Below are 57,671 nucleotides of genomic sequence, written 5' to 3' on the forward strand. Positions count from 1 at the left end.
TTTCCACGGGCGGCTCCCTCGTTTCAGGTCATCGATGACCCATCTTGCCACGCAAACCGGCGGAAGGGGGCCGTCCACCCCAACACGAGAGCCCGATCCGCGACCAAGCGGACGCGCCCAGCCCCAACGAAAAATGGCGCCCCCCTTCAGATCGCAGTGGAACCCATCCATTCTCAGATGTCGCGCCGCGCCAGCGGGCATGCCGATGCAGCGCGCCCGGAAGCGACCGGGCACGAAATTCAGCAGAGCCTTCCCTAAACTCCTCACCTGCTCTTTTGGCGGGCGGCTCCACGGGGACAAGGGCAATTGGGATGTCGCGCGATCAGTTTGCGTGCGAGCGCAGCATTTCTGTCAAGCGCTCCCTCCATGATGGCCTTGCACTTGTTAAATCAACGGCGCCTTCGACGAGACGTGATGGCTGACGATTTTCCAGTCGCCATCTTCGCGGGCGATCACCCAGGTAATCTTGAGCGACAGTTTTATCGCACCTTGATCAACGTCAAACGACGCCGTGCCGGCGACATTGACCAGATCGGGGCCGACCAGTTCGAAGACGACGTCGCTGAATTGAACGGCAGTTGTCCGCCACCGCGGCAATCCCTTGAAGTAGGCCGCAACACCGTCTCTCCCGCGATACAGTATCGGGTTCGAGCCGAAGAACAGCGCATGCTTTGAATAGAGCGAGGAAAGCGCGTCGGCGTCCAGTCTGCTGAAAGCCGCGGCCCATTTCGCGATGATGTCGGATGCGATGTCGTCGGCAGCATGTAGCATCGAATATCCAATCGTTCTGAACGGGCTTCAGCCCTTGGCGTCTTCCTTGGCAAAGGTGTCGCGTAGGCCGACGATACAGTTGAACACCAGCTTTTGCGATGTTGATTGCCTGTTCACCTCGTTCGAATTGCTTTCGGCCACGCCGGTCTCGATCCCCGCGTCGGACAGCACTTCCATCGACTGCGGATTGATGTCGGCGACAAAATTGCCAGCTCGGGGCTCAGCTCGGCGAACACTGATTGTAAACGCGGATTTCAGCTAGGCGCGACTGGGCCGCCGGCAGCCAATGCATGGTGGCCTTGACCTTGCGTCCGCCCGGCGCGTTGCCGTCGGGGGTCGCGCAATCGAAAGTACAGCGCAGCTCGACCACCGCGCCGACGTCGTTCTTGATGACGCCGGCGCATTTCATGAAGTGAGCATAGGCTCAGGAGGAGCGACAGAACGAGATAGTCCTCGTTTCCTCAGAGCGGACAGTCCAGTTGAAATGCCGGCGTTCTCTTTTCCACGAGAGCCGCAAGGCCTTCCTTTACTTCCGGTCCTGTAAATCCCATGAATTCAAGCGCCAACGAAGCATCGAATGTGGGGCCGGCCTGCCGGAGCCAATTATTGAGCGCGTATTTCGTCCAGCGAATGGCGCTCGGCGGTCCTGCAGCAAGACGGCTGGCGACTTCGATCGCTCTTGCGTCCAGTTCGTCGTCCTCGCAGCACATCGATACGACACCGATCCGCTCCGCCTCTTCGCCCAACAGCTGATCGCACAGCAACAGATAGTATTTTGCCTTCGCCATTCCGCACAACAGCGGCCACACAATCGCCGCATGATCACCCGCTGCCAAGCCTAACTTCGTATGCCCGTCAATGATGCGCGCCGTCTTGGTGGCGATGGAGACGTCTGCCAGCAACCCGCAAGCGAGGCCGGCACCGACCGCCGGCCCCCTGATTGCACTCACGATGGGCTTGGAGCAGTTGATGACATTGTAGACGATATCTCGCGCTTCCTTCCAGTTACGGATCCGCGTGTCATGATCGTCGATGATACGCTCCATCATCGCGAAATCGCCACCCGCTGAGAAGGCTCTTCCCGCACCAGTCAGGATGACGACTGAGACGCTGGGATCGCTGTCGATATCTCGCCAGACCATGCCGAGTTCGCCGTGCATTTTCTCATCGGCGGAGTTCATCTTGCCGTTCGACATCGTAACCCGTAGGACGCGCGGCTGCGGCCAGTCGAACTGAAGCCGCGCATACTTGGCATAGCGATTGTCCAGCCCGGCAGCCAACGTCTCGTCGTTCATCTGGCTCTCTCCGTTTGCATTGAATAACTACCGCTAACGCTCGGCGTCTCATTACGTCAGTGAACGCACCGATGCTGCGAATTTCTGGTGGCGTCAATGAAGAATTCGCACGAATGACGGTTCAAACTGCATATGAGTTTCTTCAGAACACTTTTCTAGTTTGACGCCATTATTTGCGAACGGGTATCGTGTGGGATGTCGCGGCCATATCACCTCCCAGCTAGGTTTCATTTGTGAATCCGAATACGTCGAATCCACACTGCGAGACGGATAGGCGACCGCGATTGCGTTTGGCCGAGAAGATCGCTGGCCGGCGCGGGCGGCGCTTTCAGCTGGGTTGCGATCCCGAGGGGGCCGGCCGCCCCGACCAGTTTGGAAGCTGGTCGCTCAAGAGCCGGGTTTGGCAGCAGGGCAAGTAGCGGAGATGGCGGTCGTGAAAAGGAATGAGCCTGTCACACCGGCGTCCACGCGCGGTTTGACACCTGAATTGCGTCGCGACATTCCCAAGGTTACGCAGAGTCTGGTGCCGCCAGATCAGAAGATCGACAACACCGTCAAGTCGGCGAAGCGCGTGTTCGAGGTTCTCGAGTTTTTCGAGGAGTATCAGTCCGCCGCATCGGTTATCGACGTGGCTGCCGCGTTGAATTTTCCGCAGTCGAGCACGTCCGCCTTGATGCGGACGATGACCGCGCTTGGCTATCTGCATTATGACGCCGGCCGCCGAACCTACGTCCCGACGGCGCGGATCTCGATGTTGGGCCACTGGCTCAGCCCCGTTCTTTTCCGCCGTGGGCGCTTGATCAACCTGATGGAGGATTTGTCGGCAAGGACCGGGGAGACCGTCATGGTCGGCCTGCGCAACGGTCTGGCCGCGCAATACATCCACGTCATCCAATCCAAGGTTCCCATGCGCTTGCACGTGCGCTCCGGAACGCTCCGCCCGCTGGCAAAGTCCGGATTGGGCTATGCGCTGCTGTCTCGGTATTCCAACAAGGAGGTCCGACGTCTGGTTAAGCTGCTCAACTCCTATGAAACTCATCCCGAGAAGCAGGTCGATGTCAAGGCGTTGCTGGTTGAACTCGGCAAGGTACGAAAGCAGGGCCATGCATTGTCGCTCAGTCTGGTAACGCCAGGCGCCGGCGTCGTGGCCATGGCTCTCCCGCGAGTAGCTGAATCCAGCGAACCTCTCGCCATTTGTGTTGCTGGCCTCACCGACGCGCTCGTCTCGCAAGAGAAGGCATTTGCGGCCGTGATGCGTGATGCGATCAAGTTTCACTTGAGCGATTGATTGTATCGCAATCGGCGATTTGCGCATGTGTGCAAAGGTATCCGCCATTCTGTTTTCGGCGGATTTCTCGACCGATCTTGCCGGCAAGCTCAAGCTGTCGCCAGAGGAGATTACGAGGCCAGAAGCGAGCGGACGATCGGAATGCCCAAGCCGAATAGGCCGTTGTCCCGCTCGAGTTGCCTTCCGTCCAAGTCAGGAGCCTTCATGTCAGATGAAGACAATATCGTCGTTTCCACCGCCGAACGGATCTTCGCCGACCTGGCGGATCTGCAAGAAGTCGCGCACGCTCAGGGCGATGCGTGGAAGACGCCGTTGTGGCGCGCACTTGCCGAGGCCGGTCTGCCGTTGGCGTGGGTATTGGAACAGCACGGCGGTTCGGGCGCGAGCCTGATCGACGGCTTTGCTGTGCTGCGCGCGGCCGGAAGGTCAGCCCTTGCGGTTCCGCTGGCGGAGACCATGCTTGCGGGGTGGCTGTTGTCGCAGGGCGGAATCGTCGCGCCGGAGGGAATGATGACGGTGTTGCCCGGCGACCCGCGTGAACTGATCGGACTGGACGCCGAGGGGCGATTGACCGGACAGGCGAGGCGCATCCCGTTCGCGCGCGATGCCGCTCATTTTGCCGTTCTTGCCAAGAGCGCTGCAGGAGTCAGGATCGCTTTGGTGGATGCCTCGCTTTGCCGCATTGATCGCTTCGAAAACCTTGCAGGCGACGCGGCGGATACTGTTTCTGTTGCTGGCGTGCAGCCGGTCGCCGTTGAGACCGCGCCACACGGGTTCAATCCGAACTCCCTTTTCTTGATGGGCAGCGCCGTGCGCAGCCAACAGATCAGCGGGGCGCTGGAGGCGATGCTGGAGTTATCCGTGCGTTATTCGACGGAACGCGTTGCCTTCGAGCGAACCATCTCGAAATATCAGGCGGTGCAGCACAATCTCGCGCGCCTAGGTGGCGAGGTCGCCGCCGCGGTCACTGCGGCGACTTCTGCGGCCGACGCGGTGAGCGCGGATTCGCGCGATACAGACGGCATCTTGCTTGAGGTGGCGTCGGCAAAGATTCGCTGCGGCGAGGCCGCCGATAAGGGCGCGTCGATCGCGCATCAGGTGCACGGCGCCATCGGTTTCACGGCCGAGCATGTATTGCATCGCCTGACATTGCGCGCTCTGGCGTGGCGGGATGATTTTGGAAGCGAGAGCTACTGGTCCTCCGAACTCGGCTGGTGGATCGGCAGGCGCGGCGCCGATGAACTGTGGCCGCTGATCGCGTCGCGTTGACCGGATTTGGGAGCCAAGACCATGACAACAGCATTACGATTCGATCCCATCCGGCTGCCGGAGCATTGCCAGGAGTTGCGTCGCGAAGTCCGCGCATTCCTTGCAGACGAGATTTCGGCCGGGACCTTTGATCCCCTGAGACCGGGAAGCGCTGAGGGTGAAGACGCCAAGGCGTTTAGCCGGCGCGTCGGCCAGCGCGGCTGGATCGGGATGACCTGGCCGAAGAGATACGGCGGTCAGGAGCGCAGCTTTCTGGAGCGCTACGTGGTGACCGAAGAGATGTGTGTAGCCAACGCGCCGGTTCGCCCGTTCTTCGTCGCTGACCGGCAGAGCGGTCCGACGCTGATCCGCTACGCGTCAGAGCATATCAAGCAGTCCATCCTACCGCGGATCATCCGCGGCGAGACCAGCTTCTGTATCGGAATGAGCGAGCCCGGTTCGGGATCGGACCTGTTTGCGGCCAAAACTAAGGCCACAAAGACTGATGGCGGTTGGCTGATCAACGGCACCAAGATCTGGACCAGCAACGCCAACGTGTCCGACTACATGATCGGCCTATTCCGGACCTCGGCGCCCACTAAGGAAAACAGGCGACGTGGCCTGACGTCGTTCTTGGTGGATCTGAAAACGCCAGGCATCACCTGCAACGTCATTCGCCAGATGTCTGGGCAGCGCGAGTTCAACGAAGTGGTGTTTCAGAATGCGTTCGTTCCTGAAGGCAACCTGCTTGGTGAGATCGACGGCGCTTGGAAGCAGGCAACCAGCGAACTCGCCTACGAGCGCAGCGGGCCTGAACGCTTTCTCGAAACCTACGCGGTTCTGACCGAATTGGTTCGCTCGCTCGGACCGGATCCTGATATCCGCGCGGCGGAAGGTCTGGGGCGACTGGTGGCGCAACTCCATACGCTACGGCGCATGTCGGTCTCTGTTGCCGGAATGCTCGAAGCCGGCAGGGAGCCGGTGGTCGAAGCGGCCATCGTCAAGGACATAGGTACGATTTGGGAGCAGCGGTTGCCACACACGGTGCGCGATCTCGCCGCTTTCGTCGATGCCAAAGCCAACAACCTCGCTACCCTTGACGAATGCCTTGCCTTCAACCTCAAAATTGCTCCCAAGCTCACCATTCAGGGCGGTACCACGGAGGTTCTGCGCGGAATCATCGCGCGCGGGCTCGGCCTACGCTGACATCAATATTCTGACGAGCCGCTCATTACCGCTGCAGCAGATGCCGTATCGATTCCCTCGCTGAACAACGTCGCGCTCAGCGAAGTTCGCGGACTGTCGCTGAACTTCTTCGATCTATCGTCTATCCGGCAGATCGCCGACGCGTAGAAGCGGGCAAGTGCCGTGCAGGTGCTCTCGCTGCAGACGGAAAAGCATTGTGCGCCGGTGCGAGTTTCGACAACTCGGGTCGGGACATTCCTGAAGCAGCCGCGACAGTGTCTGGTGCCCGAGTCTCACGCAACACGGCGACCGACTATGATTCGAATGAGCGATCGTGCTTCGGCAGACCGGAAATTTCGCGACGCGCGTCAGAAAGCGGCACACCGTCGCCCGCGAATTCTCGCATGGCCGGCAAGCCTATCCTGCATCTAGCGTCGCGAAAACACCTTCAGCGGATTCTGATCAGCCGCTTGCCGGTATTCTCCCCTCGGTAGAGCCCGGCGATCGCTGCCGGCGCGCATTCGATGCCGTTCTGTATGTCTTCGGAATAGCGCAATCGTCCATCGCGAATCCATTGTGACAGACGAGAAACAGCCTCCTCGTATCGAGACGCGTAGTCAAAGATGACGAAACCCTCCATTCGTGCGCGCTTGACCAGCAAGTGACGCTCGGCGCGCGGACCGTTCGGCCAAGGATCCCAAGTCGGGAACGAAGCAGTTCCACAAATCACTACGCGCGCGCCTACGGCTAGATGCCGAAGTACGGTGTCGCTGATGACGCCACCGGTATTGTCGAAATAGAGATCGATGCCCCGTGGGCAAGCCTTGCCGAGCGCCAAGTCCAGATTGTCGCTTTTGTAGTCGTACGCCTCGTCATAGCCGAACAGCTCGCGGCACTGCGCGACCTTCGCCGATCCGCCGGCAATCCCGACCGTTCGGCAACCCGAGAGCTTCGCGATCTGGCCGGCCGCCGACCCCACCGCGCCCGCCGCGGTCGACACCACCACGGTATCGCCGGGGCGCGGCCGACCGATGTCCAGCAGCCCGAAATAGGCGGTGATCCCGTTGAGACCGGTGACGCCGAGTGAGAGCGAAAGCGGCAGGTCGTCTTCCTGGACCTTTCGCGTGACGGCGGCAGGCCCGACGACAGCGAATTCCTGCCATCCGAACATGCCCATCACCTTGTCGCCCGGCTTGAAGTCGGAATGTGACGACTGTAGCACTTCGCCGGCAGCGAACGAGCGCATTACTTCGCCGATGCGCACGGGCTCCGAATAATTCGCGACGTTGCTGACCCAACCGCGCATAGCAGGTTCGACCGAAAGAAAGACGTTTTGTACCAGGATCTGCCCGTCCAGCAGATCGGGAACGTCCGACTCGACGATCTCGAAATCGTGGGCCTGCGGAATATCAGCGGGCCGGGATTTCAGAACGACCTGACGATTGCGATTGTTCTTCATAGACAACGGTTCCTGTTGAGGTCGAATTCGGAAGACGATGCCGCCCAATCTTGGATAGAGGAAGACCGTCGAATTCTTCGCTAGTCAACCTTGGCGCCGAGACTTGAGAAGGACCTGCGTGTCCCCTTCGAGATGCGGGCATGATATGGCAAAGTCGGGCTTGCTCGGCTTTGCGGGTCGGTTTACTTGGCGGCCAGTTTTTCGCGCAGCATGTCGACGGCCTCGGGATTAGCCAACGCGGAGAGGTCGCCCGGATCCTTGTCCTCGAACACGGCGCGTAAAACGCGACGCATGATCTTCATATTGCGGGTGCGCGGCAGATCATCGACGAACAAAACCATTTCCGGGCGATAGGACGGACCCATCCCTGCGACGATGGCCAACGACAGTTGGTTTTCGAGGCTGCGATCGCCCATGACGCCCGGCATCGGAACGCAGGCACACACGATGGCCGAGCCCTTGACCGGATGTGGAATGCCGAACACTGCGGCTTCAGCAAGCTTGCCGGTCGCGATCAGAATGCCTTCGAGTTCCGATGGCCCCGTGCGCTTGCCCGCGATCTTGATGGTGTCGTCGGAGCGGCCGAGAATGTAGTAGAGTCCGTCGAGGCCGCGCATCGCGAAATCGCCATGCACCCACAATCCAGGCAGTGTGCTCCAATAGCTTTCGATATAGCGCGCATCGTCCTTCCACAGGCTCTTGGTCAGTCCAATCGAGGAATGCCGCAGAACCAGTTCGCCGACCGTCCCATCGGGGACGCGCTGCCCCGTCAAATCGACGATGTCGGCGCCCACGCCCAGCGCGGGTCGCGCGAAAGAGCCCGGGTTCATCGGGTGATTGGGCGTCCCCGTGAAGATGCAGCCACCGACTTCCGTGCCGCCCGACATGTTGATGATCGGGATCTTCTTCTTGCAAACGCGCTCGAAGAACCACAGCCAAGGCGCTGTGGTCCACGCTTCGCCGCCAGAGGCCGTCATCCGCAGGCTGGAAAGATCGTAGGATTCGGCTTCGAGCCCGTAACGCATCAGACCGCGCACGATCGTCGGCGAAACACCGAGGTAGGTCACCCGATGTTCGGCGATCAGTCGCCAGAAGCGCCCCGTATCCGGATAGTCCGGAGTACCTTCGACTACCAGCAAGCTGCCACCGGCGAAGCTCGGGACGCAAGCGCACATCGAGCCCACCATCCAGCCCATATCGCTGAAGAAGAAAAACCGATCCGTCGATTTGAAATCGCCGCAGATGATCGTATCGCGGGTCACCATGGATCCGATGAACCCGATATGGTTCCAAACGCATCCCTTCGGTTCGCCCGACGTGCCCGAGGTGTAGAGCAGGATCGCAGGGTCCTCCGCCTGCATCTCGGCGGTTTCAATCATGCCGCCCTTGCCGGCGATGGCATCATCCCACCAGAGATCCCGGTCCTTCCGCATCGGCGTGTCGATCGCAAGATTGCCGCGACGCGCGACGATCACGTGTCTTACGGTCGGCGAGGCCTCCAGGGCCATGTCGAGCACAGATTTGAGCGGCCCCGAAGTACCGCGCCGCCATGTGCCGTCAGCGGTGATGACGGCCTTTGCTTCTCCATGATTCAAGCGGGCCTGAATCGGCGCAGGGCCAAACCCGGAGAACAGCGGCATGACGATCGCCCCGAGTTTCAGGATGGCAAAGAAGGCGACCAACGTCTCCGGCAGATTCGGCATGTAGATTGCGACCACGTCGCCGCGTCCGATCCCGATTTCGTGGAGCCCCTGCGCCAAACGCCCGACTTCGAGGTCGAATTCACGGTAGGTCAGCGAGCGCCGTTCACGCTTGTCTTCGCCTTCCCAGACGAGGAACGTCCGGTCCCAGACCGCGGTGTCGCGATGCTTGTCGAGGCAATTGAGCACGATATTGGTGGTGCCGCCGACGCACCAGCGCGCCCACGCTTGACCGCTGGAAACATCCAGCATCTGGTCGTAGTCACGGTAAAATCTCACATCGCAGAACTTGAAGACTTCCTGCATCAACCATGCGGGATCGGCTTCGGCTCTTGACGCAAGTTCGTCGTAATCGCTTTGGCCGGTGGCACGCAGAAACGCCGTCAAATTGCTTGCCCCCGCCAATTCTGATGGCGGCGTCCAGATATACGGCGTCGCTTCGTTCATGTTTGTCATCTGGGCTCTCTCACGCGCAAGTGCGTTACTTCTTGAGCAGCGGGCAGGCGCTTTCTTCCGGCGTCACGAAAGCATCCTTGCCGGGGATCACCTGAACCAGCTTTTCGTAGTCCCATGCTCCCTTCGATTCGGCGGGCGACTTGGCTTGCACCAGATACATGTCATGGATCAACTGGCCGTCTTCGCGCAGCGACGCGTTTCGGGCGAAAAAATCCTCGATAGGCATCGACTTCAATTGCGCGATCACCTTCGGGCCGTCGTCAGTGCCGGACTTTTCGATGGCCTTGAGATAATTGGTCACCGCTGAATAAAGCCCGGCATGAACCATATTCGGTCGTTTGCCGGTCTTGTCCATGAACTTCTTGGCGAAGGCCCGCGTTTGGTCGTCGAGATCCCAATAGAAGCCGGTTGTCACGAGCAGCCCTTGCGCTGCCTGCAATCCAATAGCGTGGATATCGCTGCTCTGCATCAGGAACACCGCCAGGCGCTGCTTGCCTTTGGTGAGTCCGAATTCCTGAGCCTGCCGAATTGAGTTTGCCAGGTCGCCGCCAGTGTTGGCGAACGCGACGACGTCGGCCTTGGAGTTTTGCGCCTGCAGGATATAGGACGAGAAGTCCATACTGTTGAGGGGATAGCGAACTTCACCGGCGATAGCGCCGCCGAGTCTTTCCACCGTCTTGGCCGCATCATTGCGCAACGCATGCCCGAACGCGTAATCGACGGTCAAGAAATACCAACTCTTGGCGCCCTCCATGACGAGCGCCCGCGCCGTGCTATTGGCGAGTGCGTAGGTGTTATAGATCCATTGTACCGAATTTGGCGAACACGCTTTGCCGGTAAGATCCGACGAACCTGCGGAAGCAACCAAAATAGCCTTGTTCTTCTGCTTGGCTAGTTCCAGCACGGCAAAGGCCACGGCCGAGTTGACGAGGTCGACGATGACGTCAACCTTTTCATTTTCGTACCAGCGCCGCGCGATGGCAGCACCGACGTCTGCCTTGTTCTGGTGGTCCGCGTCCACCATGACGATTGGCTTGCCGGCGACCTTGCCGCCGAAATCCGCGATCGCCATCCGAACGGCTTCTACCGACAACGGACCGGCGGCATCAGCGTAAACGCCGCTCAGATCGGTCAGCACGCCGATCTTGACGCTGTCGTCCGATATTTGTGCATGCGCCGATGTTGTCAGCAGCATTGCGACCCAGACGAGGGCAAATAAGTTGAGGACGTTCCTCATGGTTTCCTTCCTGGTGTTGTTCAAGCCTGTTTGGCTATTCTTTTTGTTGTGGAGCGCAGATCGAACATTTTCGGCCATGAGGCCGGATCCTGGCTGCTCGGAGCGTGTGCTTCTGGATCTTGTGCTGTTGTCATCGGCGGCGCATCGATATAGGCGACCCACGCCGGCAGTTTTTCCGTGGGCCAATGCGCTCGCGCAGAAGTCAAATACGGCTTGGCCGCAACTGCCGAGCCGGGCGCTTCCGCAAAGATGAACGCGACGACTCCCTCTTGAAGCATGGGATCGTGGCGCGGAACAACGGCAGATTGCCGAACGCAAAGATCCAGGTTAACGACGCTTCGACTTCCGCAGCCGGTATTTTTATGTCGGCGCAACGGATCATGGGCTTGAGGCGCGGTTCGCGGGATTTATCGGACTGATCGACACGCCGATGCCGTTCAGCGCCAACAAGCGAACCAGAACGTCTGGGTGATTCTCGATCGGTCTTCCGATGTGGTGGCCACGGACGTGGCGGGCGGCGCAACAGTGCGCCTGCAGTGCCGCCACGATCGCTGCGCAAACCAAAGCGGGCGCGGTTAGACAAATAGTTTAGGTCGATGCGCGGAGCGACACAGACACACGAGCTGAAAGGCGCGGCGCCTGCTGTCGATACGAAGATGCTGTGGAGCATGTGCATGGAAACCAAACGCTGAAACGTGAGATAAGATCGCGCGCGGAAACTAATTCCGCGTGCCTCGCCAATAGGGTGGTCGTTCCGAACCAATGTCAAACAATTAAAGAGTTCTATAAAACTCATATGCATTTTGGACTTCACTTTGTCAGATTTGACCCTAGCCCAGCGGACAGAAGTCTTCCGAGTTCGGCGGCGTGAGCGTCCCGCATTGAAGGCGAAACCATTCCGACATGATCAGTACGATCGCAGGTACAACGGCTCGCTTTCGAGCCTTGAACGAGACGTCGCTATGTCGGCGTGACATGTGACTCATAAGACCGTCATATCAGCCAAAATAAGTGAGCAATTCCGAAGCGAGTGCGACTCATAAGATTGCTGTGCTTTTGACAGAGGTGCACGTAAGAGTTGGTCCGTTGTCGCCACGTCAAGCGCATCAGTTGGTTTGCTGAGGGCTCAAACCACGTCGAGAACCGGTGATCGCTCAAACGTGGGCTGACACGGGGCGTGGTGATAACTTGGCGGACGCCTTAGAGAACTAAAAGATCCACGATCGTTGCTTCCGCTTCGCCGAAGTTTCCGGACTGTGCATGCGCGAAGCGCTACGGGACCGCGTCTCTCTGCTCGAGTCGGGCGTCCAGAGGCCTTAGCCTGTCGGCTACGTCGAGGACGTACACCCCTGCACTTATCTCCGAAGCATTCAGCCCGTCACGGCTTGTTTGAAGCCGGCCGTAGATCGCAGAGTACGCCCAGAAGCCGTCATGGCCGGCTCCCGCCGACGTGGCAAGGCCGGATATATCGACGACACGGACATTCGCGGTCCTTGCCCCTGAGATGACGCGGGGGTCGTCGATGTTCGCCGCTCCAGCCCGGAGTTGTCCCCCCGCGAGAAACCTGGAAAACGACAGAGCCTCGTCTTCTTTGGAAACAAGCACCGTGATGGGCGAGCGCAGGCGGCCGATGACGCGTAATTGCTGAAGGAACACCTCGGTGTCAATGTCCGGCGCCGCGAGCGTTACATCGTAGAGCTTCTCGATAGTTCGAACGTCCGACGCGATGCGAATCTGCCGAACGGCTTCCATGGTTAGCCAAGACCCCATGCTATGCGCGACGAGCTTGACACCCCCCACCCCACGCTCGGCCGCGAGCCGCGTGACAAGATGGGCGAGCGCGTCGCGCGAGAGGGTCACCGCATCCTTGTCGGCGATATAACCGGTAAGTTCTGCCCTTGACGGCCAGGAGAATAGAACCGCGGACGGCCCCGCACCCGAGTCAGCGACGAGCTGAGCCGTCCGAAACAGCGACTCTTGAAAACTATTGTTGTAACCATGAACGAAGATGCCGACGTCGTGGCCAAGTGAATTACCGCGAGCAGCAGCCTGCCCAATTTCGAGCAGGAACCTGTCTTCATCGAGACGCTCTGCCGAAACGACTGAAAAATGCCTCGCTGGGTCAGGAGCATTTGTTGGCCACTCAATCTCGGTCGGCGTATGAGTGGGAGGGATGGAGATCACATAGCGGAAGTACGCCGGTGTTGGAGCGACACCTTCGGCGAGAGGCACCGGCGCTTCAGGCTGTGCAGCACGAGTGCTTGCGACGAAGACCTTCACAAGTTTCGCAGCGCCGACGCTCGGAACGGGCTCGAGCACCCACGGCCCGGGCCGACGCGCGCAGCCAGCAAGCACGATGGCGCAAATTACGATCAAAGCTGTCACGTTATAGCGAGCCGACCGTCGTCGGCACCTCATTGATTCCGCTCTCCCCATATAGTCCCGGCGGTTCGTCGGCGCGTCAGCTAAGCCACCAATAAATCTAACCCGCCGCCGTCGCAGGTTAGCGCCGGACCGAGTTCGACCAAACGCAACGGTCAACACACCACGGCAGCAGCCCCAGCGCCTGAACGGAGACGATCGTTAAATCGATTCGATTCTATTGTCAGAGTCCGAAGGGCGTACATGAGCAGCAAGCAAGGCAAACACTCCTAGCGTTGAAATAAGCTAACGAGGTTGCATCCTGGCCGATAGCCCGCCGCTTAGGAACGCTCCGTTCCTAATATGGCAACGCCAGTTCAATCCACGGCGGTATGGCGCGCTTCGCGCGTGCAAATTCGCTCGGCGCTGGACCTATCGCACTCGGGCCAAATGCGGCGCTTTCGACCCTTCGACCGAGTCGAGAGTATCTGACTTACAAAACAGGCAGCTTCAATGCCGCCATGAAAGGAAGCGATTTCCTCAGCAAGTTCATGCTCTAAATAGCTGAAGTGCGACACGACGATTCCGCTCGAATGCGTCGTCGCTTCCAAGGCCGGCTGTCAACATCTCAGACCGTGTACTACTTCAGCAGTGCCGAAGGGAAGTCTCGAAAGCAGGGCGGAACACATGCACCTTCGGAGACGGCGCGCATCCTGCGACACGCTCAGCAGACAGGGACATCGGCTGTAGCGGTTCACAGTGCGGGGTTTTCCGGTCAATGATGTCTTATGACCTAGACGCAGTTCTTTCAGAGCGGCATCAGCCCTTTGTCATCGAAACCGAAACTTTCCTGATGTCGCCCTCGGATGTTATCAATATTGACTGCCTGTTTCCGGATGTCGTGAGCGCTAAGTTAGCATTGAACCCGGGCGCGTCGACGGTTGCAGCCATTCGGCTTCCTTGAGCACTTCCTTGCAGGCTTCCGCTGATACCACGGGATGCCTCAGTCCATGACCCGGACAGGCGCCCTCCCTGGCTGATGACATCGCTGATCAACTCGAACTTGTAACTGTCGCTTGCGCAACGAAGCGTCTGCCGTAGTGTCGCTCCGTCGAGAGATACACGGTACGTCGCACGGCAGCGCAACCGCTCCTCCGAACCATCCGACATTGAAATACTTCCGTTTCCGGGCCACGAGCCCGCGAAGCCCGAGAACGGAGCCGACTGCGCGTTCGCCGGCGAAGCCACAAATACGAGGAAAGATGCAGCCGCGACACGGCGAAGTTGTCTCTGGAGTGACATTTTAGATCCTATCGATATCAAGTTCGTTGCGGCTCTCGTTCTCTTTGGCACTTTGAATCCCGATCGGCCGGTCAAGGTCGATTCGCGATCGAGGCTCAGTTCAACACGTGGCACACTCACACTAAAGCCGAGCGACGTCCGAACCAGACCAAGCTCACATCCCTCTTCTCGAAAACAAAGCGCCATGCCGCCTTACAAGCCGGCTGACCCGAACGAGAGGCCGGAGGCTTGCGGCAAGACAGCTAGGAAACATCGCTGCCTGTCCGGCCGGGTCGCCGCCACCGATGTCGATGGCCTTCGCACCCCGACAGAAGCTGTCCGAGTGCTCGATCGCGGCATAGCAATATCAATGGGCAGCTGAGCTTGATCTGCGTGGCATCGGCAGATGCAAGTTGACCTCGGCCGATATGCCACGCAGCCCGATGAGTCCCGTGGGGCTCAATTGTCCCCGTAATAGCTCCCGAAGTACTTAACGGGTGACCAACTCGGGAGAATCTCGGGAAGTTTTGGAGATAGAGCGCTATAGTCCTGTGCACCAAACACAACCTTACCGTCCATAATAGTCAGAACAGACGAGACGGATTTGATCTGATCCTCCGGTACGGAAAAGTAATCTCTGTCGAGAATAGCGAAATCCGCGAGATTGCCCGGGGCGATTAAGCCCATTTCGGATTCTGCATTCGTGAACCACGCTGGACCACTGGTAAACAGTTTCAGTGCTTCGGCGCGGGAGAGACGGTTATCCTTCGCAAGAACTTCGGATCCGGACACAGACTTTCCAGATACCATCCAGCTAATTCCGACCCAAGGGTTGAACGTGGCAGCCCGAAAGGCGTCGGTAGTCATGGCCAATGGGATGCCGCTATCAACGAGCATGCGCAAACGAGGGGTACTCAACGCCTCCTCGCGACTATGGGTCTTTATGAAACCATCGGCGTGCAGCGCCATTTTGTGGTCCAGGGCGATGCCCCCACCCAGCTTTCTCACCCGGTCAATGTTCTCCGGACTAATGGTCTCAGCGTGCTCGAGACTCCATCGCAAGCCATCAAGCGGGATTGCTTCGTTCACCTTCTCCAGAGCGTCGAGAAAGGGGGAGATGTTCTCGTTGTAGGTGGTGTGCATGCGGAACGGGATGCGCCGCTCTACCAGCTTCCTCACGTCCTGCTCGACGAAGCGCCGCATCTTCTGCGGCTCGATGACGACCGCCGGACGATCGAAGTTCTCATGATCGTGCACTTCTCCGTTCAGAACCTCCCCAGCCCCTCGATATTCATGACCATGAGCCAGGGTGGGGTGCAGGTTTTGTCCTGGGCTTATCGGGGCTGTTTTCGTGATCGCCTCGAGTTCCAGATCCACCATGTTTACCGGCCCGCCTTCGCCGAGTTGCAAATCCACAAAGGGCATGCGCACGTTGAGCCGGTTGTCTCGTGCAAGCATGTCTACCCTTGCCTGAGCTTTGGGGTATTCCCATCTACCCCCGTTATCGATGATCGAGGTCACGCCGAACCGGTTCAGACCGCGGATGCTATAGATCAACGAACTCACTTCTTCGTCGAACGTGGGCTGTGGCACCATGGTCTCCAATGAGAGAAACAACCAAGTGTTGCCGTGGACCACGCCGGTGTACTGTCCGCGGCTGTCCTTTTCGAATTCGGTGTCCGGCACTTTGGGGAACCGATCGGTACCCGTACCAAGTAGCTCCATCGCCCGCTTGTTCAAAAAGGCGCGATTGTAGGCATACTGTACTATCAAGGGTCGATTGGGGACGGCCTTGTGCAATTCGTCCATCGTAGGAAAGCGGTTCTCCTCAAACTGGTAAGGGGACCAGCCTCCAATCACTTTGACCCATTGCCCCTCCGGCGTGCGTTCGGCCTGCTCGCTCAGCATCATCAACGCCCGACGCAGCGTCGGCGTGCCGTCCCATCGTACATTGTAATTATAGGCCATGTCGTTGAGGACATGAATATGAGCATCGACGATGCCGGGGATGAGCCTGCGGCGGCGCGCATCAATCACCTTGGTCCCGGATTTCTCTAGGCCGAGAATATCTCCGTCGGAGCCGACAGAATAGATGCGACCGTTCTTGACGGCCAAAGCCGACGCCTCGGGCTGCCCACGGTTGCCGGTGAAGATCTTTGCGTTAAAAACGATCAGGTCAGCGCCAGGATCGTTTTGCGTCGATTGCGCTTGAATCGCGGAGAACGGAAGGAACGTCACAAACGCGATTAATATTCTTCTGATCATTTTATCCCATTCGGCTATATTTAAGGTCGATCGGCTTCGCTAGACGGCAGTCGTCATAGCAAGCTCCTCATCGCATGAGGCAGGACGGCGAGCATCGACATCTACCGTTTGCCAGCTCGCAACTCGCGGCGATCAGCCAACTCGTCAACGTGCTCAGTGCGCGCTAGCCCACTCCCATGCGCTAAAAAGCGCCATCCAAGTCCTCACATGCCGTTGTCACAAGTTGGTTTGTTGGACGACACACGCCCTTATGACGATGCCCGAACGGCCAGTACCATCGACGTTCATTCGACGGTAGTTAGTTGCAGCCATACACTGTGTCGCAGAATCGGGAACGAGCCGGTGACTTGCACTAGACGACCGCGCTTAGTCGAATGCGCCAACCGAGCGCCGACCGGAACGTCAGGCGATCGCGTGATTGCAGTCCGATGAACGGCTAACTGCGTGTGTACGAACCACCCGCGTTCGCGCTGCGGCCGAACAGGCAGCCGACACAGATGATGTCGTAAAGTCTGATGAGGTCGCAGCCTCGGCTTCGGAAACGAAGCGACAATCGCTTCAGACGCGATGACCTTATCATAACCGCCGTATCGGTCGGCGTTCCTCTCGCTGCGACACAGTTTGACACTTCTTGCTGCTACGAGATGTCCACTCGATCACCAGATTGCGCGAGATAGGGCTTCAAGCGCCTCTCGTAATCTTTTACGTGAGCCGCTCGGGTGCTCGTATCACGATACCAGAAGGACAGGTTATGATTGATCTGAGTGGGAAGCGTGCACTGGTGACAGGCGCGTCGCGGGGCATTGGGGCGGCCATCGCGTTGGCGCTGACCGAGAACGGCGCCGACGTCGCATTCACCTACCAGCACTCGACCGAGAAAGCGAAAAAGGTGGCCGATTCGATCAGAAGCGCGGGCCGTCGCGTGATCGCGATTGAAGCCGACAGCGCTCACCCGGGAGCCATCATGCGCTCCGTGAGAGACGCCGTATCGGCGCTCGGCGGGCTCGACATCCTCGTCAATAGCGCAGCTATCGGCCACAACGGCATGATTGCCGATATCGACGTTGCGGAATTCCAAACCCTGATGGATGTCAATGTACGAGCGCCGGTGCTGTTCGCGAAGGCCGCTATTCCTCACCTCGGCGTGGGAGGGCGCATCATCTCGATCGGTTCGGGGCTGGGAGAGCGAGTACCGTTCGCTGGCGTGACTGCCTATGCGATGTCGAAGGCGGCGCTTACTTCCTTCACCCGCGGCCTTTCGCGCGAACTCGGACCGAAAGGTATTACTGTGAATCTTGTACAGCCCGGATCGACCGATACGGATGCAAATCCGGCGGACGGCCCTGGTGCCGAGTTTCAGCGCAACTTGTCGTCTTTGGGGCGCTTCGGTGAGCCGCACGAAGTCGCGAACGCCGTGGTATTTCTCGCCAGCCCCGCTGCGAGCATAATTACGGGCGCTATCCTAACCGCGGACGGGGGTGCGATCGCGTAAAACTGGCGCTATAGTTGGAAGATCACTAAACCGCAGGCACTCAGCGCGAGGGCTCGCTGTAGAGTGTGCTGAAAAACCGCAATCTGTTCGGCGAACTTTCGGTCGAGGACAATTTGGTCATAGCCGAACGATACGGGCGGGCGACCAACGACAAGGCGCGCGCGCCATCGCGTTCACGTTTCGACGACGTCTATGACCTATTCCCCGTCGTCGCGGACCGGCGGTCGCAGCGCGTGGAATTGCTCAGCGGCGGATAACAACAGATAGTTGCGATCGCGCGCACGCTTCTCCTGCGAACCAAGCCTATTGATAGATCATGGACGAGCCATCCATTAGACTACCCGAAGTTGAGACAAAGAGGAATGGGCTTGCTCCTCGTCCAGCAGAACGTCGGCATAGCTTCCGAGATCACAGGCCGAGCGCACTTATAGCCCCCGGCCGGATCGTTCACGAGATTGGCATCGGAGAAATGGGAGGCCTTCCTGTCGGATGATCGGTTGGCAAACGCCTATCTCGGAGTTCATCGCTGCTTTGAATGTCTCCTCGTGTGCCGTGGGTTCCGAGGCGGTCAATTCTCCCGATCGCGGACTTAAGTCATACGAACCGCTTTACCGTGATCTCCTCCAGATCGAGTTCCTGCTCGATTGCGTGAAGCACGCTGTCGTGGATTTGGTCGTCTCGATGCATCCGCAGCAATTCTTTGCGACCGGCGGAAATTGCTGCCAAGACTGCCGTGAAGTGATCCGCGCGGTGCGACGTCAATATTTCGGGCTCCTCCGAGAATCGCGCCGACGCCCTCGCCCGGTAGGAATATTGCTCCATCAAGCGTGGATGACGGTGGCTTCCGTCTGGTTCGAGCGACTCTTTTTCGACCGCCGCCAGCTGAGCGGCAGCAATGCGAGTCCGGGCATCGACCTCAGAGAGTTTCGAATTGTGCAAAGAGGTGATCCTGGCTCCTGAGAGCAATCGTACGAGCGGCGCTAGGGTAGAGCCTTGCAGAACAACCGTCGCGAGGATGACCGCGAACGTCACCGCCAGGATGAGGTCTCGACCGGGAAAGGCCTCGGGAAGTGAGAGAGCCGCGGCGAGACTGACCACTCCCCGAATCCCCGCCCAACTCATGATGAAGGGCACGGATAGCGGAGGATAGGGATCCCGCGCACGGAGCATGGGGATCAACGCGCGAGGAATGTAAGTCGTCGGGAAGATCCAAGCGAACCTCGCGACGATCACGGCCGCCACGATCGCCATCGTTGAGGGCAGGAGCTCGAGCAAGGCTTCTGATCCGCCGAGCCTGATCAACAGGCCGCGGAGTGAAAGGCCTATCAGGACGAAAATCAGGGATTCCAGCAGGAAGACAACGACGCCCCAGACCGCCGCCGATCGCGTGCGAGTGACGGCCGACAAGAGATCATGCTGACGCCACCCCATGATCATGCCGCACGATACCGTGGACAGCACTCCAGAAACGCCGATCTTCTCCGCCGCGATATACGAGATCCACGCGGTCAGAAATCCCCAGACGACGGAGAGGTCTGCATCGTCGATCCGCTTGAGGACAAAAATGGATACGTTAGCGAAAGCTACCCCCAACCCCACTCCGCCGGCTGTGAGCCACGAAAATTGAAGCACAGCATGGGTTGGGCTGAATACGCCTGTTAGGGTTGCGGCGACCGCGAGCCGGAAAAGAACCAACCCGGACGCGTCGTTCACCAGGCTTTCTCCCTCCAGCAGCACGATGACTCGTTGCGGCAAAGGCAGTTTCTGGAGTATCGCCTTCGCCGCTACGGCGTCTGGCGGCGAGACTATCGCGCCTAGAGCGAAGCAGGCTCCCCATGGAAGGGTCGGTTGCACCAGGTGCGCCACCACCCCGACGACCAGCGTCGTAAAAACAACGGCTCCCACGGCAAGTTGCATTATGATTCTTATGTCCGCGCGGAAATCCCGCCAGGCGGTGAACCATGCGCTGGCCATCAACAGCGGCGGCAGAAAAAGGACCATGACTAGATCGGGATCGAGTTCGATGTTTGGAGTTCCCGGGATCATGGCAAGACCGATCCCACCGGCGATAAGCGCCGCCGCACGAGGAAGCTGAAGCCGCTGCGCGAGCATTTCGAGAACAACGATCATCGCGATGAGCAAGAGCACGATCTCGAAGCGAGTAACGGAGGACATGTCTTCCTTGTCTGGACTTGCCCATCAACAGGCTTGATTGAGCGGTCATTGAGACTGGGACGGGCTCGGCCTGATCCAAGAGGAGCCGGCGAGAGCTTTTGCCTGTTGTGTCTCGTCTAGTGTCTCAGCCCGCCCAACGGCGGCTGCGTCGCGAACATAGCGCACTTCTAAGACTACCCCAGTCGGAAAAGACGAAATCTGCGTTCCACTTTGCACGACACAGAGGATCAAGTCGTGCGACTACCGCGCTTGGTCCCAAAGCGATATGCGGCGAGCAGTCGGAGCGTCATGGTGCGGCGCTCCCGGAAGAGCCGAGTCGATTCGGGATCGCCTGATCTCATCGAGATGGGAAAAGGCGGACAATGACGATCTCGATGCCCCAGTGCCCGAAGGAGAAGTGGGCGATCTTTTCAGCTAGGGGACCGGCTGCTTCGATATGCGCCCGCCATGAAGAGCCGCTGATGGGCGCTGGTTCGCGGCGCGATGTCCGGCTCGTAACCACTGGCGAGCTTCGCGTGGTGATCCGCGGAAAGCCTACCGGTGCCAGTTACGCCGGAAGCGTGAGAACTCGGAAAGTACCACGGCCCCCGTCGAAGTGGGTTTGGGTGTTTGCCCTGAGCATGGTCTCCTCTAGCGCATGGGCGGATTCGATCTGCCCCTCGCCGCCGCCCTATGCGCTGCTCCGTCAGGATGAAGACTATAGCTACCTTCGTGATCCCGGGTGCAAACGCGATTTGTTAGATCCCATCAAGTTCATTTCTTTGAGTCCTCAAAAGGACCAGTATCTAACCTTGGGCGGTGAAGTTCGGGAGTGGTACGAGGGATTTAGGAACGCCAATTGGGGGGTGGGACCACAAGATCGCGACGGTTATCTCCTTCAGCGCATTTCAACTTACTCGGATTGGCATCTAGGAGACGGGATCCGGCTCTTCGGGCAACTTTCCAGCGCGACATTAGTTGGACGCAACGGCGGGCCCCGCCCGGTGGATGAGGCTCAACTGTGGCTGGAACAGGCGTTTGCCCAGTTCGACGTACCGACCTTCTCGGGCGCGGATATTTCGGTCCGCCTTGGGCGGCAGGAGTTTCGATTCGGCTCTGGTAGATTCGTGGACGTGCGCGATGGACCGAACGTCCGGCGGGCATTCGATGGAGTCTCGGCTGTCTTGGATGTCGGCGGTTGGCACGCAACCGCGCTCGTCACCCGACCGGTACTGAACCGGCCGTCCGTGTTCGACGATCCGTCGGACACGCGCACGACGTTTTGGGGCCTCTACGCGACTAAGGCGGTCGCTTCGATGGGTGGCGGCCTCGATCTGTATTATCTGGGCATCAACAATCGCCAGGCAACCTTCGATCGCGGCACGGGAGACCAGCAGCGTCATACATTCGGCGCGCGGGCTTTCGGGTCGAAGGGAAATTGGGATTACGATTGGGAATTGACATATCAGGCCGGCAGTTTTGCGGGTCTTCCGCTAAGCGCCTATTCTTTCGCCACTGAAACGGGCTACACTTTCAAGTCCATACCATTCGCACCCCGCGTGAGTCTGAAAGCGGCGGCGACGAGCGGTGACGGCGGCCCGGCAAGTGATACATTCGGAACGTTTAGCGCTCTATTCCCCACTGGAATCTACTTCGGTCAAGCTGCAATCGGCTTGAACGGCGCTCCCAATCTGTTGGCGCTGGGTGCCACTTTCAAGGCCAATCTATCGGATTCAATTCAGCTGGGAATTGGCTACGACCTGTTCTGGAGAAATAGTCTACACGACGGCGTCTACGGGTTAGCCGGCAATTTGCTTCGGACGGGACAGGAGAGCCGCGAGCGCTACATCGGAGACCAGCTTTCGGCGTCGATCGTTTGGCGAGCCAACCGGCACGTAGACGTTTCGCTGGCCTATGCCTACTTTTTCGTTGGACCGTTTCTGACCGCGAGCGCGATACCCGGTCGCGACGTCCAATATGGCTCGGCCTACGTGAGATTCAGGTTCTGAAAGAAGCTCGGGCCAATCGCTGTGCTGCTCCAATGCCGTGATGTAGTGGCCGGCACTACAACTTCGTGGTCCCGCTCGTCGACCGGCCTTGCGGAAGATCTTCATTACGCTGCGTATTGGAGAAGAGTTTCGCCACTGAAACCATCAAAGTTCACGGAGGTTATTAGTGACAAAAAGTTGCCCTGCGCTGGCTGAAAGAAAGGCCGTCGACGTCATCAAACGTGCGGACACGGCGTTGGCTGCTGCGGTTTCTCTGGCTTTGGAAGAGGCGGTCAAACAGGTTACCGAAGACATGCGAGCAATCGATCAGGAAGACGCCACGCCGGTGCTGGAATATTTTGCAGGCGTCGTTCATCAGCGAATGTATTGCCTGATGTGTGGAGCAGATCCGGACACTTTTGAAGGAGGCGATCCGGATATTGCCTACCACGTCATCCGAAACAGTCAGAACATCGCCAGGCATTATTGGTCTGCGGACATCGAGCCCTACCCACCCAAGTAGTAAAGGGCTGTCTTATGACAACCGGCGCAGGCTGCGCCAGGCGCGACTGGATCCGGATGAGCAAGACCAGCAGTGACGGGCGCGGGACAGGTTGAACTGCGACGGAACGCTTTCTTCACACCTGAAGACCTTCGCTATCGCCCATCTGGCGGTCGTTCTTGATACGGACTGAAAGCGGGCTCTGTCCGGCTCCCCATTCCGCATTGGCAGCGTGCACCGTCGCGGATCGACGTTCGTTTCATTGGCTACCCGCGCCTCATCAGAAGATCGGCATCGGGCCGTCCGGCAGCGGAATGAACTCCACATTGTCGGCGTCGGGAAGCTTCATTCTTCCCGCCTTCCAATCCGAGGCCGCCTGCGCGAGGCGACCCTTCGAAGATGATACGAAATTCCAGTAGATATACCGTTCGCCGACGGGCTCTCCTCCCAAGACCATCACTGACGACTGCTCCAGGGCGAGCACGCGGGAGGCGATGGAAGCCAGCACCAGCATCTTGCCTGACTGGTAGCGCTTACCATCCAGCTCCACCGCCCCTGTAGCGATGTACAGGGCGCGCTCTCTGTGCCCGCCAGGTATCTCGGCGGTCGCGCCGCTCGCCATATTAAGATGAGCGTAAAACAGCGGCGAATGCGTCGTGGCACTCGCCGTCAGACCATAGGCGCTGCCGGCGATGAGTTGGCCTACCACGCCTGCTTCGTTCCATTGGGGAAGGTCGCTTCCGGAATAGTTGGAGAAGGAAGGCGCGGTCTCTTCATTTTCGGTCGGTAGCGCGACCCAGGCCTGGACGCCGTGCAAATGATCACCTTGCAGTCTCGCCCGCTCGAGCCGCTCGCTGTGGGTAATGCCTCGACCTGCGGTCATCCAGTTAACCTCTTGCGGACGGATCGCTTGCTCGTAGCCGAGGCTGTCGCGGTGCATCACTTCGCCCGCAAACAAATAGGTGACGGTTGAGAGTCCGATGTGCGGATGTGGGCGGACGTCGAGGTTACGATCGACACCGGGCGCGAGATCGAGCGGTCCCATATGATCGAAGAAGACGAAGGGACCGACCATTCGACGCTTAGCGATCGGAAGCACGCGACCGACTTCGAAGCCCCCACCGAGATCGCGACGTCGCTGTTCTATGACCATTTCAATCATGTCATCTCTCCTGATCGGTTCGGGCTATCGACGATGTCGGAATATTCGGGATGGTGTGCGTAGTAGGCCGGCAAGCGTCAGGCCGAGTGCATCCCCCCCGGCGTCGGGCTTTCGTGGATAGCTCGGAGCATCTCCTCGGCGTCGGCGCCGACTACCGCGCGGCTCGGCGCGGGATGCTGCTCGGCGATTTCGATTACCTGTGCAGCGGTAGCGGCCGAGTCGAAACTGGCCGCCTGCATACTGCCCAGCCCGTTCGCAAAGGTGCCTAACGTCTTGCCGTAGAGTTTGCGTTGAGCCGACGTCATCCCGTTTGCGATCCGCGCCAAGGCCGACGTCTTTGCTGAACCACCCGTCTTCATGTTGCCGGTGGTCACCACCACGACCTCAACGCCGAAGGGTTTCAGTTCGGCACGATAGACAGCCGAAAACACCTCGATCGCCGCATGCGAAGCTGCCGACGGCCCGCTGAACGGCAACGGAAAGCTCGCCATCCATGTGTTGACCTGCACGATGCGGCCGTGCGCCTTCCGTAAAGCCGGCAAGAATGCATTGATCACCGAAAGAGCACCGAATACGTTGACTTCGAACTCGTGACGGATGGCATCGAGCAGAAGAATCTCGATCGGACCTTGAGTGAGGATGTCGGCATGGTTAATCAGGAGGTTGAGCCCGGCATCGCCAAGTGCTTCAGTTACACCGGAGGCCCAAGCCTGCACACCCATCGGCTTTGTGAAGTCGCAGACGGTCAGGCTGACACGGCCGCCGGAAGCGTCCCTGAGATCTTGGACCTCCGCCGCGGACATCGCTGTGCCGAAGACGATATATCCCTTGGCGGCGAGCCCGAGCGCGATGTCGCGGCCAAGGCCGGCGCCGGCGCCCGTGACTACGACCGAACGGCCTAATCGTGGAGAAGTGGATACCATCAGGTGTTTTCTTCCAGAGACGAAACACTCCTCACGGATTTGCGCCAGCCGCCGCCCGGACCATCGGCGCGACTTCAGTGCCCAAGAGCTCGATCGAGCGCTTCATCGCGGCGGTTTCGAGCGAAGCGGTGCTCATTTGGAATGTGATGCGCGAGACGCCGCCGAGCTCCTCGCTGGCGTGGAGCATCTTGGCTGCGACCGTCCTCGGACTACCAATCAGAAACGCGCCCTCCGGACCGGCCATTTCTTCGAACTGCCGGCGTGTCGGCGCCGACCAGCCGCGTTCACGACCGATCTTCGTCGTCAAATGCGCCCAGCCGGGGAAGAAGGCATCGCCGGCTGCCGCGTCGGTTTCGCCGACAAAGCCCATTGCATGGACGCCTACCGCGAGCTTTTCGGAATCATGCCCGGCACGCTCGCCAGCCTCGCGATAGAGATCGACGAGAGGACGGAAACGTTCGAAGCTGCCGCCTATGATCGCGACCATCAACGGAAGGCCAAGTTCGCCGGCTCGCGCGAAGGATTGCGGCGTGCCGCCGACGCCGATCCAGAGCGGAAGTTGCGACTGATGCGGGCGTGGGAAGATGCTTTGGCCATAGAGCGCGGGCCGGAAGCGCCCCTTCCAGGTGATGTTGGTCGATTCGCGGAGCTTAAGAAATAGATCGAGTTTCTCGGCGAAGAGCTCGTCATACGCCATGGTGTCGAGGCCAAACAGCGGGAAGGCCTCACCGAACGAACCGCGACCGACTACGATCTCCGCCCGGCCGCCGGCGATCAAATCGAGTGTCGAGAACTCCTGGAACACGCGCACCGGGTCGGCCGCGCTCAAGACGGTCACGGCGCTCGTCAAGCGGATCTGACTGGTGCGGGCTGCCGCCGCGGCCAAGATGACCGCGGGAGCGGAATCCAGGAACTCTGCGCGATGGTGCTCGCCGACACCGAATACATCGAGTCCGGCCCGGTCGGCGACCTCGATCTCTGCGATGAGGTCTGCCATGCGATCGGTGCCGGATGGAAGCTTGCCCGTCGCCGGATCGGGAAGCATGGCCGCGAAGCTGTCGATACCGATTTCCATGGGAAGCCTTTCGAGCAGTTAAGCTTGGCGAAGTCCCTCGTCGGGATCGAACATCGAAGCTCCCGAGGTCGTCGCGGTTGCCGGCACATCGTTCTGCAGAACGTCCGGATGCTGGGCAAGTTTGCCGCCTTCGATCCGGATCAGCCTCGTTGCCCGATTCGAGCCAGGTCGCTGTAGGCCCCGCTGAAAGCGGTTCGGTTCCCAGTTTTCCGGAAAGAGGGGATGACGAGACTAGCCCAGTGGACACCCTTCGCAATGCATCGTCCGGACGCCCGCCACCCCTTCAATTCACTTCGCGGCGCTTGGTACCGGAGTATTGAGCAATTGCTGTTCCCACATATAAGCAATACCGCTGCCGGCGAAGTGCTGGATGAGAATCTCGGTCAGTTCCTCGACATGCTCGGTGCGCGCCCAGTCGCGTTGCCATTCGCCAGCGAGCGCCATCACGGTCATCACGTTCGCGCCAGCCGCGATCATTCGCTGAACTGCAACTTCGTGAGACTCCTTCGAAATCCCGCCCGACGCGTCGGTGATCACGGTCACGTCCCAGCCTTCGCCGGCGGCCTGGATGACAGGCATTGCGACGCAGACCTCGGTCCACAGGCCCGCGATGATCAGCTGCTTGCGGCCGGTCGCCTTGACGACCTTCACCACATTCTCGTCCTGCCAGGTGTTCACCCAGGTGCGATCGATGACTTCCTGGCCCGGAAATACGTCGGTGATCTGCTTAAAGAGAAGTCCACCGCGCGCCGCGATCACGCTGGTGAGAATGGTCGGAACATTGAAGGCTTTTGCAAGCTTCGCCAGCGCGGTCGTGTTGTTGACCACAGCTTGCGGATCGTGGCTGTTCAAGTTCGTGAGCTGATAGGGCTGGTGATCGATCAAAACGAGTACCGAGTCCTCGGGACGAAGAAGCGACGCAAGGCCGTTGCGAAAGGTCATGAATATCCTCTGCTGCCGTTAGATGAGGCTGATTTGTGGGAGACATCCGCCGACTGCGACGACGTCTGCGTGGACAGTGCCATTCCCATTTGCGATACGGTAGCGCTCGCTCTCGCCACACTGTGTCGCAAAAGCAGGAACGCCAAAATTGGACATTGAAGAACTGCGAACATTCGTAGAGGTCGCTGACGCCGGCGGAGTATCACCTGCTGCGCGCCGGCTCGGGGTCTCCAAGTCGATCGTTAGTCGGCAGCTCGCTCGGCTTGAAGCAGAGCTCGGCGTCCAGCTGCTTGCACGAACCACTCGCGGCGCCGTGCTCACGGAGGCGGGTTCCACATTCCGAGATCACGCCGCCAGAGTCTGCGCCGAGATCGATGTTGCCAAGGAAACGATCCTACCCGCAGGTGATCTTCGCGGCCGCTTGCGGATTGCTGCACCACTTACGTTTGGCGCGACTCATCTTGCTCCGGTGCTCGCCGAAATGGCGCGACGTTACCCTCTGCTTGGCATCTACACCTGCTACACTGATCGCTTCGTCGATCTCATCGCAGAGGGTTATGATTGTGCGATACGGCTTGGCCATCTTCCGGACTCTAACCTGATCGCAAGGCGCGTCGGACCGATCTATGGGAAGTTAGTTGCGAGTCCGGAGTATATCAAAGCGCACGGATCGCCTGAGACAACGGATGAACTCCTCACGCATCAGGCTCTCATGCAGGGGACAGAAACCTGGCAGTTCATGGATGGTGAACAAACCGTCACGGTTCGACCGCAGGGGCGCTTCAAAGCCGACAACGGCACAGCTCTGGTCACTGCCGCCATAGCGGGACTCGGCATCGCTTATCTCCCCGAGGGCCTGATCCATGAGCATCTGGCCTCTGGCACGCTTGTTCCGATCATGACCCGGCACCCGATACGTCCGGCGGGAGTATTTGTCGTCCGGCCACCAGGCCAGCATCCCGCTCGCAAGATAAGAATCCTCACCGAAATGCTGATCGAGTGCTTCGGAAACGCTCCGGACGTTGTCGGCACTGCACCTGTCTGAGTGGAGCACTGAGCCGAGGTGGGTATGTCATATGTACGACCTAGATCCCTCGAGCGCTCGCGAACGGATAGATCAACACTCCCGACGCCATTTCCTGCGGAGCAACGACGACTTGCCGTGAGCCGTCTCTGAACTGATCGACACTATCGCCAACGACACTCTGGAATTGCACCTGCAGCACGTGGGATGCGTCCATTCGCCGCGCGACCCGAAGGTGATGCTGCCCATAACTGTCGAGAACACCGCCCGTCGCGTGAACTCAGAGCGCGACGTCGCCCAGACTTCCCGTGCCCAGTAGCCTGGGCCACGACCTGCATCTGCGAGCAGGCCAATGGCGCCATATAGTGCCCGAGTGGATCCACACCTGATCCGGAACATCAGCGGCGCAAGTTAAGTCAGCTCCGAAGCTGTAAGGGCGCTTTGGAATACCGCAAGGCTTAGCGTACAAAATCGTACAACTGGCGGAGAATTGTCCGTCAATCGCAATCAAATTTTTGGCGCGGTTAGATCAACACCCACGGTTTGCGCTAAGCATGACGAGAGCCTCCCCTTAACCTCGCGATCGATGCCTCCGGGAGTACGGGTCAGGGCCGGGTTCGATTCCGGTCGGAGCGAATTGCGGAGTCCGAAATGGCGTGGCATGGCCGATACTGGAAGCCCGATGCTTTATTTTGTCGGCTAGCCACGTGTCATCCTGTTGGTATTTGTGTTGGCATCGACAGCGATGCAAGAAAAACTTTGCTTTCAATTCAATTGGTTATGGCACTAGGTGATTGTCGGCCAGGGGCACCACGCTTCGCCCTTTCGGGCTTCGCGTGGCGCAGCCACGCCGAACCGAAAGGGCGAAGCGTGTCCGGCGAAGCCACTTGGCGAAGACGGACTGCCTCAATATCCCCCTCCCCTTCCAATCGTCACATCCCACCTGTATAAACCGGTAGCTTCTTCTGTAACTCGAAGGAGCTCACATGAACGACCTGCATACGTGGCTTTCGCAACAGCACCACGGCCTGCGCACCTTCCGGACATTTCAGCAAAAGCTCGAGACGCTCGGCCGGGACGATCCCGCCCAGCGCGGTCTTTGCCGCCTGTTGAGCGGCCTCGTCGGCAGCTATGTCGAGGCCTTTGACGAGGAGCCGCTGCCGGTCGAAATCGCCGATGGCGCATATCAGCGTCTGCTAACGCTGGTTGAGAGCATCGATCTTCACGGCAACGCCGAACGCCGGCTCGCCGACATCAACCGCGTGGCGGAGAGTGAGCTCTGGCGGTGAGAGGCGGCACGGCCGTCGCCATCGCCCCGGCTTGATCACGAGAGACGCGTGTAGGTCGTGTTCATCGTGTAGTCCTTGCGTGGACCCGATACGACATGACGGACGACGAACGTTCCATCCGGCCGAAACATGTAGGCCGACTGATAGTCGTCGTGCTTGCAAAGATGGCTCGCACGTCCGCTCAGCTCTCCCCCGGAAGATGCGGACAGTGAAATCTCGTGAAACAGCCGCGGCGGATCTTCCCTGAAGAAGACCTTGAATCCTCCGTCGCTGTTGCTGAAGACGTATTCGCGTTCGGCCTGCACAATGGTGCCGTTCGCGAGCTTCAGATGTCCCTGCTCACGATAGGCCAACCGCCCCCCGTCCAGTGGCGTGAAGATCGCGATACCCTGCATCGTAGCCTGGCCTTCGATGACACGGTCGAAGGACCACGAGCCGATCAGCTTTTTCGTGACGTCCGAGGCGTCACCCCAAAAATCGATCATGACTTCGTTCATATCTTCAGACCTGCACATCAACCAACCGGTCCAGCCTCACAGGACCCGCAGCCGGGAGTTCGACTTCGGCGAGCCGATACCTATATCCTACCGCAACGAAATGGTGATGCAGTGAGCAGCTTTGATGGCCAGGAGACGCACGACGGAAGCGGACGCCGACGACCTCCCCCGCTATTTCGTCTGGGTCCGGGGCCTCGAGGGCCCCGAGCCGCAGAAATGGATGGCGATGGATTTCGGCATCGGTGACTGGAAGCGGCCGCAAGTGCTGGCCTTTCTGGAGCTGCCGGAAGGCGAACGGCACCTGCCGCTGTCGGCGCTGGCGCGCCGCTATCCGCCGCCGCGGGTGGAGACCTAGCGCTCTCTCACTTCCCCCTCGCCGCGGTCGGCGTCAACCCAAACCGCCTGCGGAAGCAGCGGTTAAAATAAGAGAGATCGTTGAAGCCGCAGGCAAAGGCGATGTCGCTGATGCGGCCCTCGCGGTGCGCCAGGAGGTCGGCGGCCTTGCGCAGACGCAGCTCAGTGAGGCGGGTGGTGAAGCTGGCGCCGGCCTCGAACAGCAGTTCGTTGACGTAGCGCTCGGAAAGGCCGGCGGCGGCGGCAAGCTTCTGGGCGGAAAAACCCGGCTCGTGGAAGCGCGCCTCAAGAATCGACAGCACGGCCTTGAGCCGCACGACGCGCAGGCCCCCGCGTCGCGCGGCAGTGGCGATATCGCTGCGGGCACCGAGACCGATCGCGGCAAGGTCGAGCAGATGGCCGGCGATCGCCATGCCGGCCTCGTCGGCGGCCGTGGGATTGCGGAGGAGGAGATCGCTGTAATCCATCGCCAGCGACAGCGCGCCGCCGGGCTCGAGCTCGCAGCCGACGAGATCGTCGATGTCGGCGACCATCGCGCGCAGCGTATCGACCGGCAGATGCACGTTGGTGAAACGCTTTTGGCTCGCGCCGTCGGCCGCGAAGAACGGCTCGTCCAGCTTGAGCAGCACCATCGCTCCCGGCCGCATGGTGAATTCGCGGCCACGATGGATCACCTGAGACGGAAGATCTCCGGTGTTGCGCGCGAGGCAAAAGCGGTCGTCGCCGGTCTCGATCACCTGGCGCTTCTCGCGCCGGACCGTGACGAAGCTGCCGTCGCAACGGCCGAGCATGGTGGTGCCGATATGGATCGAGTTCATCGTGGCGCGAAACGGCACGTCGGACGCCGGATCGAGCTCGCCGGTGTTGGAGAAATGCTCGAACAGCTCCGCGAAGCGGATGAAGCGCTGCCGGTCGGACAAGTCCTGCGGCAGCATCTCGGTCGAGAGCGACTTCCTGATGACGGACATCGAGAACGACTTTTCGAGAATGGCTTTTCTAAGTTCTTCAAAAAAAGACTTGGCGCTCGCTGAACCTCGCACGCCAAACGGACGCCCGCAGAAGACCAGCATACCGCAAGCTATCAGCACGCCAACGTGAATCAAGCTGCGCCGGTCAGTCCAAGCTGCGACGGCGCTGGCGCCGGTCAGTCCAAGACGCCCCGCACAGGCGGGCCCTATTCAGGCCGCGGATGCGGCATCCCGGCACAGACGGGACTGCATCCGGGCAAACGGGCGGCCCCAGCCTGACGCCCGCTGGAGGAGACAACGACATGCGAACCTCTCTACCCCGCAGCCTCGTGCTCGGCGGCGCCATCGCGACCAGCCTCTGCATCGGTTACGCGCTTGGCGCGCAGCCGCACATGGACGAAGCCATCGCGATCCTGCAATCGGCCCGCGCCGAGCTCGGCAAGGCAGAGCCGAACAAGGGCGGTCATCGCGAGAAGGCGATCGGGATGATCGACCAGGCGATCGCCGAAGTACGCGCCGGCATCGCGTTCGCCGCCGGCCATTGAAGCAACGGCATTCGGGAGGAAGACATGATACGCACCCTGTTTGCCACGGCTCTCACGCTCGGCGCGATCACGGGCGTTGCCCAGGCCATGCCGCTCACCCTGCTCAACGCAGCCGCGAACGGCGACGTCATCGCGGTCGCCGGCGGCTGCGGCCCCGGCTGGCACCGCGGCCCCTATGGCGGCTGCCTCAGGAACTACGCCAACCCCGCCGCGCATGCCTGCCCGCGCGGCTACCATATCGGCCCCGGCGGCGCTTGCCGCGGCAATGGCAGGTAGGAGCTGAACATTCCGCCTCTCCCCGCTCGCAGGGGAGAGGCGTCCGCCGACATCGCGCCTCTCGCCACCGGCACCAGCAAGACCAAACGTTTTCGTAACCGTCATGCCGCGGCGTCCGACCGCGGCAGGGCGGCGGCGCGATCCCGCTTGCTACCTCAACGGGACTATGCACAGAATGCACCTGTTTTCATAACGCAACCATTGATTGAAATCGTGGAGTACTGAACGGCTCCGGCCTGAAGTGCTTCACCGTCGATTGCCAGAGGGGCCCCATGACCCACCATGATGGCGCGCAGAATGGCGATTCTGCCAGACCCAAGCACACGCATGACGATGCAAGCGCCGGCGGGCCGACCGCCACCACCCTGTCGAAGCGCAAGCTGGTGCTGTTCGCCGACGGCACGGGCAACGCGTTCACCGCCCAGGAATCCAGCGTCTGGCGGCTCTATGAAGCGCTCGACCACACCCAGCCGGACCAGATCGCCCACTACATCAAGGGTGTCGGCACCGCCGGCTGGGCGCCGCTCGCAGCCATCGACGGCGCCACCGGCATCGGCGTTCCCTCCAACGTCCGCAAGCTCTACCGCTTCCTGTGCTGGAACTGGCGCGAGGGCGACGAGATCTACATCTTCGGCTTCAGCCGCGGCGCCTTCACCGCGCGCACGCTGGCGGCGCTGATCGCGAGCCAAGGGTTGGTGCCGGCGGAAATCAAGGGCGAGCCGGTCTCGCATGCCGAGATGGAGCGCAACGCCATGTCCGCATGGCGGGAATACCGCAAGGAATCGGTGGGCTATCGCAGCCTGCCGACGATCTGGATTACGCGCTGGATTCGCGACCTGCTGCTCATCATCTACCATTTCGTCTGCGGGCACCGCTCCTATTGCACGGTCCGCAAGGCCATGGCCGGCCGCAAGAACGTCAAGATCGAATTCCTTGGGCTGTTCGACACGGTCGAGGCTTTCGGCGTACCGATCGAGGAGCTGCGCGTCGCGATCGACTGGGCAATTTGGCCGATTTCGTTCCGCAATCACCGGCCCTCGCGCAAGGCGAAGCACATCTGTCACGCGCTCGCGCTCGACGACGAGCGCACCACCTTTCATCCGCTGCGGATCGACCAGAGCCGTCTAGCGAATGACCAGACTGTCGAGGAGGTGTGGTTCGCGGGCGTCCATTCCGACATTGGCGGCGGTTACCCGGAATCCACCCTCTCCTTCGTTCCGCTGGTCTGGATGACCGAGCAGCTCGGTGGCCAATTGCGCTTCCAGAACGGCACGATCGAGCGTTTCCGCGAGTATCAATCGGCGATCGGGCCAAAGCACGATTCACGCAGCGGCGCCGCCGTGCTTTACCGCTACGGTCCGCGGCCGATCCTCGAAGGCGATGTGAACGGCGGCAAACCGGTCGTTCACTTCGCCGTGGTCGAACGAATGCTGTTCGGATGCGACGATTATGCGCCGATCATGCTGCCGGCGAACGCGCGGGTGCTGATGCCCGACGCAAGCATCAGGGAGCTCACCAATGACGGCGCGCACCAGGCCATGCATGACGCCTACGCGAAGAAAGCGAGGCGCCCGATCAGCAAGGAGGAATCCGACGCCTTCACTGGAATGAAAGCGCCAGACGCGGACATGGCGAATCTGGCGCGCGGCGCCGTGTGGTGGCGACGCGTGGCCTATTTCTCGCTCCTGATCATGACGGGCATCATTGTCGCCTGGCCGTGGATCGCCCACAAAATCATAGATACATCCGGCAAGAGCCTGCGCGATTTTGTCAGCAACATCGACTGGGGTTTCAGCGCCATACTCGGCTCCGTCGCGAACCTGCTCAAGAACGTGTTGCCCTCCTATGCGGGGCCATGGCTCAATATCGCACTCTATTATCCCGTCGCGACCTCACTCGTCGTGCTGGTCACGTGGTGGGTCTGGAGCATCAACGCCTCGCTGCGTGATGGCATCCAGGAGCGGGCGCGGCTCGCCTGGTATCGGCCGGAACGGAAGGCGAGCGCAAAAAACCTGAGCCGGATGAGTTTGTTGTTCAGGTTTGGCGGTTTGATGCAGCGAAATGCACGGTGGATGAGCTTTCCGTTCACCAAGATCATCTTTCCCATCGTCTCCATCGTCGTCATCTACGCCGCGGCCCTGCTGATCGCCTCGAGCAGCTTCTTCACCTGGCGCGTCGCGACCGGACAGGTTTGTGAAACCCCGGAAACAAAAGCCGCAGAGGCGAAGAGAAAGGGAGTGAACGTCGCGGTAGACATTCCGCCAGCCAAGCCGGTGGGCGACAACGAGCTTCCTGCGACCGAGCTTTTCAACGTCAACCAGTTCTGCTGGGCAAGCAGGCTCGCCGTGGAGAAGGGCCGCAAATACCGGGTCTGGATCGATATCGACCAACGCTGGTTCGACCGCACGATCATGACCGGCGTCAACGGATTCCAGACCTACGAAAACCACCACTACCTCGCTCTCCCGACCCGGCGACTGCTCGGCGCGGACTGGTTCCAGCCGGTCGTACGCGTCGGCGAGAAGGGCCTGAACGATCAGACGCTGCAGGCCATGAACGTGATGTCGGCAGATGAACTGCCGCGCCGCATTGACCCGACCCTCCCCGAGGAAAATGCTCAGGATGAGCCAAAAAACAGATATCCCGTCCGCATCGAAAACGCTGGGGAATCGAGCACGGACGATGCGGCGAAGCTGACGAAACTCAAGGCTGATATCGCGAAGATGGGCACATTCGATGCGCTTCCGCCAGACGAGTCGGCACGCAAGGTCTGGGACACGCAGAAACTTGCGGACCGGATGGTGGCCGAATTCACCGCACCTGATTCCGGCGAGCTGTTCTTCTACGTCAACGACGCCGTGCAGATCGTCCCGGGCTTCCTGCGATGGCTGGCCCCGGCAAAATACGCCGACTATTTCGGGCCGGACGAACAATACTACAAGAACAACAGCGGCACGGCGCGGATCACGGTACAGCGTCTGCCCGCGCCGCCGACGCCATCGGCAGCGGCAAAGCAGTAGGCGCCGGCCACACCGGAGCGGAAGAGTGACAACGCCCCCATGATTATGGGTGTCGCGGCGTCCGCGCCGCAGCTAAACTTGGCCTCGCGCCGCGGGGGACACGCGGTGCGGGACGATGAACATGAGCGAACAGGGCGAGACGGGTGAGGCCATCACCATCCTCCTCGTCGAGGACGACGCGCCGACCTGCTGGCGGCTCCAGGATGCGCTGGTCAAGGCCGGCTACAAGGTGCGCAGCGCAGCCACGCTCGGTGAGGCGCGTCAGGCCCTGAACGGCGGCGCGCCGCGCGTGCTGCTGACCGATCTGCGGCTGCCCGACGGCCATGGCATCGAGCTGATCCGCGAGACCCGGCAGCGCTTTCCCGACACCGAGATCATGGTGATCTCGGCGCTCGGCGACGAGGAGAGCGTGATCTCGGCCATCACGGTCGGCGCCACCGGCTATCTCCTGAAGGACGCCTTCCCGACCGACATCGCCACCACCGTGCGCGATCTGGTCGCCGGCCATTCGCCGATCTCGGCCTCGATCGCCCGTTTCATCGTGCGCAGAACGCAAGGCGCCGCGCCGAGTTCGGCCGAGCCGCCGCGGGGTCCCGTGCTCAACACCGCACGGCTCACCCCGCGCGAGATCGATATCCTCTGGGGCATCGCAAAGGGTTTCAGCTACGCCGAGATCGCGAGCCATCTCGGCCTGTCCAGGCAGACCGTGCCCGGCCACATCAAGAACATCTATCGCAAGCTCGAAGTGCACACGCGCGGCGAAGCGGTGTTCGAGGCGGTGCAGCAGGGCCTAATCAAGCTGTGAGCGAGATCGCGGCGAAAGCACCTGCGCGACCGCGGCGCCGGCTGATCGCGGCGCGCCTCGTGCCCTATCTGCTGCTCCAGGCGCTGATCGTGATCGTCACCATCCAGGGGCTGCGGCTGCTCCAGCCCAGCGACCCCGACGATTTTGCCGTGAGCGAATTTTCGCTGCGGGAGGACGGCACGACCCGGGCGGTGACGTTGCCGCATTTCACGTCGTCGCGCTACGCGCTCCAGGACCCGCCGCTCTATTCGGGCACGTTCGTCTTCAAGCCCGATGCGGCAAACACGGCCTGGTCGGTCTTTCTGCCGCGCTTCAGCAATGGCGTGGAGGTCGCGGTCAACGGCGTCGCGATCCTGGACTCTCGGCGCGATCCCACCGCCAACCGGCCCGACCGCAACACGCCGGAGATCACAGTGATCCCGTCGTCGCTGCTGCGCGATGGCAGCAACGCCATCACCGTGCGGCTGTTGGTGTGGGGTCCGCTGCGAGGCTTCCTCGACACCGTCTATGTCGGGCCGGACGAAAGCCTGCGGGGAGCCTACGAGACGCGCACGCTGCTGTTCGTGACGCTGCCCGTGGTGTTCTCGGCCTGGCAATCGTTGCTGGCGGTGATCCTCGCCATCATGTGGCTGATGCGACGCCGCGAGCCGGTCTATGGCGTGCTGGCGGCAGGAATGCTCGTCGGCGCGATGCAGGCCTTCGCGCCGGCGCCGCTGCCGCCCGCGCCTTATCCGCGGCTGGCCGCCATCCTGCTGGCGTCCGCGCCGATCGAGAGCGCGCTGGTCGTGACGTTCGCGGTGCTGTTCTTCGGCCGGCGCTGGCCGCGCTACGGGCTGCTGTTGTTCGCGCCGGGGCTCGTCATCCTGCTGGTCGGGCTCTTTGCGGGCCAGCCGATCCCGCGCATCACCTTCCTGTTCCTCGGCGTGCCGACCGTGGGCCTGTGCCTGATGCTGCTGGTCGTCATCCTGACGTGGGCGGTGATCAGGCGGCAGGACGCGGCGAGCTTTACCTTCGGCTGCGCCGTGACCATCGTGCTGACCTGCTGGTTTCACGACATGCTCTCGGCGTTCGAGTTCGTTCCGGACGATCGCACCTTCGTCACGCGGCTGTCCTATTCCGCGATGCTGGTGGCGATAGGCGCCGGACTGACCTGGCGCTTCGCCCGCGCGCTCAACGAGGTCGACAGCTTCGCCGGCCAGCTCATCGCACGCGTGCGCGAGGCGGAGGAGCGGCTGAAGGCAAGCTTCGCCCGCGAAGAAGAGCGCGCCCGTGCCGCCGCACTCGCCAACGAGCGCACGCGCTTGATGCGCGACCTGCATGACGGCCTCGGCGGTCAGCTCGTCAGCATCGTCGCGCTCTCCGAGCGCGGACACGAGGGCGCGACCATCACGGATGCGGCTCGCGCCGCGCTGAAGGATCTGCGCCTCGTCATCGATTCCATGGACGACATCGGCGGCGACCTGATGCTTGCGCTCGGCTCCTGGCGCGAGCGCGCGGCAGCACAATTGCGGCCGCACGACGTCGCCCTCGGATGGCACGTGGCGACGCCGCAGGGCCTGCCGCTGCATCCCGAACTGCGGCCATGGCACGTCATCCAGATCGTGCGCATCCTCGACGAGGCCGTGACCAACGCGGTCAAGCACGCGCAGGCGCGCCATATCGTTGTTACCATCGAGACGCTCGACGATGGCCAAGGAGATGGCCAGGATAACGGCCGAGGACCGCGTGGCATGATCAGCGTTGCGGACGACGGCAAGGGCTTTTCCCTGTCCGGCAGCGGCGAAGCCGGCAGTGCGGGCCAGACCGCGCGGGGTCTGCGCAACATGCGAAGCCGCGCCGCGCGCTGCGGCGCGGTGCTGGATCTCGCCTCGGATTCCTCGGGGACGCGCGTACGGCTGCAACTGCCGAAAACCTTTCCCGATAGCGACGCCGCCGCCACGGGCTGAAAAGCCCCCTCCCCGAACGTGTGGGACGCACGGAGAGAGGGAACGGGCCGGATTATCGTCATGCGGAGGACGGGGGGGTTCGTCCGCAGATCATCCTTTCGCCCGAAGCGATGCAATCAACTCAATCAAACGAGATCGTCAGCGCACGCCGACGCGATTGACCGGGCCTCCGCGATTCATCGGCGTTCCCGCACGGACGCCGACGCCGGGCGCGCCGACTCCGGGCGTCGCCACCGCGACCGCGGCGGCCGGCGCAACCACCACCGCCCCGGTCGGCCGCACCACGCAGCCCTTGGGCACGCCGACCGTCTTGCAATAGACCACCGCCTGCGCCGGGCTCGTGCCCAGCGACACCATCGCCGTACCCGCGAGCATCACGACCGTCAGGCCGGCGCTCAGCGCTCCCACGTTTTTCGACATCTTGCTCTCCTGCTTCCCGTTCGGCGCCCCGATGCAATCACCGGGTTTCGCAGCCGACGTGCAGCCTGAATGGCAAAAGACGGCGCGCGGATACATGCCATGAAGATGGGGGTGCGCCGAGCGAGCCGATGCCATGAACATGGCATGGACCGGCAACGGCCCTCCGCGAGATGGTCCGGCTCACCCGATCCCAGCGGGACCCGTCACAATCCCAAAGAGGTGTTCCATGAAGACTTCAGTTCTTGCCGCGCTGCTGCTCGCTGCCGCCATCCTGCCCGCCGCTGCGCAATCCGGTCCGACGCCGCAGGAGCAGATGGCCTGCCGCAGCGACGCCGGCAAATTCTGCGCCGAACATATCGGCAAGCCGCCGCAGATGAATGCCTGCCTGCGCGAGAACAAGACAAAGCTCTCGGATGCCTGCCGCAAGGTGGTGGAGTCGCACGGCGGGTGATCTTCTTCCCCCTGTGGGAGAAGGTGCCTTGCCAATGGCGAGGCGGATGAGAGTTGCTTCGACGCACCAAGAGCAGAGACGCTCTGCCGCGAGCCACCCTCTCCCGCGAAGAAGGGAGAGGGACAGCAGCTAGTTCGTCAGGCCATAGACGTCGATGCGGCCGTCATAAGTCGGGCGATAGATGCGGCCTTTCCAGACGATCGGACGGTTGAACTTGGGATGCATGAAGGCGTGCTCCGGCCCCCAGTCCTCACTGTCCCAGATCACCTGGAGCCGTTTGGAGCCATCCGGATTGGTGGCGAAATTCTGCGCGTCGTAAACCAGGAAGCGGCCCGGACTGAGAATCATGTTGCTGTCCTGATAGGGCACCATCGCCACGATGATGCCATCAGTGCCGTTGTTGGCGGCAAGCGTGATGCTCCAGCCGGGCATGCCGCCCGGCGGACGCGGCGATTGCGGCGAGGCGATCTCGTTGCCCCCGGCGAGATAGGTCGTTCTCCCGTCGGCCGCAATCGACCAGGCCCGCAAGGCGCTGTTCTCGCCGCCGACGAAATGCATGGTGCCGTGGGTGGCGGACTGGAACAGCAGCGGCGTGCCATGCAGATGCCGCGTCGCGCCGCCGGGAAACACGTTCAGCTCCATCGGTGACGCCGGCGCCGGCGGCACGGCGGGATCGAAATACGTGTACAGGATCGGTGGCATGCGAAGCCTGTTGTAGTTCGCCGCGAAATGGCCGGCCGCAAGTTCGCCCGGCTGCGTCTTGCCGAGCGCATTGGCATTGCCGGTGTAGAGGATGCCGTCCTTGCCCGCAGCCAGAATGGCATGGGCGGAGGCGACATAGACCGGACCGCCGGAACCGAAATCCTGGTCGCCCCACATCGACTCGTTCATCGCCTCCATGTGATGCGCCACGACCGGCGCGATCTGCGCATCGGTTGCACTGCGACCCGAGGTGACCGCGACATGCGGCATCTCGCGCGCATACCGCGGCTTCAGCGTCATTCCCATGCGCCTCGCATGCGCGATCACGGAGGGCAGGGAAACGTTCGACGGCAGCGCCAGTTCGTCATTGTCGTCATCGTCGGCGGCTGCTGCGTCCGCGGCCGCGCCGACCCGGTTGGCGTCGGTCCATGGCGCCCACCACGACATGACTTCGAAATGCGCATGGCTTCCGGTGTGCAAGGCGAGCCGCACGATGCTCTCGCCGAAATCGCCATGCTGCGGCGAGAACGCTCCGTTGCCGGTGATGACGTAGATTGAACCGTCGGGAGCGAGGGCCGGGCCGGCCCCGCTCTGCCAGAGCCCGCCTCCGGAGCCGGTGACGGTGGAGCACCACGACGCAGCGAGCCGCCAGGCATGGACGTCGACCGCGAGCAGCCAGCCGCGCGCCGTCTTCGACGTCTCGGCGATCGTGCCGAAGGGAATCAGCACGTGGTTCCGCGTCAGCGTCAGGGCGCTGCGCTGCTTGCGCTGGGCCGAGACGAATTTCTGCACCGGCAGGCCGTTCGGCGGCGTGTAGACCGCGCCCTCCAGGTTCAGCAGCCCGTGCACCTTCGAGCCGTCGCGGATCCGCAGCGCGGCGAGGAAATGCTGCCCCTTGACGACGCTGCCGTCGTCGCTGATCCAGGCGCAGGCATAGAGAATGCCCGCCCCCTCGTCGATCACGGGGGTCGAGAGAATGCCCCAATGGACGTTGGTCATGTGGCCGTCGATCGCCCTCGTTCCGACGATGGGACGCCCCAAGTTGGTCGCCCAGATCTTCTCGCCGGTCACAGCGTCGAATGCATAGACCCAATTGCCCATGCTGGCCTGGAAGATCAGGTCGCGGGTCTTGCCATCGGCTGTGTGCACGCCACCGACCGCCAGCGGCTGCGCCTCGAGCCTGGGATCGTCGGGAATCGGAAGGCTGAAGAGTTTGATGATGCCCCTGGTGCGGACGGCGGCCGCCGTCAGCACCGTCTCGGAATTGTTCGTACCGGTACGGGCACGGTCGTAGCTGCGGGTCGTGACGGAGGCGACCATAGTCAGGCTCCGTAAGCGAGGAGGCTTCCGACCGCAATCAGGCAAGCCGCGGCAAGCGGTCGTACGTCGCGCAAGCCTGCGCGCCACCCGCTCGACACGACGGCTCCGCAGGCAAAGCCGAGCCCGGCCATGATCGCGCTCGACAGTGCGGCAACGGCCGGCGCATCAGGCGTACGCGACACGAAATTGTCGATCGCCAGCAGCGGTGGCAGCACATAGAACCACCCTGGCGCATTCAAAAGACGTTGCGCGATGGGGTGGCGCACCACCAGCGATGCGCCGCACGCGATCAACAGGATCGCTGCGAGCCCGCCCGCGACCGGCATCGTGACGCCGAGCGCGGAACCCAGCGCATCGCAAGCGCCGAACATCAGAATGAGCGGCAGCACATGCCGTTGCGGAACGATGAATGCGAGTGCAAAGGCAACGATGAGACTGTCCGCGGACGTCCACAACAGATGTATCGACATGGAAACCTCTAAAAGGTTTGCAATGCGAGATAAGTGAGGTCAGTCGAGAAGGCCGCCCCGCCGTCCGCCTTCGAGGGCAATTGCAGCGCGATGAAGCCGCGATTCCGCGCGTGTCGCGCGAGAAAGTGGAGCAGCCAGGCAATGCCGGCTCTATCAACCGGGGCCGGCAAGGTGACGCCTTCGCGGTACGGCGCGAAGAAGCGACCCCAAGCTAACAGCGCTACGCCCATGACGCGGCCTTTGGCTAGCCACGCCAATCATGCATTGAACGGAGATCGTCTGGAAGTTGAAATTCGAGGCAAGCGCGTCCGCAGAACGAACCGTCGCTCACGATCGCGTGCGCGACGGCGAGGATGGGCGCTAATCATCGTCAGACCCGAACAGCCTGATCTGCGGCAAGCCGCCGCGCGGCCGGCTCGCGACATCGCGCGCATCGGAATCTTCGCGGATGTTGCGCGCGACGTCATCCCAATCGGTGCGGTCGCGCATGCCGCGCGGCTCGCGGGGGTCGTAGTGCCGGCGCTCGGCCCAGCGCTCGCGGCGCTCCATGCGGCGCCGTTCGGACGCGGCGCGCTTCACGTCGGAATCCCTGGCCTTGGCATAGGCGTTGTCGGCAAAGGGTGGCGGCTCTGTCGATGCCTGCTGCTCGGCAGGCCTTGCGACTTGCGGAGGCGATGCCGGTGCCGGCTTGGGCGGCTCGGCCGCGGCCGCCTGGGAAGACTGTGGCGCTGGCGGCTCGGCGTTCGCTTGCCTTGCCTGCGTGTCGGGCTTTGCGGGTTCGGATTTGGCTTCGGCCTGTGCCGGAGCGGCGATCATGGCGCCGAAGGCTTGCGAGCCGGTGAGATATTGCAAGCGCTCGGAAGGCGCGTTCGTCATCGCGGGTTTGGCGGCTTCAGCGCGCTGCGCCATCTTGCTCGTGTCCGGCCCCTGCTTGGTCGCGACCGGATTCATAATGTTGCCGGCGACAATGCCGCCGCCAAGACCAATGGCGATGGCGGCAACGATCGTTCCGGCACCGACGAAATAAGCTGTCGAGGCGCGCATTGGTCCACTCCCTCTTTGGAGCGGGCAACGCTTGCCGATTGCCGGATGTTCCCGATGCGGGGCGGAGTTCCCGGAGGAACTTGCGCGTCAGATCTGCTGCGCGACTTTTTCAAGCCCGATGATGCGGGCGAGCTTGCGCACTTCTTCCTTCTGATCCTCGCGCAGCTGGAACAGCAGCGGCATTGCGGCCGACTTCAACTGCTGGACCTCGTCGCAGTTCGGATCGATCGGCACGCCCGGCGCGTTCGGATTGGAGAGCTTGTTCGCGGAGATCTTGCGGACAACATTGCGCAGCGCGGTCTCGACCGAGGGCCAGTAATATTCCTGCGACGACGACAGTTTCAGGCGATCCCTGATGCCCGCGATCTGCACGTCGGACAGCAACGAATAGTTTTTCTGCGGCTGCGGCTTGGCGGCGACCTTCGGCTTGGCCGGAGCTTCGACGGGAGCCTCTGCGGCGGCAGGCGCTTCATGCACACTCGCCTTGGGCATCGGGAAATCGGCGGGCGTCGCGGCGGCAAACGCCTGGCGCAGCGGCTCGGTCAGCACCGGCGCCTGTGAGAGCTTGTCGGCAGAGACCTGGACCGGATCGATCGCGGCCGAGGCCAGTGCCAGCGTCGGAACCAGACGGTCGGCCTTGGCGGCGCGATTTGTCGAAAGCTGCTTGGGCGGCGGGGCCTGCGTGATCATCTCCGCGCTGACGCTGGGCACGCTGTCACGGCCGAGGATGGCGGTGGTGGCGGCGCCGAGGACGAGGAAACAGGTCAGCACGACGATGGTGATGGCTTTGGACAAACGTCTCTCCAGGCCCAGCTTCAAGTCCACGTGACGAGTGCCCGGAAACTGGGCGGTAAATAAGGCTTAACCGAGCCATCGCGACGGCAATCGCGCGGACTGTGGCGACATGCCCCGAAATCTCAAGGAAATCAGGCAGCTAGCGCCAGGTCGTAGGCATCCTGGATGTCGGCGACGATCTCGGAGGCCTCCCAGACCGCGCGCGGCTCGACCGATTGCAGCGTCACCGTCCAATTGCCGCCCCGGCGGGTGCGGGGGACGCTGAGGATGTCGAAGCGCACGTTGCGGCACAGCGGATGACGGGCCAGAGCATGGGCCACGCGGACCCGGATTTCGTCCAGCGTCGCGGCTGTCTTGCTATTGAGAAAATCGAAGTCCATCGCCTGTCCCTCTCGGTCCTGATTGGCGGCCGTGAGGGGATTCTTGGCGGGCGTTGGTTAATCTGCCGTTAAGTACGGGGCCGCGGAGGAGCGCTCGATTAACTGTGATCGGGAGCGACGGCTCCTCCTCTCCCTCCCCCACAAGCGGCGGCGAGGGGAAAGACGCCGCCTACCGCCCGCCCGCTTCGCGATATTCGGCAAGGGTCCGCGCCACGAGATCGTCGACCGCCATCACGTCGGTCACGCCCGATGTCGCGTGTCCCCCGCTCCAGATATCGCGCCAGCGTTTCGGGCGGTTTTCGCGTGCGTCGACGTCAATGTCCTTGCCGATGTCGATCGCGCCCCGCGCCGGCAGATCGTCGGGATCGAGGCCCGCAGCCACGATCGACGGCTTCAGCATGCTGGTCTGCAACCCCGTGAACGCGGTGGTGAGCAGGATGTCGTCGGCGCTGCTGTCGACCAGCATGTCCTTGTGGCGCTCGTCCGCCATGCTCTCGCGCGTCGCGATGAATTTCGTGCCCATGTAGCCGAGATCGCAGCCGAGGACTCCAGCCGCATGCAGCGCGCGGCCGTCGCTGATCCCTCCGGCGAGCACGATGATGCCGTCAAAGAATGCGCGCACCGCGCGGACGAAAGCGAACGGATTGAGCCAGCCGGTCTGCCCGCCTGCGCCCGCGGTGAGCAGCACCAGCCCGTCGGCGCCGGCTTCCGCCGCGCGCTGGGCGTGGCGGATCGAGGCCACGTCCGCCAGCACCAGCGCGCCGGCATCGTGCAGCGGCTTCAACACCGGCGCGGGCGACCCAACAGAGGTGATGACGATCTCCGGCTTGTGTCGCAGCAGCACGGCGAGATCCTGCTCCAGCCGCGCGTTGGAGCGATGCACGATCAGGTTCGGGCAAAGCGGCGCGGCCTTGCGACCTGTGTGATCTTCGTGTTGCCGCAGTCGCGTTTCGATCTCCGTGAACCATGCCTCGAGCTGTTCCGTACTGCGGCAATTCACGGTGGGGAAGCTGCCGATCACGCCATTGCGACAGGCCGCGACCATGAGCTCGACGCCCGACACCAGAAACATCGGCGCCGCGATCAGAGGCAGAGCGAGACGATCACGGAAGTGTTGCAGTCGATCGGATGCCACTCACGCCTCCTTGCGCGGGCTTTGTCGTTCCATCCCGCCTTCCCTGTGCTAGCGTTGCGCGCAAACATTGGCACGTCAAAAGCCGATGACAAAGCAACGGGGAAACATATGTCCGATCCGCTCCACGCATCGTCCCCGACTTGCGCGCAGACGCTGCGGGCACTGTCGCGCTATCCCGGCCGCACCGCATTCGCCTGGCCCGGTGGATCGCTAAGCTATCAGGGCACCACCGACCTGATCGGACGCATCCAGGCCGTCTTCATGCGGCTGGGATTGCAGCCCGGCGCGCGCGTCGCCTTCCTCACCGCCAACCGTGCCGACACCTGGTGCGCCGGCGTCGCCGCGCAATTATCCAGGCTCTGCGTCACCTGGCTGCATCCGCTGGGATCGCGGGCAGACCAGCTCTTCCAGCTCGAGGATTCCGAGGCCGAGATGCTGGTGGTCGATGCCGCCACCTTCCGCGATCGCGGCGGCGAGCTTGCCGCGAGTGCGAGCCGGCTCAAGGCGGTCTTCACCACGGGACCGGCCGACTATGGCGTCGACCTGTTGCAGGCGATCGAAATCGAGGGCCACGCCAGCGCCCATTGCTTCGCCGGCCCCGACGATCTCTCCACGCTGAATTACACCGGCGGCACGACCGGCAAATCCAAGGGCGCGCTGCGCTATCACCGCGAGAACGCCGGGGGTGCGGCCGCGATCCTCGCCGACTTCGAGATCCCGGACACCCCGCACTATCTCGCCGTTGCCCCGATCAGCCATGTCGCCGGCACGAAAGTGGTGCCGACCCTGATGCGCGGGGGCACCGTGCACATGTTGAAGGGTTTCGATCCCGAGGCGGTGCTGGCGACGATCGCGCGCGAGCGCATCAATTTCACGCTGTTCGTGCCGACCATGATCTATGTGCTGCTCGATCATCCCGCCTTGAGCAAGACCGATCTGTCCTCGCTCGAGCTCGTGCTCTACGGCGCTTCCGCGATGTCGCCGAGCCGGCTGGTCGAGGGCATCGAACGCATTGGGCCGGTGTTCTCGCAGCTTTACGGGCAGACCGAATGCTATCCGATTTCGGTGCTGCGCAAGGCGGATCACGATCCCAAAACGCCGGAGTTGTTCCTGTCCTGCGGCTTCCCGATCTCGATCTGCGAGGTCAGGATCCTCGACGACAACGACGAGGAAGTGAAGACGGGCGAAGCCGGCGAGATCTGCGTGCGCGCTCCGCATGTCATGGCCGAATACTGGAAGCGGCCTGACATCACGGCCGAGACGCTGAAGAATGGCTGGGTCCACACCGGCGACATCGCGCGCAAGGACGAGCGCGGCTACATGTTCATCCTCGACCGCAAGAAGGACATGATCGTCTCCGGCGGCTTCAACATTTTTCCGCGCGAGGTCGAGGACGTGCTGTCGCAACATGCGGATGTCGCGATGGTCGCGGTCGTCGGCGTTCCCGACGAGAAATGGGGCGAAGCCGTCACCGCCATCGTCGTGCCGCGTGAGGGGGCACAGCCCGATCCGGACGAGCTGATCAATCTGGTGAGGACGCGAAAAGGCTCGGCACATGCACCGAAGCAGATCCAGTTCGTCAAGCAGCTGCCGATGACCGGCGTCGGCAAGGTGGACAAGAAGGTGCTGCGCGCGGGCTTCTGGAGTGGACGGGACCGGATGGTGGGGTAGTCATCCCCGATCTGCAACTTGTGGCAGGTAGCACCGCACGTATTCCCGCGGCCGGACCCCGGGGTTCTACGGGTCGCTGTGACCCGCGAACAACAGCTCGGAAGGGACTTTTCAGGCACGCCGTCCGCGCAATTGCAGGCGAATCAACGAATCAACTAGACCGCTGACGGGGCTGGGAAGCGGAGTATCAAATGAGAGTCGCTTCCTTGGAAAGTGCGTTGGCCGCGATCACGTTGATCACGGCTATCATCGTCCTGCTGTGGGAGATCAAGATCGTCTACGGCAGCTGAACTGGCAGGACGCTGGCGTCGAACAGAGACCTCCGGACAAGAAGAGGTTCGCGACCAGGGCATCCCTTCCGCGGCGGCGGAAGTTTGCCGTTCCATCGGCGCAAGGAGCGATCACGGCGCTTGCCGACACGCTTACCGCTTTTCGATCACCAGACTCTGCACCGCCCGGCCGAAATAGCCGTGACGATCCGCGAGCCGCGACATCGCGAGGCCGGCGCCGTCGGGACCGATCCAGGATTCGCCGTCGAGCAAGATCCACTCGCCGACCGGCTGGCGCGATAGGTTCACAGTAAGGTCGGCATTGATGTAGGTCCAGGCGCGGAAGTCGAGCGTCGAGGCGGTGCCGTTGGAAAAGTCGGCGGCGACCACGGCGCGCATCGCCTGCGAGACCGCTTCGCCTTCGACCAGCGGATGGTCGAGGCGAAACCAGATCGCGCCGGCCCCGGCCTGGCCGAAGCGGCCGCGCGCGGCGCGCATCGAGACCATGCCTGCGAACGGACTGGTCGCGCCATGGCCATCCTCGACCAGCGAGTCCTCGGGCGACGGCAGCGTGACCGGCAACTCCTTGACGTCGTCCGGCAACGGCTGTGATTGCCGCTTGATCTTGAGCACGGTGGCACCGACGACCTGGACACCGTCGGAGAACAACTTGATCTCGCAGAGCTGGATCTTGCGCCCCTCGCGCAAGACCTCGCTCTCGATCGTGAGCGGCGCCACCGGCACCGGGCGCATCAAGTCGATGGTGACGCGCGCAACATTCATCGGCACCGGCGTCGGAATGCGTTCCGCCGCCCACGTCACCAGCGCAGACGGCGCCGAGCCGTGCTGCATGCGCCGGTCCCACGGACCTGCAGCATTGGGGCTGGTGACGACGTTGTTGCCGTCGACGCGGTAGATGGCGGTCATGTTTGCACGATATCTCGGCTGGCGTTCCCCGGGCGCAGCGCAGCGCGTAAGCGGTGCGCTGCAGAGCCGGGGTCCATGTGCTGCAGCGATGGGGCCCGGCTCTGCGCAGCAGCGTTGCACGCTGCAGCGCGTCCGGGACACGAGAGCGGTTAGAGCGGCGGATCGATCGCCTCGTCATATTCCTTCTTGAAGCGCGCGATCAGATCGGCGGCGGGGATGATGCCGTCGACGCTGCCGATGCCCTGGCCCGAACCCCAGATCTCCTTCCAGGCTTTCGGCTTGGCGCGCTCGCCGGAGGCATCCGTGCCGAAGTTCATCTTGGACGGATCGGACGTCGGCAGGTTTTCCGGATCCATGCCGGCCGCGAGGATCGACGGCTTCAGATAGTTGCCGTGCACGCCGGTGAAGAGGTTCGAGTAGACGATGTCGTCGGCCGTCGAGCCCGCGATCATCTCCTTGTATTTCTCGACCGCGTTGGCTTCCTTGGTCGCAATGAAGGCCGAGCCGATATAGGCGAAGTCTGCGCCGAGGATGCGCGCGGCGCGGATCGCCTTGCCGTTGCCGATGGCACCCGACAGCGCGATCGGGCCGTCGAACCATTTTCGCGTTTCTGCAACGAAGGCCAGCGGCGAGATCGTGCCGGCGTGGCCGCCGGCGCCGGCCGCAACCAGGATCAGACCATCGGCCCCCTTCTCGATCGCCTTGTGGGCGAACTTCTGGTTGATCACGTCGTGGAAGACGATGCCGCCCCAGCCGTGCACCGCTTGATTGAGCTCCTCGCGCGCGCCGAGCGACGAGATGATCATCGGCACCTTGTACTTGGCGCAGAGCTGCATGTCGTGATCGAGCCGGTTGTTCGACTTGTGCACGATCTGGTTCACCGCGAACGGCGCCGACGGCTTGTCGGGATGGGCACGGTCATAGGCCGCGAGCTCTTCGGTGATCCGCGCCAGCCATTCGTCGAGCAGCTCCGGCGGCCGCGCGTTCAGCGACGGAAACGAGCCGACCACGCCGGCCTTGCACTGCGCGATCACGAGATCGGGCACCGAGATGATGAAGAGCGGCGAACCGATCACGGGGATCGACAGGCGCCCCTTGAACAAGGCAGGCATGGACATAGGCGAAACGATCCTTTGGTGGCGAGCAAATCGAAAGCTGGAGGCCATACCAACAAGGCAATCTTTCCACTGTCAAGTATTGCGTTTTGACGCCGTGGCGGATGCCGTTACCGCAATTCCAACATGCGGAATTCGCTACGCAAATGCGGGCGGCATCACCCAATCAGATCCGGATTGATCAGCCGCTCGAACGAGAACATCTCGTCCCATTTCTCCTGTGTCAGCAGCTTGCGCTCGACCACCACGATCTGGTGCAGCGACTTGCCGCTCTTGTAGCCCTCGCGCGCGATCTCGGCGCATTGCTTGTAGCCGAGCAGCGGCTTCAGCACCGTAACGATACCGAGCGAGTTCAGCACCATGTTGCGGGTGTGCTCCTCGTTGGCGGTGATGCCGACAACGCAATTCTCGCGCAGGCTGTTGACCGCGCGCTCCATGGTGCGGATCGAGAAGAACAGCGCGAACGAGATCACCGGCTCCATCACGTTGAGCTGAAGCTGGCCGGCACTTGCGGCCAGCGTCACCGTGGTGTCGAGGCCGATGACGAGGAAGCTGGTCTGGTTGACGACCTCGGGGATGACCGGATTGACCTTGCCAGGCATGATCGAGGAGCCCGGCTGGAGCTGCGGCAGGTTGATCTCGTTGAAGCCGGCGCGCGGGCCCGAGGCCAGCAGGCGGATGTCGTTGCAGATCTTCGTCAGCTTGCTCGCCGTGCGCTTCAGCACGCCGGAGAGCTGCACATAAGCGCCGGTGTCCGAGGTCGCCTCGACGAGATCGCCGGCGAGGATGAAGTCGACGCCGGTCAGCGCGCTCAAATGCCGGACCGCAAGTTTTGGATAGCCGACGGCCGCGGTGACGGAGGTGCCGATCGCGGTGGCGCCGAGATTGATCTCGCGCAGCAGCGCGCGCGCCTCGGAGATGCGGTCGACCTCCTCGCCGATCGTGGTGCCCCAACCGCGGAATTCGGCGCCGAGCGACATCGGCACGGCGTCCTGAAGATGCGTGCGCCCCATCTTCAGCACGCGCTCGAACTCGCGGCCCTTGGTGAAGAAGGCCTCCTGGAGCTGGCGCAGCGCCGTCATGTAGCTCTCGAGCCGCAGGATCAGCGCCAGCCGGAACGCGGTCGGATAGGTGTCGTTGGTCGACTGGCCGTAATTGACATGATCGTTCGGGCTGACATGCTGGTAGTCGCCCTTGCTGAAGCCGAGCGATTCCAGCGCCAGATTGGCGATCACCTCGTTGGCGTTCATGTTGGTGGAGGTGCCGGCGCCGCCCTGGATGAAGTCGGTGACGAACTGATCCATCATGTCGCCGGCGATGACGCGGTCGCAGCCCTGGATGATCGCGTCCGCAACTTTCGCGTCGACCGCGCCGAGGTCGCGGTTGGCCATCGCGGCCGCCTTCTTGACGTAACCGAGCGCCTTCACGAAGTAAGGCTCCTGGTTCATCGGAATGCCGGTGATGTGGAAGTTCTCCTTCCCGCGGATGGTCTGGACGCCGTAATAGATGTCGTCGGCGATCTCGCGCTGTCCGAGGAAGTCCTGCTCCGTGCGGCTCATGGGCGCTCCTTTGCTGGCGCTACGTCCTCAGTTCTGGCACAGCGCGCTGGTGACGAAGGTATCGGTGCGGCAGTCATCCGGTTTACGTTGCCGGCCCGGGATCAGAACCTTGGCCGAGCATTTTTCCGCGGAATCGGCGTTCAGGCTCTTGCCTTCCTTGTAGCCCTTGCTCTGGCAGAGCTGGTCGGCGGCCTGCTTGCAGTCGGGCGCGCCATTCGACGAGGCCGGGCAGGCCATGCGCCCCGACACCATGGCCGACGGCGTCGCCAGCCGCGACAGATCGTTCATGGTCTCGCTCGGGCTTTTGATCGGCGGCAGGATCGAGGGCAGCTTGTCGAACAGCTTGCCCATTTCGTTGATCAGTCCGGGATTTTCCTCGCGCGCCGGCGGCGACGAAGGAGCTGATGTCGAGGGCGGCGGCGCGGTCTGCGGTCCCTGCTCCTGCAAGCCGAGCGCCGGCGGCGCGGATTGCGGCCAGCCGGTGCCACCGGCACCGAGCAGGAGCGAAAGCACCGCAAATATCAGCGTCCCCGGTCGGAGGACCGGATTGCCGGATCGAACCATCATGACGGCAACCGTAGCCGAACCCGGCGCAGCGGCAAAGCGCGGGGTTATTGAGCGAACATGATCTTTGCGGAGAACGGCTTCACACGTCGCGCTGAGGCGGCCCTTCGGGTCCGGATCATTCCCTAGATCAGCTTGACCGCGACGACGAAGCCGAGCACCAGCACGGCGGCGCCGAGCGCCACCCAGAGACCGAAATGCTTCTCGATCCTGACGCGGATCCAGTCGCCATAGCGGTTGAGCAGGATCGCGACGATGAAGAAACGGCCGCCGCGCGCGACGATCGAGCACAGGATGAACAGGCCGATATTGTAACCGGCAAAGCCCGAGGTGATGGTGACGAGCTTGTAGGGGATCGGCGTCAGGCCCTTGAGCAGGATGATCACCGCGCCCCACTCCGCATAGGAGGCGCGGAAGGCATCGACCTTGTCGCCGAGGCCATAGACCTGGATCAGCCAATGGCCGACCGAGTCAAACAGCAGCGCACCGATGGCGTAGCCCAGCAGACCGCCCACCACCGAGGTCGCGGTGCAGACCGCGGCGTAGAGCCAGGCGCGCTGCGGGCGCGCCAGCGACATCGGGATCAGCATCACATCCGGCGGGACCGGAAAGAAGGAGCTTTCTGCGAAAGCCACGGCTCCCATGATCCAGAGCGCGTAGGGCTTGTGGGCGGCGTCGATGCACCAGTCGTAGATACGTTTCAGCATGGCGCCGCGATGAAGCACCATGGGACGGATTTGTCCATCGCGAGTTTTGTGACGATTTGGCGTGATCTGGAACAGTGTGTCGCGGTTTTCCGAAAGATCACGCCCAAACAACAACCTAAAGCGCGATGACGCTTTGCTCCGGTTTCACCACGCTTTAGTGGCGCTTGCGCGAGACGCGCCCTTCCAGCGCGACAATTGGCCGCCTGGCGGCAACGCGCGGTGACGCGACTTTGGGCAGCTTCATCGGCGACTTCGGCAGCTTCTCGGCAATGCCGAGCATGTCTTCCCGCCGCGCCATTTCGCGCCAGACATCCTCCGGGCGCACGCCGGCCGAGGCCCAGAGCACCGTGAGATTGTAGAGCAGGTCGGCGCTTTCCCGGATCACGGCCTCGCTATCGCCATTGACCGCGTCGATGACGACCTCAATGGCCTCTTCGGCCAGTTTCTTCGCCATTTTGGATGGCCCACGCTGAAACAGCCGGGCGGTACGCGATGTTGCCGGATCAAGATCCTTGGCCGCGAGCACAGCCAGATATAGCCGCTCAAGCGAATCACTCATGGTACTCAAAACTACCCTAAACCAATGGCGAGCGCGTTAACGCGCAGGGTTAAAAGCGAAAAACAGGCCGCCGCGGCAAGCGCGACGGCCTGTTGTGGTCAAGACTTGGTAGCCAGGGACTTGGTAGCCAAGGCTAGTAGCAGTTCTGCATGTAGCCCTGGCCACAGAGCTCCGACGGAGCCGTGCCGCCATAGCGCTGATATTGGTAGTTCGGGCCCGGGCCGTAGTAAGGACCGTAGGCGGGGCCACTGTAATAGGCAGGGCCGCCGTAATAGCCATAACCCGGACCCGGACCGTAATCATAAGCGTAGGCGTCACGGGTCGCAGCGATCGCAAGGCCGGTGCCGACGATGCCGGCGATGGCCGCAGCAGCCGCTACGCCGCCACCACCGCCATGCCAGTGGCGGCCGCCTGCGTATGAGGCGGTCGGGGCGACCGCGGTCAGCGCCAGCACCGCGGCGGTGGCAAAGACGGCCTTGCGGCCGGCAAATCTCGAAAATCGGTCAAACATGTCCTGGACCCTCCTTGGGACCTCGAATGGTGCCTGACGACAGGCTCATGTCCTTCAAACACCCGCAGCCCATGTTGGGTTCCCGAACCCCAACAGAAGCTGAACGGGGTTGCGTCATGATCACGCAACCCCCGCTCATCCGCCGTTCATGTTGGCGCGCGCAGGCTCGTCGCTGGCCGGCGCTGCGAGCGTCACGAAACCACAACAATGCGGGACCGGCGCGCCTGATGTTTGCATTCAAGACGATCGCCCTTCGCGGCCTGCTGGCCATTGCAATCTCGCTTGCCGCGCTGGCTGCGCGCGACGTCAGCGCGGCCGAGACTGCTGCGCCGTCCACTGCGATCCACTTCACATTCGATCGTCCTGTCGATGCGAGCATGGCGCCGTTCTTCCTCGCCGCGAAGGACGGCAATTTCGGCGCCGAGCGTCTCAACGTGTCCTTCAAGAGCGCTGCCGGATCGCCGGAGGCGCTCGCGCGCGTCGCCAAGGGCGACAGCGAACTCGCGCTCGTCGACATCAACGAGCTGATCCGCTTTCGCGACAAGGACGATGCCGCGCCGGTCAAAGCCGTGTTCGTGTTGTTCAGTCGCGCGCCTTACGCGATCGTCGCGCGCAGGAGCCGCGGCATTCACTTGCTGCCCGACCTCGACGGCAAGACCGTCGGCGTCGCCGACGGCGATCTGTCGATGCGGCTGTGGCCGGCGCTGGCGCTGCAGAACGGCATCAACGCGTCGCAAGTGAAATTCCACAAGATCAGCGCCGCAGTCCGCGAGCCGCTCCTCTCCGCGGGCCAGGTCGATGCCGTCGCCGGCTTCAGCTATCTCTCGGCGGTGAACCTGCGCGACCGCGGCGTGCCCGGCGGCGATCTCGTGGTACTCCGCTATGCCGACTATGGCTGCGAGGCCTACGGCTTCGCCGTGGTGGCCAACCCCGCTTTCGCCGCCGCGAAACCCGACGCCGTGAAGGGATTCGTCCGCGCATTGATCGCCGGCGTCAACGCGACCGTCAAAGAGCCGGCCCGTGCGGCGGACGAAGCCGCGAGCCGGATCGACGACGGCGACCGCGACCTCGAGCGGGAACGCCTGCGCAGCGTGCTCATCGACAACATCCTGACCGACGAGGTCAAGCGCAACGGTCTCGGCGGCATCGACCCGGCGCGCCTGGACCGCTCGATCGACCAGATCGCGCAGGATTTCAAATTCCGCAAACGGCCGGCGGCGGGCGATATCTTCGACGACCGGTTCCTGCCGCCGGTCGCGGGACGGCTGATCAACTGAGCAAAACCAGCAGCTTCCGCTGTATCTCGCGGGCGATCCCTGATTAGAATATGGGCTCACCTCGTTCGATCCGCCTGAGTTCCTCGCCCGCATGTCCATTTTCAGCCTCTACACCCGCGTTCTCGAGCTGCTCGGCAAGGAGGCGCGGCTGGGCTGGCTGCTGGCGTTCGCCAATCTGCTGCTCGCCGCCTCGCAGTTCGCGGAACCCGTGCTGTTCGGCCGGATCGTCGACGTGCTCTCCGGCAAGGCGGTCGCCGGGTCGAATTCGGCCTGGCCGTTCCTGCTGGCCTGGGTGGCGTTCGGACTGTTCACCATCGGCTGCAGCGCGATCGTGGCGTTGCAGGCCGACCGGCTCTCGCACCGCCAGCGCCAGGCGGTGCTGACTGACTATTTCGAGCACATTTTGCAACTGCCGCTGACCTTCCACTCAGGCACCCATTCGGGCCGGCTGATGAAGGTGATGCTCAACGGCACCGATGCGCTGTGGCGATTGTGGCTCGGCTTCTTTCGCGAGCACTTTGCCGCGATCCTGTCGGTCGTGGTGCTGCTGCCGCTGTCGCTCTACCTGAACTGGCGGCTCGCGATCCTGCTGTTCGTGCTCTGCATCGTCTTCACCGTGCTGACCACCTTCGTCGTGCGCAAGACCTTCGGCATGCAGATGGCGGTCGAGGAGCAATATAGCGAGCTCTCCGCGCGCGCCTCCGACGCGCTCGGCAACGTCGCGCTGGTGCAGAGCTTCGTGCGCGTCGAATCCGAGGTGAAGGGACTGCGCTCCGTCGCCGACGAGCTGCTGGCCGCGCAGATGCCGGTGCTGTCGTGGTGGGCGCTCGTCACCGTCATCACGCGCGCCTCCACGACGATCACAGTGCTCGCGATCTTCGCGCTCGGCATCGCGCTGCACGACCAGGGGCTCACCTCCGTCGGCGAGATCGTGATGTTCGTGAGCTTCGCGACGCTGCTGATCCAGAAGCTCGAGCAGGTCGTGAGCTTCATCAACAACGTGTTCATGGAAGCCCCGCGGCTGCGCGAGTTCTTCAACGTGCTCGACGCCGTGCCCACGGTGCACGACCGGCCCGACGCGATCGATGCCGGGCGGCTCTCCGGCCTCGTCGAATTCAACGACGTCACCTTCTCCTATGACGGCAAGCGGCCGGCGGTCGAGGACCTCTCCTTCACCGCGCTGCCCGGCCAGACCATCGCGCTGGTCGGCGCGACCGGCGCCGGCAAGTCGACTGCGATCGCGCTTCTGCATCGCGCCTTCGATCCGCAGTCGGGCTTCATCAGGATCGACGGCATGGACGTCCGCGGCGTGACGCTGACGTCGCTGCGCCGGAACATCGGCGTGGTGTTCCAGGAGGCGCTGCTGTTCAACCGCTCGATCGCGGAGAATTTGCACGTCGGCAAGCCGGATGCGACCGAAGCCGAGATGCGCAAGGCCGCGGAGCGCGCGCAGGCGCTCGAATTCATCGAGCGCAGCGGCGGCTTCGAGACCAATGCCGGCGAGCGCGGCCGCATGCTCTCCGGCGGCGAGCGGCAGCGGCTGTCGATCGCCCGCGCGCTGCTGAAGGATCCGCCGATCCTGATCCTGGACGAGGCCACCAGCGCGCTCGACGCTGTCACCGAGGCCAAGGTGAACGCCGCTCTCGACGAAGTGATGAAGGGACGCACCACGTTCGTGATCGCCCACCGTCTCTCCACCATCCGCAATGCCACGCGGATCCTGGTGTTCGAGAACGGCCGCGTGATCGAAAGCGGAACTTTCGATGAACTCGTGGCCAAAGGCGGCCATTTTGCCGAACTCGCCAGGGCCCAGTTCATGGTTCAGGAAAATGCACGGGCCAGCGTGACGGCCGCTGAGGCTGCGGCGACTGCGGTCAAGTCCCCATAGCATCGTCGAAATTCGGCCTATTTCATCGCGGAATACCCGGCCGAAACCCCTATTCTCGACGCACGAGCCGGTATAGGTTTGCGACGCCGCAAGCGGCGGCGCCGGATTTCAGAACCGAACATCAGATCACGAGAGCCGACCGGAACCGGCGGGTCTCCAAGGACCGGAATCGGATAGTGCACGCCCTTCGCCCGCTGCTTCGCAAGTCCCTGTTCAACCTGTTCGCTGCGGCCTTCGCATCCGCGGTGCTGCTTGCGCCGCACACGGCCAGCGCCGAAGCACTGCTACTGATCGAAGCCGACAGCGGCAAGGTGCTGCAGGCCGAGAACGCGACCATCCCGTGGTATCCGGCCTCCGTCACCAAAATCATGACGGCCTACGTGACGCTGAAGGCGGTGAAGGACGGCAGGCTCACGCTCGACACGCTGATCACGGTGTCGCCGACGGCGGCTTCGCAATCGCCGTCGAAGATGGGGTTCCGTCCGGGAACGCAGCTCACCGTCGACAACGCGCTGAAGATGATGATGGTGAAGTCGGCGAACGACATGGCCGTGGTGCTCGCCGAAGGCGTCGGCGGCTCGATCGACGGCTTCTCGGCGATGATGAACGACACCGCGCAGAAGCTCGGCATGACGCAGACGAGCTACGTCAATCCGAACGGCCTGCCCGCCGACGGCCAGATCACGTCCGCGCGCGACCTCGGCATTCTCGCGCGCTCGTTCCTGCGCGACCTGCCGGAATACGAATACTTCGTGCACATCCCGGCGATCCGCTTCGGCAAGCGCGTCACCGGCAATTTCAACAAGCTGATCGGCCGCTACCCCGGCGCCGACGGTTTCAAGACCGGCTTCATCTGCGCCTCCGGCTACAATCTCGTGGCGTCGGCCACGCGCAACGGCCGCCGGCTGATCGCCGTCGTGCTCGGCGCCAACTCCGGCACTGCGCGTGCCGTGAAGGCGGCGCAGCTGCTCGAGCGCGGCTTCAGCCAGGACAACCTCACCTGGCTCCGCCCCTCGCTCGGCACCGTCGACAGGCTGGTGCCGGTCGACGCCTCGCCGCCGAACCTGCGCGAGGACATGTGCGGCGGTCATCGCAAGCGGCCGGCCAGCGACGATGACGACGCGCTGATCGCCACCAATGGCGGCACGTCCGGATCGGCCTCCGCCACCGGCGGCGAAGCCCAGGTGACCTTCTTCACCGCGGGCCTTCAGCCGCCCCTGATGAAGGCCTCCGAGCTGATGGCCACGGCGCCCGCGGCGGCCGAGCCCGTGCTGGTCTATACCGGCCCGACCCGCACCGGCACTGCCCTGATCGCGGCGGTCGCGGCCGATGCCGACCAGCAGGCCACGCCAAAGCCGCGTGGCAAGAAGTCGCGCGTCGCCAGGAAGCCCGACGCGACCGACAAGCCAGCCGACAAGCCGAAGGATGCCAAGACGGCGGCGGCAAAGCCGGCTGCCGCCAAGCCTGACGCCAAGAGCGATACCAAGTCCGCTGCGAAGCCGGCCGGGACCAAGCATGCCGCGGCCAAGCACGATGCGGCGGCGAAACCCGCCGAGAAGCCTGCGGCAGGCGGCGATCAGGCGGCCAAGCCCGCCAAGCCCAAGGCCGCGACCAAGCCCGCCGCCAAGCCGGCCAACAACAGTTAACGGCACCCATCGCAAGCCGCGCCCGCGCTTCGCACCTGCGGCAGAGCGGCTTGCGACAATTCCAGTAGCCACTCCCTGACCTTTGTCCTAAGCCTCGACCGGCTTGCCACCCGTTCCGGCAGGCTCGATACTGGCCGCAATGAGGCAAGCCCGAGACACAACGGGCTCTGGTAAATTGAGGGGAGTTTTCCATGGAGCGCATCTGGCTCAAGCAATATCCGCCCGGCGTCCCTGCTGATATCGAGCCGACCCAATACGCATCGCTGGTCGACCTTCTGGAGGAGAGCTTCGCCAAGTTCGCCGACCGCAAGGCATTCATCTGCATGGACAAGGCGATCAGCTATCGCGACCTCGACCAGATGTCGCTGGCGCTCGCCTCCTATTTACAGGGCCGTGGCCTGCAACGTGGCGCCCGCGTCGCGATCATGATGCCGAACGTGCTGCAATATCCGGTCGCGACCGCTGCCGTGCTGCGCGCCGGTTTCGCGGTGGTCAACGTCAACCCGCTCTACACGCCGCGCGAGCTCGAGCATCAGCTCAAGGATTCCGGCGCCGAAGCCATCATCGTGCTGGAGAATTTCGCGCACACGGTCGAGCAGGTGATCGCGAAGACGCAAGTCAAGCATGTCATCGTCGGCAGCATGGGCGACCTGCTCGGCTTCAAGGGCATGATCGTCAACGTCGTCGTCCGCCGCGTCAAGAAGATGGTGCCGGCCTGGTCGCTGCCAGGCGCGGTGTCCTTCAACGACGCGG

Annotated in this window: 49 protein-coding genes and 1 pseudogene (1 of these 50 running past the window's edge); 20 read left to right on the forward strand and 30 right to left on the reverse strand. The window is 62.3% G+C overall.

Features of this window, described 5'->3' with window-relative positions; translation table 11 throughout:
* Nucleotides 1-384: 384 nt before the first annotated feature.
* The 3 genes and pseudogenes from ABIB99_RS23790 to ABIB99_RS23800 form a co-directional block, all read right to left on the reverse strand.
* Nucleotides 385-771: a YybH family protein gene (locus ABIB99_RS23790; protein WP_354177681.1), complete on the reverse strand. Its 387-nt coding sequence runs from the start codon at nt 769-771 to the stop codon at nt 385-387.
* Nucleotides 772-798: 27 nt separating this feature from the next.
* Nucleotides 799-1,192 (reverse strand): annotated as a pseudogene (locus ABIB99_RS23795) (glutamine--tRNA ligase); the annotation flags it as partial.
* Between the two features lie 40 nt (nt 1,193-1,232).
* Nucleotides 1,233-2,066, reverse strand: coding sequence for an enoyl-CoA hydratase/isomerase family protein (locus ABIB99_RS23800; RefSeq protein WP_354177682.1), 834 nt, complete (start codon nt 2,064-2,066; stop codon nt 1,233-1,235).
* 424 nt (nt 2,067-2,490) lie between these two features.
* On the opposite strand from ABIB99_RS23800, the gene ABIB99_RS23805 reads away from it, so the two are divergent.
* The 3 genes from ABIB99_RS23805 to ABIB99_RS23815 all read left to right on the forward strand — a co-directional run bounded on the left by ABIB99_RS23805 (nt 2,491) and on the right by ABIB99_RS23815 (nt 5,808).
* Nucleotides 2,491-3,354, forward strand: coding sequence for an IclR family transcriptional regulator (locus ABIB99_RS23805; RefSeq protein ID WP_354177683.1), 864 nt, complete (start codon nt 2,491-2,493; stop codon nt 3,352-3,354).
* A gap of 204 nt (nt 3,355-3,558) precedes the next feature.
* Nucleotides 3,559-4,623, forward strand: a complete 1,065-nt coding sequence (locus tag ABIB99_RS23810) for an acyl-CoA dehydrogenase family protein (RefSeq protein ID WP_354177684.1) — start codon at nt 3,559-3,561, stop codon at nt 4,621-4,623.
* A gap of 21 nt (nt 4,624-4,644) precedes the next feature.
* Nucleotides 4,645-5,808, forward strand: coding sequence for an acyl-CoA dehydrogenase family protein (locus ABIB99_RS23815; protein ID WP_354177685.1), 1,164 nt, complete (start codon nt 4,645-4,647; stop codon nt 5,806-5,808).
* Nucleotides 5,809-6,235: 427 nt separating this feature from the next.
* Here ABIB99_RS23815 and ABIB99_RS23820 read toward each other — a convergent pair whose 3' ends face one another.
* The 6 genes from ABIB99_RS23820 to ABIB99_RS23840 form a co-directional block, all read right to left on the reverse strand.
* Nucleotides 6,236-7,246: an NADP-dependent oxidoreductase gene (locus tag ABIB99_RS23820; RefSeq protein WP_354177686.1), complete on the reverse strand. Its 1,011-nt coding sequence runs from the start codon at nt 7,244-7,246 to the stop codon at nt 6,236-6,238.
* 182 nt (nt 7,247-7,428) lie between these two features.
* On the reverse strand, nt 7,429-9,402 hold the full coding sequence (locus tag ABIB99_RS23825; RefSeq protein ID WP_354177687.1) for an AMP-binding protein: 1,974 nt from the start codon (nt 9,400-9,402) through the stop codon (nt 7,429-7,431).
* Between the two features lie 25 nt (nt 9,403-9,427).
* On the reverse strand, nt 9,428-10,639 hold the full coding sequence (locus tag ABIB99_RS23830; RefSeq protein WP_354177846.1) for an ABC transporter substrate-binding protein: 1,212 nt from the start codon (nt 10,637-10,639) through the stop codon (nt 9,428-9,430).
* Between the two features lie 1,272 nt (nt 10,640-11,911).
* On the reverse strand, nt 11,912-12,958 hold the full coding sequence (locus ABIB99_RS23835) for an alpha/beta hydrolase (RefSeq protein WP_354177688.1): 1,047 nt from the start codon (nt 12,956-12,958) through the stop codon (nt 11,912-11,914).
* An 861-nt stretch (nt 12,959-13,819) separates the two neighbouring features.
* Complete coding sequence (locus ABIB99_RS44510) at nt 13,820-14,302, reverse strand: hypothetical protein (protein WP_502917509.1); 483 nt, start codon at nt 14,300-14,302, stop codon at nt 13,820-13,822.
* Between the two features lie 438 nt (nt 14,303-14,740).
* Complete coding sequence (locus tag ABIB99_RS23840) at nt 14,741-16,546, reverse strand: amidohydrolase (RefSeq protein WP_354177689.1); 1,806 nt, start codon at nt 16,544-16,546, stop codon at nt 14,741-14,743.
* Between the two features lie 751 nt (nt 16,547-17,297).
* On the opposite strand from ABIB99_RS23840, the gene ABIB99_RS23845 reads away from it, so the two are divergent.
* Entirely contained in the window at nt 17,298-18,038 is a 741-nt protein-coding gene (locus ABIB99_RS23845) for an SDR family NAD(P)-dependent oxidoreductase (protein WP_354177690.1), read from the forward strand.
* 594 nt (nt 18,039-18,632) lie between these two features.
* On the opposite strand, the gene ABIB99_RS23850 is transcribed toward ABIB99_RS23845, so the two are convergent.
* Nucleotides 18,633-20,213, reverse strand: coding sequence for a Na+/H+ antiporter (locus ABIB99_RS23850; protein WP_354177691.1), 1,581 nt, complete (start codon nt 20,211-20,213; stop codon nt 18,633-18,635).
* 605 nt (nt 20,214-20,818) lie between these two features.
* Here ABIB99_RS23850 and ABIB99_RS23855 point away from each other — a divergent pair.
* Both ABIB99_RS23855 and ABIB99_RS23860 read left to right on the forward strand, forming a co-directional pair.
* Nucleotides 20,819-22,201 carry an alginate export family protein gene (locus ABIB99_RS23855; RefSeq protein WP_354177692.1) on the forward strand — a complete coding sequence of 461 codons (1,383 nt, stop codon included), beginning with the start codon at nt 20,819-20,821 and terminating at the stop codon, nt 22,199-22,201.
* A gap of 166 nt (nt 22,202-22,367) precedes the next feature.
* The gene (locus tag ABIB99_RS23860) at nt 22,368-22,703 is read left to right on the forward strand and encodes a hypothetical protein (RefSeq protein WP_354177693.1); all 336 of its coding nucleotides are present in this window, start codon (nt 22,368-22,370) and stop codon (nt 22,701-22,703) included.
* Between the two features lie 259 nt (nt 22,704-22,962).
* Here ABIB99_RS23860 and ABIB99_RS23865 read toward each other — a convergent pair whose 3' ends face one another.
* The 4 genes from ABIB99_RS23865 to ABIB99_RS23880 all read right to left on the reverse strand — a co-directional run bounded on the left by ABIB99_RS23865 (nt 22,963) and on the right by ABIB99_RS23880 (nt 26,784).
* Entirely contained in the window at nt 22,963-23,844 is an 882-nt protein-coding gene (locus ABIB99_RS23865) for a pirin family protein (protein ID WP_354177694.1), read from the reverse strand.
* Nucleotides 23,845-23,921: 77 nt separating this feature from the next.
* Nucleotides 23,922-24,767 carry an SDR family NAD(P)-dependent oxidoreductase gene (locus tag ABIB99_RS23870; RefSeq protein ID WP_354177695.1) on the reverse strand — a complete coding sequence of 282 codons (846 nt, stop codon included), beginning with the start codon at nt 24,765-24,767 and terminating at the stop codon, nt 23,922-23,924.
* A 31-nt stretch (nt 24,768-24,798) separates the two neighbouring features.
* Nucleotides 24,799-25,842 (reverse strand): LLM class flavin-dependent oxidoreductase, encoded by a 1,044-nt coding sequence (locus ABIB99_RS23875; RefSeq protein ID WP_354177696.1) that lies wholly within the window; start codon nt 25,840-25,842, stop codon nt 24,799-24,801.
* Between the two features lie 288 nt (nt 25,843-26,130).
* The gene (locus ABIB99_RS23880; RefSeq protein ID WP_354177697.1) at nt 26,131-26,784 is read right to left on the reverse strand and encodes a hydrolase; all 654 of its coding nucleotides are present in this window, start codon (nt 26,782-26,784) and stop codon (nt 26,131-26,133) included.
* A 148-nt stretch (nt 26,785-26,932) separates the two neighbouring features.
* Between ABIB99_RS23880 and ABIB99_RS23885 the strand changes: the two genes are divergently transcribed.
* Nucleotides 26,933-27,829, forward strand: a complete 897-nt coding sequence (locus tag ABIB99_RS23885) for a LysR family transcriptional regulator (RefSeq protein WP_354177698.1) — start codon at nt 26,933-26,935, stop codon at nt 27,827-27,829.
* A 965-nt stretch (nt 27,830-28,794) separates the two neighbouring features.
* Complete coding sequence (locus ABIB99_RS23890) at nt 28,795-29,097, forward strand: hypothetical protein (protein WP_354177699.1); 303 nt, start codon at nt 28,795-28,797, stop codon at nt 29,095-29,097.
* A gap of 35 nt (nt 29,098-29,132) precedes the next feature.
* Here ABIB99_RS23890 and ABIB99_RS23895 read toward each other — a convergent pair whose 3' ends face one another.
* On the reverse strand, nt 29,133-29,582 hold the full coding sequence (locus ABIB99_RS23895; protein WP_354177700.1) for a DUF6314 family protein: 450 nt from the start codon (nt 29,580-29,582) through the stop codon (nt 29,133-29,135).
* 136 nt (nt 29,583-29,718) lie between these two features.
* On the opposite strand from ABIB99_RS23895, the gene ABIB99_RS23900 reads away from it, so the two are divergent.
* On the forward strand, nt 29,719-29,949 hold the full coding sequence (locus ABIB99_RS23900; RefSeq protein WP_063985827.1) for a hypothetical protein: 231 nt from the start codon (nt 29,719-29,721) through the stop codon (nt 29,947-29,949).
* Between the two features lie 7 nt (nt 29,950-29,956).
* Here ABIB99_RS23900 and ABIB99_RS23905 read toward each other — a convergent pair whose 3' ends face one another.
* On the reverse strand, nt 29,957-30,916 hold the full coding sequence (locus tag ABIB99_RS23905; RefSeq protein ID WP_063985828.1) for an AraC family transcriptional regulator: 960 nt from the start codon (nt 30,914-30,916) through the stop codon (nt 29,957-29,959).
* Between the two features lie 302 nt (nt 30,917-31,218).
* Between ABIB99_RS23905 and ABIB99_RS23910 the strand changes: the two genes are divergently transcribed.
* The 5 genes from ABIB99_RS23910 to ABIB99_RS23930 all read left to right on the forward strand — a co-directional run bounded on the left by ABIB99_RS23910 (nt 31,219) and on the right by ABIB99_RS23930 (nt 37,508).
* Nucleotides 31,219-31,461, forward strand: a complete 243-nt coding sequence (locus ABIB99_RS23910; protein ID WP_063985829.1) for a hypothetical protein — start codon at nt 31,219-31,221, stop codon at nt 31,459-31,461.
* Nucleotides 31,462-31,485: 24 nt separating this feature from the next.
* The gene (locus ABIB99_RS23915; RefSeq protein WP_063985830.1) at nt 31,486-31,737 is read left to right on the forward strand and encodes a GCG_CRPN prefix-to-repeats domain-containing protein; all 252 of its coding nucleotides are present in this window, start codon (nt 31,486-31,488) and stop codon (nt 31,735-31,737) included.
* A gap of 272 nt (nt 31,738-32,009) precedes the next feature.
* The gene (locus tag ABIB99_RS23920) at nt 32,010-34,757 is read left to right on the forward strand and encodes a T6SS phospholipase effector Tle1-like catalytic domain-containing protein (RefSeq protein WP_354177702.1); all 2,748 of its coding nucleotides are present in this window, start codon (nt 32,010-32,012) and stop codon (nt 34,755-34,757) included.
* Nucleotides 34,758-34,878: 121 nt separating this feature from the next.
* Entirely contained in the window at nt 34,879-35,562 is a 684-nt protein-coding gene (locus ABIB99_RS23925; protein ID WP_354177703.1) for a response regulator, read from the forward strand.
* Nucleotides 35,559-37,508, forward strand: coding sequence for a sensor histidine kinase (locus ABIB99_RS23930; RefSeq protein ID WP_354177704.1), 1,950 nt, complete (start codon nt 35,559-35,561; stop codon nt 37,506-37,508). Before ABIB99_RS23925 ends, ABIB99_RS23930 begins: the two co-directional genes overlap by 4 nt.
* A gap of 138 nt (nt 37,509-37,646) precedes the next feature.
* On the opposite strand, the gene ABIB99_RS23935 is transcribed toward ABIB99_RS23930, so the two are convergent.
* Nucleotides 37,647-37,928, reverse strand: a complete 282-nt coding sequence (locus tag ABIB99_RS23935) for a hypothetical protein (protein ID WP_354177705.1) — start codon at nt 37,926-37,928, stop codon at nt 37,647-37,649.
* 226 nt (nt 37,929-38,154) lie between these two features.
* On the opposite strand from ABIB99_RS23935, the gene ABIB99_RS23940 reads away from it, so the two are divergent.
* Nucleotides 38,155-38,379: a cysteine rich repeat-containing protein gene (locus ABIB99_RS23940; protein WP_247313417.1), complete on the forward strand. Its 225-nt coding sequence runs from the start codon at nt 38,155-38,157 to the stop codon at nt 38,377-38,379.
* A 129-nt stretch (nt 38,380-38,508) separates the two neighbouring features.
* Here the strand turns inward: ABIB99_RS23940 and ABIB99_RS23945 are convergent, their stop codons facing one another.
* From ABIB99_RS23945 to ABIB99_RS23970, 6 genes are all read right to left on the reverse strand, one after another.
* On the reverse strand, nt 38,509-40,401 hold the full coding sequence (locus ABIB99_RS23945; RefSeq protein ID WP_354177706.1) for a PQQ-binding-like beta-propeller repeat protein: 1,893 nt from the start codon (nt 40,399-40,401) through the stop codon (nt 38,509-38,511).
* Nucleotides 40,402-40,403: 2 nt separating this feature from the next.
* The gene (locus ABIB99_RS23950; RefSeq protein WP_354177708.1) at nt 40,404-40,871 is read right to left on the reverse strand and encodes a hypothetical protein; all 468 of its coding nucleotides are present in this window, start codon (nt 40,869-40,871) and stop codon (nt 40,404-40,406) included.
* Between the two features lie 360 nt (nt 40,872-41,231).
* Nucleotides 41,232-41,915, reverse strand: a complete 684-nt coding sequence (locus ABIB99_RS23955; protein WP_354177709.1) for a hypothetical protein — start codon at nt 41,913-41,915, stop codon at nt 41,232-41,234.
* An 87-nt stretch (nt 41,916-42,002) separates the two neighbouring features.
* A complete protein-coding gene (locus ABIB99_RS23960; protein ID WP_166104261.1) occupies nt 42,003-42,710 on the reverse strand; it encodes a hypothetical protein in 708 nt (235 codons plus the stop codon).
* Nucleotides 42,711-42,841: 131 nt separating this feature from the next.
* Complete coding sequence (locus ABIB99_RS23965) at nt 42,842-43,090, reverse strand: hypothetical protein (protein WP_028147356.1); 249 nt, start codon at nt 43,088-43,090, stop codon at nt 42,842-42,844.
* 169 nt (nt 43,091-43,259) lie between these two features.
* Nucleotides 43,260-44,225, reverse strand: a complete 966-nt coding sequence (locus ABIB99_RS23970) for an NAD(P)H-dependent flavin oxidoreductase (RefSeq protein WP_354177710.1) — start codon at nt 44,223-44,225, stop codon at nt 43,260-43,262.
* 108 nt (nt 44,226-44,333) lie between these two features.
* Here ABIB99_RS23970 and ABIB99_RS23975 point away from each other — a divergent pair, with 108 nt between their 5' ends.
* Nucleotides 44,334-45,896: an AMP-binding protein gene (locus ABIB99_RS23975; protein ID WP_354177711.1), complete on the forward strand. Its 1,563-nt coding sequence runs from the start codon at nt 44,334-44,336 to the stop codon at nt 45,894-45,896.
* Between the two features lie 422 nt (nt 45,897-46,318).
* On the opposite strand, the gene ABIB99_RS23980 is transcribed toward ABIB99_RS23975, so the two are convergent.
* The 7 genes from ABIB99_RS23980 to ABIB99_RS24010 all read right to left on the reverse strand — a co-directional run bounded on the left by ABIB99_RS23980 (nt 46,319) and on the right by ABIB99_RS24010 (nt 52,107).
* Nucleotides 46,319-47,092: a thioesterase family protein gene (locus ABIB99_RS23980; RefSeq protein WP_354177712.1), complete on the reverse strand. Its 774-nt coding sequence runs from the start codon at nt 47,090-47,092 to the stop codon at nt 46,319-46,321.
* 149 nt (nt 47,093-47,241) lie between these two features.
* Complete coding sequence (locus ABIB99_RS23985) at nt 47,242-48,210, reverse strand: NAD(P)H-dependent flavin oxidoreductase (RefSeq protein WP_014491545.1); 969 nt, start codon at nt 48,208-48,210, stop codon at nt 47,242-47,244.
* 155 nt (nt 48,211-48,365) lie between these two features.
* Nucleotides 48,366-49,766, reverse strand: coding sequence for an aspartate ammonia-lyase (locus tag ABIB99_RS23990; protein WP_014491544.1), 1,401 nt, complete (start codon nt 49,764-49,766; stop codon nt 48,366-48,368).
* A 27-nt stretch (nt 49,767-49,793) separates the two neighbouring features.
* Entirely contained in the window at nt 49,794-50,333 is a 540-nt protein-coding gene (locus tag ABIB99_RS23995; RefSeq protein ID WP_063985840.1) for a hypothetical protein, read from the reverse strand.
* A gap of 122 nt (nt 50,334-50,455) precedes the next feature.
* Nucleotides 50,456-51,058 carry a YqaA family protein gene (locus tag ABIB99_RS24000; RefSeq protein WP_354177713.1) on the reverse strand — a complete coding sequence of 201 codons (603 nt, stop codon included), beginning with the start codon at nt 51,056-51,058 and terminating at the stop codon, nt 50,456-50,458.
* Nucleotides 51,059-51,191: 133 nt separating this feature from the next.
* Nucleotides 51,192-51,596: a phosphoribosyl-ATP diphosphatase gene (hisE, locus tag ABIB99_RS24005; RefSeq protein WP_028147364.1), complete on the reverse strand. Its 405-nt coding sequence runs from the start codon at nt 51,594-51,596 to the stop codon at nt 51,192-51,194.
* 133 nt (nt 51,597-51,729) lie between these two features.
* Complete coding sequence (locus ABIB99_RS24010) at nt 51,730-52,107, reverse strand: hypothetical protein (RefSeq protein ID WP_063985842.1); 378 nt, start codon at nt 52,105-52,107, stop codon at nt 51,730-51,732.
* A 227-nt stretch (nt 52,108-52,334) separates the two neighbouring features.
* Between ABIB99_RS24010 and ABIB99_RS24015 the strand changes: the two genes are divergently transcribed.
* The 4 genes from ABIB99_RS24015 to ABIB99_RS24030 form a co-directional block, all read left to right on the forward strand.
* Nucleotides 52,335-53,384, forward strand: a complete 1,050-nt coding sequence (locus tag ABIB99_RS24015; protein ID WP_354177714.1) for an ABC transporter substrate-binding protein — start codon at nt 52,335-52,337, stop codon at nt 53,382-53,384.
* A gap of 91 nt (nt 53,385-53,475) precedes the next feature.
* A complete protein-coding gene (locus tag ABIB99_RS24020; protein WP_063985844.1) occupies nt 53,476-55,272 on the forward strand; it encodes a glucan ABC transporter ATP-binding protein/ permease in 1,797 nt (598 codons plus the stop codon).
* A gap of 176 nt (nt 55,273-55,448) precedes the next feature.
* On the forward strand, nt 55,449-56,918 hold the full coding sequence (locus ABIB99_RS24025) for a D-alanyl-D-alanine carboxypeptidase family protein (protein ID WP_354177715.1): 1,470 nt from the start codon (nt 55,449-55,451) through the stop codon (nt 56,916-56,918).
* Nucleotides 56,919-57,109: 191 nt separating this feature from the next.
* On the forward strand, nt 57,110-57,671 hold the 5' portion of the coding sequence (locus ABIB99_RS24030) for a long-chain fatty acid--CoA ligase (protein ID WP_085400957.1). The gene runs 1,124 nt beyond the window's last position; only the first 562 of its 1,686 coding nucleotides appear in the window; the start codon lies at nt 57,110-57,112; its stop codon lies off the right edge, out of view.

Source organism: Bradyrhizobium sp. LA6.1, assembly GCF_040547805.1.
Classification (GTDB): domain Bacteria; phylum Pseudomonadota; class Alphaproteobacteria; order Rhizobiales; family Xanthobacteraceae; genus Bradyrhizobium; species Bradyrhizobium barranii.

What these genes read in the sequence shown, in the direction of transcription:
- ABIB99_RS23790 (WP_354177681.1), bottom strand. Translation starts at nt 771, where the DNA reads ATGCTACATGCTGCCGACGACATCGCATCCGACATCATCGCGAAATGG.
- ABIB99_RS23800 (WP_354177682.1), bottom strand. Translation starts at nt 2,066, where the DNA reads ATGAACGACGAGACGTTGGCTGCCGGGCTGGACAATCGCTATGCCAAG.
- ABIB99_RS23805 (WP_354177683.1), top strand. Translation starts at nt 2,491, where the DNA reads ATGGCGGTCGTGAAAAGGAATGAGCCTGTCACACCGGCGTCCACGCGC.
- ABIB99_RS23810 (WP_354177684.1), top strand. Translation starts at nt 3,559, where the DNA reads ATGTCAGATGAAGACAATATCGTCGTTTCCACCGCCGAACGGATCTTC.
- ABIB99_RS23815 (WP_354177685.1), top strand. Translation starts at nt 4,645, where the DNA reads ATGACAACAGCATTACGATTCGATCCCATCCGGCTGCCGGAGCATTGC.
- ABIB99_RS23820 (WP_354177686.1), bottom strand. Translation starts at nt 7,246, where the DNA reads ATGAAGAACAATCGCAATCGTCAGGTCGTTCTGAAATCCCGGCCCGCT.
- ABIB99_RS23825 (WP_354177687.1), bottom strand. Translation starts at nt 9,402, where the DNA reads ATGACAAACATGAACGAAGCGACGCCGTATATCTGGACGCCGCCATCA.
- ABIB99_RS23830 (WP_354177846.1), bottom strand. Translation starts at nt 10,639, where the DNA reads ATGAGGAACGTCCTCAACTTATTTGCCCTCGTCTGGGTCGCAATGCTG.
- ABIB99_RS44510 (WP_502917509.1), bottom strand. Translation starts at nt 14,302, where the DNA reads ATGTCACTCCAGAGACAACTTCGCCGTGTCGCGGCTGCATCTTTCCTC.
- ABIB99_RS23840 (WP_354177689.1), bottom strand. Translation starts at nt 16,546, where the DNA reads ATGATCAGAAGAATATTAATCGCGTTTGTGACGTTCCTTCCGTTCTCC.
- ABIB99_RS23845 (WP_354177690.1), top strand. Translation starts at nt 17,298, where the DNA reads ATGATTGATCTGAGTGGGAAGCGTGCACTGGTGACAGGCGCGTCGCGG.
- ABIB99_RS23850 (WP_354177691.1), bottom strand. Translation starts at nt 20,213, where the DNA reads ATGTCCTCCGTTACTCGCTTCGAGATCGTGCTCTTGCTCATCGCGATG.
- ABIB99_RS23865 (WP_354177694.1), bottom strand. Translation starts at nt 23,844, where the DNA reads ATGATTGAAATGGTCATAGAACAGCGACGTCGCGATCTCGGTGGGGGC.
- ABIB99_RS23870 (WP_354177695.1), bottom strand. Translation starts at nt 24,767, where the DNA reads ATGGTATCCACTTCTCCACGATTAGGCCGTTCGGTCGTAGTCACGGGC.
- ABIB99_RS23875 (WP_354177696.1), bottom strand. Translation starts at nt 25,842, where the DNA reads ATGGAAATCGGTATCGACAGCTTCGCGGCCATGCTTCCCGATCCGGCG.
- ABIB99_RS23880 (WP_354177697.1), bottom strand. Translation starts at nt 26,784, where the DNA reads ATGACCTTTCGCAACGGCCTTGCGTCGCTTCTTCGTCCCGAGGACTCG.
- ABIB99_RS23890 (WP_354177699.1), top strand. Translation starts at nt 28,795, where the DNA reads ATGAACGACCTGCATACGTGGCTTTCGCAACAGCACCACGGCCTGCGC.
- ABIB99_RS23895 (WP_354177700.1), bottom strand. Translation starts at nt 29,582, where the DNA reads ATGATCGATTTTTGGGGTGACGCCTCGGACGTCACGAAAAAGCTGATC.
- ABIB99_RS23900 (WP_063985827.1), top strand. Translation starts at nt 29,719, where the DNA reads ATGGCCAGGAGACGCACGACGGAAGCGGACGCCGACGACCTCCCCCGC.
- ABIB99_RS23905 (WP_063985828.1), bottom strand. Translation starts at nt 30,916, where the DNA reads ATGTCCGTCATCAGGAAGTCGCTCTCGACCGAGATGCTGCCGCAGGAC.
- ABIB99_RS23910 (WP_063985829.1), top strand. Translation starts at nt 31,219, where the DNA reads ATGCGAACCTCTCTACCCCGCAGCCTCGTGCTCGGCGGCGCCATCGCG.
- ABIB99_RS23915 (WP_063985830.1), top strand. Translation starts at nt 31,486, where the DNA reads ATGATACGCACCCTGTTTGCCACGGCTCTCACGCTCGGCGCGATCACG.
- ABIB99_RS23920 (WP_354177702.1), top strand. Translation starts at nt 32,010, where the DNA reads ATGACCCACCATGATGGCGCGCAGAATGGCGATTCTGCCAGACCCAAG.
- ABIB99_RS23925 (WP_354177703.1), top strand. Translation starts at nt 34,879, where the DNA reads ATGAGCGAACAGGGCGAGACGGGTGAGGCCATCACCATCCTCCTCGTC.
- ABIB99_RS23935 (WP_354177705.1), bottom strand. Translation starts at nt 37,928, where the DNA reads ATGTCGAAAAACGTGGGAGCGCTGAGCGCCGGCCTGACGGTCGTGATG.
- ABIB99_RS23940 (WP_247313417.1), top strand. Translation starts at nt 38,155, where the DNA reads ATGAAGACTTCAGTTCTTGCCGCGCTGCTGCTCGCTGCCGCCATCCTG.
- ABIB99_RS23945 (WP_354177706.1), bottom strand. Translation starts at nt 40,401, where the DNA reads ATGGTCGCCTCCGTCACGACCCGCAGCTACGACCGTGCCCGTACCGGT.
- ABIB99_RS23950 (WP_354177708.1), bottom strand. Translation starts at nt 40,871, where the DNA reads ATGTCGATACATCTGTTGTGGACGTCCGCGGACAGTCTCATCGTTGCC.
- ABIB99_RS23955 (WP_354177709.1), bottom strand. Translation starts at nt 41,915, where the DNA reads ATGCGCGCCTCGACAGCTTATTTCGTCGGTGCCGGAACGATCGTTGCC.
- ABIB99_RS23965 (WP_028147356.1), bottom strand. Translation starts at nt 43,090, where the DNA reads ATGGACTTCGATTTTCTCAATAGCAAGACAGCCGCGACGCTGGACGAA.
- ABIB99_RS23975 (WP_354177711.1), top strand. Translation starts at nt 44,334, where the DNA reads ATGTCCGATCCGCTCCACGCATCGTCCCCGACTTGCGCGCAGACGCTG.
- ABIB99_RS23980 (WP_354177712.1), bottom strand. Translation starts at nt 47,092, where the DNA reads ATGACCGCCATCTACCGCGTCGACGGCAACAACGTCGTCACCAGCCCC.
- ABIB99_RS23985 (WP_014491545.1), bottom strand. Translation starts at nt 48,210, where the DNA reads ATGTCCATGCCTGCCTTGTTCAAGGGGCGCCTGTCGATCCCCGTGATC.
- ABIB99_RS23990 (WP_014491544.1), bottom strand. Translation starts at nt 49,766, where the DNA reads ATGAGCCGCACGGAGCAGGACTTCCTCGGACAGCGCGAGATCGCCGAC.
- ABIB99_RS23995 (WP_063985840.1), bottom strand. Translation starts at nt 50,333, where the DNA reads ATGATGGTTCGATCCGGCAATCCGGTCCTCCGACCGGGGACGCTGATA.
- ABIB99_RS24000 (WP_354177713.1), bottom strand. Translation starts at nt 51,058, where the DNA reads ATGGTGCTTCATCGCGGCGCCATGCTGAAACGTATCTACGACTGGTGC.
- hisE (WP_028147364.1), bottom strand. Translation starts at nt 51,596, where the DNA reads ATGAGTGATTCGCTTGAGCGGCTATATCTGGCTGTGCTCGCGGCCAAG.
- ABIB99_RS24010 (WP_063985842.1), bottom strand. Translation starts at nt 52,107, where the DNA reads ATGTTTGACCGATTTTCGAGATTTGCCGGCCGCAAGGCCGTCTTTGCC.
- ABIB99_RS24015 (WP_354177714.1), top strand. Translation starts at nt 52,335, where the DNA reads ATGTTTGCATTCAAGACGATCGCCCTTCGCGGCCTGCTGGCCATTGCA.
- ABIB99_RS24020 (WP_063985844.1), top strand. Translation starts at nt 53,476, where the DNA reads ATGTCCATTTTCAGCCTCTACACCCGCGTTCTCGAGCTGCTCGGCAAG.